We start from the raw sequence: 44,503 nt of genomic DNA on the forward strand, positions 1-44,503 counted from the left end.
GGCGTAGATGCCGAGCTGACGGAACAGCCCCTCCATGCCGAAGGTGCGTGCCTCGTCCGGCACAATGGGGACGATGTGCTTGGCGAGCTGCTTGTCGCGTAATAGCGTCGATAGCACCCGCACAAACGCCATGGTGGTGGACATCTCGCGCTCGCCGCTGCTCTCAAATAAAGGCGCGAAGGCCGACAGATCGGGCGTTTCCAAGGCCGGTGCCGTATTGCGGCGAGCGGGTAGATAGCCGCCTAGGGCACGGCGACGCTCGTGCAGGTACTGGATCTCGGGGCTATCGTCGGCCGGTTTGTAGTAAGGTAGCTGTTCCAGCTCCTCGTCGGAGACGGGGATGTCGAAGCGGTCGCGGAAAGCCTTGATGGCTTTAAGCCCCATCTTCTTTTGCTGATGGGTGATGTTCTGCCCTTCGCCGGCTTCGCCCATGCCGTAGCCCTTGACGGTTTTGGCGAGGATGACGGTGGGCTGCCCGCTGTGGTTGACCGCTTCGTGGTAGGCGGCGTAGATCTTGTGCGGATCGTGGCCGCCGCGGTTAAGCCGCCAAATGTCCTCGTCGGACATATTGGCCACCATGGCCTTCAGTTCGGGGTACTTGCCGAAGAAGTGTTCGCGGGTGTAGGCCCCGCCTTTGGCCTTGAAGTTCTGATACTCGCCGTCGACGCATTCCTCCATCCGTTGCCGTAACAGGCCGTCGCGATCTTTCGCCAGCAACGGATCCCAGTACGAGCCCCAGATGAGTTTAATGACGTTCCAGCCGGCGCCGCGGAACTCGCCTTCCAGCTCCTGGATAATCTTGCCGTTGCCGCGCACCGGCCCGTCCAGGCGTTGCAGGTTGCAGTTGACGACGAAGACCAGATTGTCGAGTTTCTCGCGCGCCGCAAGGCCGATGGCACCCAAGGACTCCGGCTCGTCCATCTCGCCGTCGCCGAGGAAGGCCCAGACCTTGCGCTTGCTGGTGTCGACGATGCCGCGGTGGTGCAGGTACTTCAGAAACCGTGCTTGGTAAATGGCCATCAGGGGGCCAAGCCCCATCGACACGGTGGGGAACTGCCAGAAATCGGGCATCAACCAGGGATGAGGGTAGGAAGTGATACCGTTGCCGTCGACATCGCGGCGGAAATTATCTAACTGCTCCTCGCTAAGCCGGCCTTCGAGAAACGCACGGGCATAAATGCCGGGGGCGGAGTGGCCTTGGATAAACACCAAATCGCCGCCGTGCGCGTCGCTCGGCGCGTGCCAGAAGTGATTGAAGCCGACGTCGTAGAGCGTGGCGCTGGAGGCGAAGCTGGCAATGTGGCCGCCGATCCCTTCGTCGCGTTTATTGGCGCGCAGGGTGGTAATCATCGCGTTCCAGCGGATGAGCGAGCGCAGCCGCCATTCCAAGGCGTGGTCGCCGGGGGAGCGTGCTTCCAGTTCCGGCGGGATGGTGTTGAGATAGGCGGTGGTCGCCTTAAAGGGGATGCGAACGCCGCGTCGGTAGGCGAGTTCGCCTAGCGCTTCGAGTAAACGATGCGCTTGTTCCGGGCCTTCGCGTTCGATAACCGCTTCCAGCGCTTCGGTCCATTCGATGACTTCGGAGACATCGATATCTTCCATTACAGCAGCCATGTTTTTACCTCTTGGGCAGACCGCGGGTCGCCCGTCCGGCACGCCGTCGCGGGTTGGTGACAGCGCTTGTCCCGACTTTTTGGGTCGGGACGCCAAACGGTTGATTAACCGCGGGAAAGTGATGGTTCTTCATCAACGTTTACGGGGTGATTTCGCGTTCCTGACACTCTCCTCCTGTTGTTTTACGACGCCGTGTTGCCGAGACGCTTAACAGCGCCTCGGCAACCGGTTCAGCACGCTTTTCGGTTAGTTGGCTGGATTCACTTCGCTATGCGAGACGAAGACGGCCGTGGTTCGCGGCGGTACGGCAAACGTGGCATTGGCGGCGTTAAACTGCGCATTACCAAGCTCCGGGTCGTCGCTCGCGACCTGAACGGGGTGTAGAGCGACAGTCTCGTCGCCCTCGTAGGCAGCCAGCGTTATCTCGCGATGCTCCGGCGAGAAGTTAAACAGCACGATAGCGCTGCCCCAATTCGCATCCACTTGAGGCAAGCCCGGCACGTTGTCCGAGAGCGTGAAGGCGATGAGCCCCGGTTGTTGTTCCGGCCCGGTGTTATGGAAGCTAAGCCGGCTTTTAACGTCCTCGGCCGTGCGCAGCCGGAATAGCTCGGAGCTTTGACGGACTTGGAGCATCTCCTGCAAGTGGGCATGGCTACGTTCGATGTGCCGCGTCTCCGGTGCCGTCACCGCCCGTAACAGCGGCTCCATAACCTCCCAGTTCTCCGCGTTCTTTTCTGCCGGTGGCAGTCCGACCGCCCAATTGTTGGCGTTGGTAAAGGCCTCGGAGCCGCTCTGTCCGTAGGTGAAGTCGAGCCGGTTAAACCAGTCGCCCGAGTTGTAGCTGTCGCGATCGAGCGATTTCGAGCGCAACATGTCGACCCCGCCGTGGAAGAAGGGGATGCCTTGGCTCAAGGCGGTGACGCTGATGCCGAGGTTTTGCACCCGCACGCGCTCCTCCATCGGAGTGTCGATGGGCAGCTTGTAGACGTTGTTGTCGAACAGCGTCTGGTTGTCGTGCTTGGATACGTAGGTGATGACATCGTCCGGCCGGGCGGCATAGCCGACCCCGTCGTGCGAGCCGGGTAGAACCTCGCCGGAGTACCGCAGGAAACTGTAAGCGGCCAGATTGGCGGCGATACCGACCCGCACGCGATCGACTTCGCCGTTCAGGCTGTTATCGTGATAGAGATCGTTGATAACGCCTTTGTTGTCGATCAGCGCTTCGTCTTCGTCGAACGGTGTGCCGCCCCGGGCCGCGTCTCGCAGTCGATCGTTGAAGGTGCCGATACCGGTGCCGGCCATATTGAATTGCGTGGCATTGATGCCGCGTGCGTTGTTCTCCACTTCGCCAAAGTTCCAGCCTTCGCCGTAGATGTACAGGTCGGGATCGATGGCCTGCACTCGCTCTTGTGCGGCGAGCACATGGGATTTCATGTGATGACCCATGAGGTCGAAACGGAAAGCGCCGATGCGATACTGTTCGGCCCAGGTTTCCATCGAGTCGAGCATGAGTTTTTCCATCATGCGGTGCTCGGTGGCCGTATTCGGGCAGCAGGTTGAGGTGTGCACCGCGCCGTCGTCGGTGAGTCGGTAGTAGTAGCCGGGCACCACGCGGTCGAGCACCGACTGCTCATGCCAGCCGCTGGCAAAGGTGTGGTTGTAGACGATGTCCTTAGTGACTCGCAGACCTTGCTCCGCCAGTGCTTTAACCATTTGCCGGTATTCCCGAATGCGGGCGACGCCGTTGGGGTCGGTGGCGTAGCTGCCTTGAGGAACGGTGTAGTGCCAGGGATCGTAGCCCCAGTTGTAAGCATCGTCGTGGGCGATAGCGCTGATCTCGTCCTGCGGCACGAGCGATGCGGGGTCTTCGGCAACGGCAGCTTGCAGCTCCGAGTAGTCCGGGGCGGCCGGATCGATATCTGGAATCGAGCCGATATCGTAGGTCGGCAGTAGGTGTACGTGGGTCAGGCCCGCATCCCGTAGCCGTAGCAGATGCTGCATGGGGGCGGTATCGGTGTGGGTGAAGGCTAGGTATTTGCCCCGGTGTGTTGCGGGAGTGGAGGCGTCGAAGACGCTGAAGTCCCGGACATGCAGCTCGTAGATGGCAATATCGACGGGATGCTCGATGGCGGGGAGCGAGACGCTGTCCCAGCCGTCCGGCTTGGTGGCCGGGTCGTTTAGATCGACGATAAAGCTACGTTCGCTGTTGGCCGAGAGCCCTAGAGCGTAGGGATCGGTGACTTGTGTCGTTTTGATGCCGCCGCTGCTGCCACCGATATAAGCGGGTACGTAAAGCTCGATTTCGTACAGATAATAATGGTTGCCGTCGTGCCAGCTGGGGTCGCCGGCAACCTGCCAGATGCCGGAGGTGTCGTCGCGCGTCATCGTCTCGCGCGCGCTAGGCTCGTCGGCGTCGACGCGTCGAATACCAATAGCGCGACGTTTCGTGCCGTCGGTGCCCACAGGCGGAAGTCGAGGCCTTCGCTAAAGTCCAAACCGAGCCGGGCGTTCTGCGCGGCCTCGGCGTACAGATCGTCTAATACGCCGGGAATTTGCAGCGAGGTAGCATCGGCAAGCTCGCCGTCGCGATAGCGGGCGATGGCCACTTGACCGCGAAGCAGGTCGGGAACGCGGCCCAGATCGTCGCTGGCCAACGTGAGGACGGGGCGACCGTTAAGGTGGGGGAATAAGGACGTGCTTTCTGCATGCCAGCGAGTACTCTCTGCTTGCAAAGGAAAGCGATCCGTATGCCCCGCTAGCCCGTCCTGGTTCAGCGTTAGCCCGCCGGTTTCGCTGTAGTAGAGAAAATAGTCTGAGGCGGAAACTTCTGCATCCTCTATCTCCTGTCCCCATACAACGGTGTCATGCAAAACCCATTGGGCACGCGCGAGGTTGAGGTTGCCGGTTTGGGGGGCGGTAATATCCGGTCGCGAGGTGTAAATCGTGCCGTCGTTCTGTAACTGATAGATCTCGCGACCGTGTTCGGCAATGCGTAAGACCAGGTCTTCTTCCCAGTTCTTTGGCCCGCCGTTCAGGTGAAGAATAAAGGCAATTTCTTCTGCGTCGGGCTTTATGGGGATGTCCCAGGCGACCCATTCGGTGCCGTCGTGCTCATAGCTATAGTCCCACCCGCTCTGCGGCGCGTTCCATGCCGGATCGGACCCGTAAGCGTGATCCTTCCAGACATGCAGTCTCCAATCCGAATAGTTTTGATCGTCGCGGTGGTAGTGTATTCGCGCCGTATCGTCGGCCAGTTCGGGTAGATCCGTATCAGGGTCGGTCTGCGATCCATTATTGCTGCTGCCCGAGCAGCCGGTTATAAGGCCTGCGACGGCAATGGCCGCCATTGTGTAACGTAGCTCTGATGACCGTATAAGCTTCATCGCGCTTCCCTATATTGTTCGTTATTTCCGGTAGGTCTCCTCCTGGGCGCGCGGCTTGGGCGGTTCTCTCGCTTGCAAGCCGATTACCCCCTTTTAACTAAGCGCTGTTCTGCTTTGTAGTCAAGCTACGGAATGCGCTACATGATGTTTTTTGTAGCGGAACTACTTATATTTGTTGACTCTCTTTCGAACTGGTCTAGCCTTTAAATTGGCGTCCGCCATTGGAGTTGGCGGGTTTTCGCCTTTAACTAAAAAGGAGGAGAGCGCATCAATGCGTAGTAAAATTACATATGAAAAATCTTCATTGGCAGAGGGGAGTATGGGTCGGCGGGTAGCCAGTTTGGCGCTGGGGGCGGTTGCGTCCGCTGCGTTGTTGGCTGGCTGCAATGGCCGTGCGGAGGCAGCGGCCCCGTTGAGCTCCGATCCGCGAACCGCTTATGTTCATCTGTTTGAGTGGAGTTGGTCCGATATCGCCGAGGAGTGCGAAAATTTTCTCGGGCCAAAAGGGTTTTCAGGTGTTCAGATATCGCCTCCGAGCGAGCATATAGCGCTGGATAATTGGTGGGCACGTTATCAGCCTGTGAGTTACCAACTGGTATCTCGCAGCGGCGACCGCGCGGCCTTCGCCGATATGGTGCAGCGATGCAATGCGGCGGGTGTCGAGATCTATGCCGATCTAGTGATCAATCATACCGCCGCCTACGGCGACGGCGGTGTCGGTACGGCAGGAACGTCATGGAGTCGTAAGCATCATCCGATGTATGGCCCGCAGGACTATCACGATCCGTGCGTTATCCAAAATTACGGCGATGCGCATGAGGTGCGCTACTGTCAGTTGTTGACGCTGCCCGACTTGCGTACCGGGTCCGATTACGTTCAGCAAACCATCGCGGACTATATTAACGACATGGTCGGGCTGGGCGTTAGCGGGTTCCGTATCGATGCGGCCAAGCATATGCACCCGGACGATATTGCCGGCATCATGGGGCGCGTTGACGGCAATCCGTACTTCTTTTCGGAAGTGATCGATCTGGGTAACGAGCCGATTAAGGCAAGTCATTATCTGCATCTCGGCGCTGTCGAGGAGTTCAAGTATAGCCGCGACATCAGTAGTCGCTTCCGTTCGCGCGATTTAGCCGCTTTGCATAATTTCGGTAATCATGCCGACCTTATTCCGGGCGATCAAGCGGTTGTCTTTGTGGATAATCACGATAATCAGCGCGGCCATGGTGCGGGTGGCGAAACCATCACCTATCACGACGGCGCTCTGTACGATCTTGCCAACGTGTTTATGCTGGCTTGGCCTTACGGTTACCCGCGCCTGATGTCCAGTTTTGCCTTCGATAAGGAAAACGAAACCGAAATGGGCCCCCGGGTAGTGCGGTGCACGGCGGGGACGGGCTTAACTGCTTCGGCTCCGATTGGGTGTGCGAGCATCGCTGGCGGCCGATTGCGAATATGGTTGGCTTCCGGGGAGCGGCCGGTTCGGCGCCGGTGCAAAACTGGTGGGCCGGCGGTCGCGACCGAATCGCCTTCTCTCGCGGTGATCGCGGTTTCGTTGTCATTAACGCAAGCGGCGACGAGTTGAACGAGCGGTTGCAGACGGGGATGGCGTCCGGCGTTTACTGCGACGTTATCGATTCCGAACCGGAAAACGGTTGTTCCGGCCAGCGGATAACCGTCGATAGTAGCGGCTATGCCGACTTCTCGGTGCCGGCTGGCGGAGCTGCCGCTATTCATGTGAATGCCTTAGTGGATGGCGATGAGCCGGGGCCCGGCCCCGGTCCTGGCCCTGGCCCTGGTCCGGGCGATTATGCTTCGGTTAATGTTGTCTGCGAGAACGGTCACACCCAATGGGGGCAGTCCGTGTATGCGGTCGGTGCTTACGATGCCTTGGGGAGTTGGAGTCCGGCGCAGGCGGTGAAGCTCGATCCTCAGCAGTATCCGACTTGGAGCGGCCAAGTGGAGTTGCCTGTTGGGGAGTCCATCGAATGGAAGTGCCTGAAGCGTTCCGAGTCGGACCCGGAGCAAGGGGTTGAGTGGCAAAACGGTGCCAATAACCGTTTCTCGGTACCCGAGCAGGGCGGAGAGATGCGAGCTAGCTTCTAACCGTTATTGACGATGGAAGCCTGCACGACCGCTTGGGTCGTGCAGGCTTTTCTTATTCTATATCTTGCGAAAGCGTCATGCCGAGCGTGTGCGTGCCGTGGGGCGGGACGGTCCTGCTATCTTCGGCGGCATTGGCTGTTTCGACGCAAAGCATGTGCTGCGCCATCTCGGCACTCATGTCCTTAAGCGCATCGGCTTCGTCCCCAGGGTTCCAAACGACGGTGCTGCCGCTGCCTTCGCTTTCTAGCCGTAGGCGGCGGGAGCCGTCGTCGATGACAACTCGGGATGGCGGTTGCAGGTATATGCGGTCGATGGGGGCGGGAGGAATGCGCGGTCCGCGTTGTATATTCGGTTGCATGTTGTGCCGCTTATCCAGGTAGCGGCAACCGGCAAGCGCCGCTATGTCGACGCTATCCGATTGTGCCACCTTTAGATAAGTGTGGAAGGCTTGGCTGATGCGAATCGGTTGTTTGCTACGATTGGCGGTGGTTAAGTGTAGGTGCAACTTTTCATCGAGCGTAATCGAGAGGGTGGCGGCGCAGTCAGGTATGGCGTAAGGGCCGCCTGCTTGCTCGAGCTTTAGTTGCAGAAAGGTTCGGGTGCTGGATGTTTCGGTTGTTGCCACTTGCCAGAGAGCGGTTCGAGCATAGCCGTGGTTGGGTGCACCGGGTTGATCGGGGTGGGCGCCAAACCAGGGCCAGCACAGGGGAATGCCGCCGCGGATGGCGCGTCCGAGTTCATAATCGGCGTTCGGGCTGAGCCAGAGGAGTTCCTCTCCTTTGAGCTGGCAGGCGAGCACCTGGGCGCCTTGCAGGCAGACGGTAGCGGTGGCCTGCGGCGCGCTCATGCGGATGAGCGGAAGCCCTCCCGCTCCGCGGTCGAACTCTATCATTGCGACTCCTCTGCTTGATGTTCTCTGGGCCTATTTTCCATCTTCCGGTCTACTGAATCTAATGTGGGGTTTTACTTTTCAAGTTTTGTAGTTATGCTACACTTGCTTTCAGTGAGTGCTTGGGTTCGTCCCATAGCTATGGGGTAAACCGGTTGATTCTAGGCCGGTGGCACTTGCTACCAGATTAGGAAGTCTGGAATTTTACTACAAAAAAGGTCATTGGAAGCGAATTACAACAGGTGTAGGAGGAACGATGACCGTTATCCGTAAAGGGCTGCTTCCGGCAGCTGTGGCAGCGTCCGCTGCGCTCTTTTCTCAAAGTGCTTTTGCCGTCGACTTCTTCGGCTACTTCCGGGCCGGTGTCGGCGCGACTGCTGGTGGGGGAGATCAGGTTTGTTTTCAGGCGCCGGGTGCGGCGGCCAAGTATCGACTTGGTAACGAATGCGAAAACTATGGGGAGATTGGCTTCGGTACGAACATGTACGAAGGCGAAGGCGGGGAGTACTTCCGTCTAGCTACCCGCTTCGCCCTGTCAACCGAGCGCGCTCAGGACTGGGAATCGCTGGGCGACGATTGGGCAAACCGCGAACTGTACGCCGAGGCCGGTAATCTCTTCGGCGGCGTATTGTCCGACGCACGTTTCTGGGTCGGTAAGCGTTTCTACCAACGTCATGACCTGCATATTAACGACTTCTATTACTGGGACAACAGCGGTCCCGGGGGCGGTGTCGAGAATATCGATGTAGGCTTTGGCCGTTTATCGTACGCCTATCGGCAGAACCGCTTCGATGACGACTTGGTGTTCGCAGCCCACGATCTTCGCTTGGCCGGTATTAGTGTGAACCCCGGCGGCGAACTGGAAGTGGGGCTGAACTATGGTACGGCGCTCGAAGACCGGGACGGCTTTGGCGGCGACGACGGTTGGGCGGTAACCCTGCAACATTTCCAGGGCGGGGTGCTTGGCGGGTTCAATAAGCTCGCCGTTCAGTACGGCGTCGGCCCGTATGGCGGCGGCAGTCTCGCTTATCCTGACCCGGATGCTACGGACGATGTCGAGTTTTCCGCATCGTCGAGCAATTGCAGTTCCAGTTGAGCGATAACTGGTCGGGTATGGTTGCGGCCATTTACGAAGACCAACGCGATGTACAGCGCTGGTATTCGGTCGGCGCACGTCCGGTTTACCATCTGAACGAGTACGTCGATCTGATGGTTGAAGTGGGTTACGACCGTGTCGATCCGGATGATGGCAGTGCCGGCGACCTGACCAAAGTTACGTTTGCCGCGGCGCTGAGCCCGGGTATGAACTTCTGGGCACGGCCTTCGCTGCGCGCCTTCGTAACCTATGCCAGCTGGAGCGACGAGTTCCGCGGTCGGATTGGGGTAGACACTCCGGTCGAAAACGATCGCGATGCCGTGACGTTCGGCTTGCAAACCGAAGTTTGGTGGTAATGCCTACTTCTTGCCGCCCTCCGGGGCGGCCAACGAACCTGCGGTGTTTCCTTAAGGGAAAACCGAACAGCAGCCTTGCCTGGGAGTCCGCTATTCCGGCGCTCCAACCCATGGCATACGGCGCTTGGGCGCTGCGCACGGCGCGACTGGGTGAGGATGCTGTTCAGTTTTTCTGAAGACAAAGAACAAAAGCCCGTTGAGGCGATGAGGCGGTTTTCTTAGGAGGTGTGCGAATGGCTCGGGACGACATGGATTGGTGGCGAGGCGCGGTAGTTTATCAGGTTTACCCGCGTAGCTTTCTCGATACGACCGGTAACGGTACCGGAGATCTTAAGGGTATTACCCAGAAGCTCGATTACATCGCTTCGCTAGGCGTCGACGTTGTTTGGCTGTCTCCGTTCTTTAAATCTCCCATGAAGGATTTCGGTTACGACGTGTCCGATTACCGGGACGTCGATCCGCTCTTCGGGAGCCTTGCGGATTTCGATGAGTTAGTAGCCAAAGCTCATGGTTTGGGCATGAGGGTTCTCATCGATAAAGTCATCAGCCACACCTCGGATCAACATCCCTGGTTTCAGGAAAGCCGCGAGGATAGAACCAATCCGAAGGCGGATTGGTATGTCTGGGCCGATCCGAAGCCCGACGGCACGCCTCCCAATAACTGGTTGTCGATTTTTGGCGGCCCCGCCTGGGAGTGGGACACTCGCCGGCGCCAGTATTATTTGCATAACTTCCTCGCCAGCCAGCCGGATCTGAATTTCCATAACCCCGAGGTGCAGGACCACATTCTGGGCGAACTGGAGTTTTGGCTGGCGCGGGGCGTCGATGCTTTCCGGCTTGATGCGTGCAACTACTACTTCCACGACCGCGAGCTGCGCGATAATCCGCCTGCCCCTGCGGATTCCTTTAACACCGCGGCCCCGCCCGATAACCCGTACGTTTTTCAGTCCCATCGGTACTGCAAGTCGCAGCCCGAGAACCTTGAATTTCTACGCCGGCTGCGGGCGCTGATGGAGCGTTACCCCGGCACGTTCACGATGGGCGAAGTCGGCGACGACAACTCCTTGGACGTTATGGCCGCCTATACCTCTGGCGGCGACAAGCTGCAGATGGCATATTCTTTTGACTTGCTGACGGAGCAAGGCTCGGCGTCCTACATTCGCAGCACCGTGGAGCGGCTTGAGTCCCGTATCGGCGACGGCTGGCCGTGTTGGTCGATGGGAAATCATGACGTGGCTCGCGTGGTGACGCGGTGGGGAGGGGAGAACCCTCACCCGCGGATGGCTAGCGTCTTTGCGGCGATGTTGCTGTCGCTGCGCGGTAGCGCTTGCCTGTACCAAGGCGACGAGCTGGGTTTGACCGAAGCGGAGATCCCCTTCGAGCAATTGCAGGATCCTTACGGCATTCGCTTCTGGCCGCGCTGGAAAGGGCGCGACGGGTGTCGCACGCCGATGCCGTGGCAGCATGACTTGCCGCAGGCGGGCTTTACTACCGGAACGCCTTGGTTGCCGATTCCCGAGGAGCATCGGGCAATGGCGGTCGATGTACAGGAAAAAGACCCCGATTCCGTTTTAGCCAGCTACCGGCAGTTTCTCCAGTGGCGGCGGCAGCAGCCCGCCTTATGCGTCGGCGATATTGTGTTTTTCGACGCTCCGGAAAACGTCTTGTTGTTTAAGCGTAGTGCGCCGGAGCAGCAGATTTTGGTGGCTATCAACCTCAGCGGACAAACGGTAGACATGCCGCTGAACGTGGAAGAAGTGGACGTGTTGAGCGGGCACGGTTTTGGCGGGCACTTAGAGCAGGGGCGGTTAGTGCTGCCTGCCTGGGATGCTTGGTACGGCGATGTATCTCGCGCGGAATCGGTCCTCCTCGATACCGAAGGTGCGACAGGCCCGACAGCGGTAGAGTGATGACGTTGCTAAGGTTCGTTGGAGTCCTTTTCAGCCTGCCGTCAGGCAAGCGGTTCGCGGCGAATGGTTGATATAAATAGCGAAGGATCCGCTGGCACAAAGCGGAGAACGGGAGCCGGTCATGGGTGAGGTAATCCTCAAAGATATTCGCAAGTCGTATGGCGATACCGAGATTATTCACGGGGTCGATATAGACATCGAAGACGGCGAGTTCGTCGTCTTCGTCGGTCCTTCCGGGTGCGGTAAGTCGACGCTGTTACGTTTAATCGCCGGGCTTGAGGAGATTACATCGGGCGATTTGCAAATCGGCGGACGGCGGGTCAACGACGCGCCGCCGGCGAAGCGTGGCATCGCCATGGTGTTCCAGTCTTACGCTTTATACCCCCACATGACGGTGCGGGAAAACATGGCATTCGGCCTCAAACTCAAGGGCCGAAAGAAAGACGAAATTGGGCAAAAGGTCGAGTCGGCCGCCCGGATTCTGCAATTGGAGCGTTGCTCGAGAGCAAGCCTAAAGATTTGTCCGGCGGGCAGCGCCAACGGGTCGCCATCGGTCGGGCGATTGTGCGCGAACCGGAGGTATTTCTTTTCGATGAGCCGTTATCGAACCTGGATGCCTCTTTGCGCGTTCAAATGCGGATTGAGATTGCCAAGCTGCACCGCCGCCTAAAAACGACCATGATTTATGTTACCCACGATCAGGTCGAGGCCATGACCATGGCCGACAAGATCGTGGTGCTCAACGGCGGGCGGACGGAACAAATCGGTGCGCCGTTAGAGCTTTATCACCATCCGCGTAACCTTTTCGTCGCGACCTTCATCGGTTCCCCACAGATGAATTTGCTTGCGGGCACGCTTTTGTCCGCAGAGGCGCAGCACGCGCACGTTCGCCTTGCCGGCGGCGAGGAGGTGTTCGTTGCCGTGGATGCAAGTGGCGCTTCGCCTGGCGAAGCCGTAACGCTCGGGGTGCGACCGGAGCACCTCGTCGAAGCGACGGCGAATGGCGGCGACGGCGGGGTGACCGGCAAGGTGCTCGTCGTAGAGAGGCTTGGAGAGTGCACGTTGGCTTATCTCCAGGTCGACGGGGTCGAGGATAATGTGGTCGCCAAGCTGCCCGGCGATGCAACGGTGGAGGCCGGCGGATCTCTGCGTATCGGGGTAAACCGGAGCGCTTGTCATTTGTTCGATAGCAAAGGCGAGGCCTTTCGTCGGGTTCCGGCGTCGAAGACGAGTGGACCGCGAGCGGCTTTAGGGTGAGAGGAGGTGCGCGAGCCAAAGGAAGCGGATAGGGGATATGCAGTCACAGCTGCAAATGCGCAACGCGTTGAAATGGCTGAGTAAAGCTTGCGAGCAACGCACGTTAGCAGCTGCGACATAAGGAACAATACGGCATCTGGCCGGGAGATGCGCGGCGACGGCGGTCAATAACGACGTTGAAGCCGTTTCGTAGCGGACCGCTAGACGCTTATTAGAGACGACAGAGCCCTGCGAGGGAGGAGGAAGAGAATGAAAAAACGCTCACTCAGATTAAACGTGCCGCCGCGGCGACCGCCATTAGTGCGGCGATTGCAATGTCCGGTAGCGCATTCGCACAGGACGATCAGCTGCGTGTATGGATCGGTGGCGACAAAGGGTATAGCGGCCTGCAAAAGGTCGGCGATTGGTTTACGGAAGAGACGGGTATTCGCGTCATCGTCGAATATCCGGAAGACGCAACCTCTCGCTTCGAACAGGCGGCCGCCGCGGGCGGCGGTCCGGATATCTGGATCTGGGCGCACGATCGTGCCGGCGACTGGGCACAGGCAGGGCTTTTGCGGCCGGTTAACCCAAGCGCCAGCGTGCGCGAGGGCATTAACGACACCGGTTGGGAGGCCTTCACGATCGGCGGGCGTACCTGGGGCTACCCCATCGCCTTCGAAGCCATCGGCTTGATTTACAACCGCGATCTTGTCCCCGAGGCGCCGGCGACGTTCGAAGAAATTTTCGAAATCGACCAAGCGCTGCAAGAGGACGGCAAAAACGCCATCCTGTGGGACTATAACAATACCTACTTCACTTGGCCGCTGCTGGCCGCCGCCGGCGGTTACGCTTTTGCGCAGGACGAAAACGGCGATTACATCGCGAACGACACCGGCGTTAACAATGACGGCGCCTTGGCCGGAGCAAATATGCTCGTGCGGCTGATCGAAGAAGGCGTCATGCCACGCGGCGCGACCTACTCCGATATGGAGCGGCGGGTCAACAACGGCGAAGTCGCGATGATGATCAACGGCCCCTGGGCTTGGGACAATCTCCGCCGGAGCGGGATCGATTTCGGCGTCGCGCCGATTCCTTCCATTAACGGCGAGCCGGGTAGCCCCTTCGTCGGCGTGCTGGGCGCTATGATTAATCGCAACAGCGCCAATAGCGATTTGGCCGTTGAGTTCATCGAGAACTACATCCTCGACGTCCGCGGTTTGAAGATGATCGACGACGACGTGCCGCTTGGGGTTCCGGCTAACCAAGCGTTCTACGAGGAAATCGCCGCAGATCCTCGTATTCGGGCTACCATGGCTAACGTTGAGGCCGGTCACCCGATGCCGAGCAATGCGGAAATGGGGCGTTTCTGGTCGGCTATGGAGTCGGCGCTACAGAACATGACCTCCGGTCGTCAGAGTGTGGAAGAAGCGCTTAACGACGCGGCCGCCCGCATTAAATCTCGCTAGGTCATAGGGCGACGGGCCGCTGTTGATGGCGGCGGGAAGGAGCAAAAGCCTTCCTGCCGTCCGGCCCAGCCTTCGGCCGCCTTTCCGGACACGCCCCGGCTATGGATGGATGGGTGGATGTGGTCAGGCTTGGATGGCACCGAGGCGGCTTGTTACGGCGAGCGGCTTTCGGTGAATAGAGCTGAAGTAACATTATGAACAAAGAAGCTCTGAAGCCCTATATCAAATGGGGCGTTCTCTCGCTCTTCTCGCTATGCGCGCTCTATGTCGTCATGGTCATCCATATGACCGGGCGCCCTGTGCTGGCAGTGCTCGTGATGACGGGCTTTTTCCTCACTGCGTATATCTACACGTCTGCGAAGGCGTATACCTTTCGGTACTTGTTCCCCGGCTTGGTCGGGATGGGGCTCTTCGTGGTGTTGCCGCTGGCGTACACCATTAATATGAGTTTCACCAATTATAGTTCGACGAATTTGCTCACATTCCAGCGAGCGACTAATTACCTGCTGGACGAGACCTACCGTCCGGCGGGCGGCGACTCTTATCGTTTTACCCTGCATCCGGCCGGCGACGATTACCGGATTCAGTTGGTCAGCGATGGCTCCGGCGCGCACTATTTAACCGAGCCTTTCGCCTTACCCGTCGACCAAACGGTCTATCTGGACGCTGCTGCCGTACAGGTGGGGGAAGCGGCGTTGGAATCGCTCGATTCGGCGCTACCGGTTCGCGAGGTCATTCAACACCGTAACTCGCTACAGGAGGTGGTTGTACAGTTGCCCAGCGGCGCCGAGGTCGGTATGGCGGGGCTGCGCGAATTTGCCACCGTGCTGCCTCTATTTAAAGCGGAAGACGACGGCGCGTTGGTTAATCAGGTGACCGGCGAGGTGCTCAGGCCCAACTTTGAGAGCGGTTTCTATGAAACGGAAGCGGGCGAGCGCGTACCGCCAGGGTTTCGAGTTCAGGTTGGCTTGAACAATTACGAACGAATTGTGAACGATCCGGCTTTTCAGGGGCCCTTCGTACGAATTTTTGGCTGGACGGTGGCCTTTGCCGGCTTGACGGTGCTTTTCACGCTTATTGTTGGGCTGGGCCTTGCCGTTCTCTTAAGCTGGGAGAAGTTGAACTATCGCGGCGTTTACCGTCTGCTGCTATTTTTGCCGTATGCGGTGCCCGGATTTATCTCGATTCTGGTTTTCCGAGGTTTGTTTAACGAGAACTTCGGCGAGATCAATCTTATTCTGGATTCTTTGTTCGGGCTGCGGGTTTCGTGGTTCTCCGACCCTGCTCTGGCGAAGACGATGATTTTAATCGTCAATACCTGGCTTGGGTATCCGTATATCATGATTCTCTGCATGGGGTTGCTAAAAGCCATCCCTAACGATCTTTACGAAGCGTCTTCGCTTGCCGGCGTCGGTCCGCTTGGCAACCTGTTCAAAATCACCGCGCCATTGGTGATGAAGCCGCTGCTGCCGCTGCTAATCGCCTCGTTCGCGTTTAACTTCAACAACTTTGTGCTGATTGCGTTGTTAACCGGCGGCAGGCCTGATTTCATAGGCACGACCGTGCCATCGGGCACAACGGACATTCTTGTGACGTATACGTACCGTATCGCATTTGAAGACGCCGGGCGGGATTTCGGCTTAGCCGCGGCAATCTCCGCCGTCATTTTCATTATGGTCGCTATTATGTCGTTCATTAATCTGCGCGTGATGAAGGTCGATCGTGTGGAGGCTCGATGAGGGGCTTAGGAGACAAAGACGGTAGCGGCGTGCGCGTTGGCGGGCCGCTACCGCAAACAGGGGGCTGAACAATGGCTATGGTCACTGGAACCTCGGGGCGGGTCAGAGTGATAGCGGCGCATATTTTTATGGTCGCCTTTCTCGCGCTGATTTTGTTCCCGTTTCTCATGATTATCTCGATTTCCCTGAGGCCGGGTAATTTCGCGTCCGGAAGCTTGATTCCTACCGAGATCAGTTTCGAGCATTGGGCGCTGGCGCTCGGTATTCCTTATGAGTTGCCGGACGGGCGCGTGTTGCAGCCGCCGTTCCCGGTGCTGCTCTGGCTTTGGAATTCGGTGAAGGTCGCGTTTTGGACTGCGTTTTTGATTCTCGTCTTGTCGACTACCAGTGCGTATGCCTTTGCACGCATGCACTTTTTCGGTAAGCGGACGATTCTGAACTCCATTTTAATTCTGCAGATGTTCCCTGCTGTATTAGCGTTGGTTGCTATCTACGCCATTTTCGAGACGATCGGTCATTACATACCCTGGCTTGGGATTAACAGCCACGGCGGACTGATTCTAGCTTACCTCGGCGGGATCGCTTTGCACGTGTGGACGATCAAGGGCTACTTCGACAGCATCCCGAAGGAGATCGAGGATGCCGCGAGAGTCGATGGGGCAACGCCGTTTCAAACCTTCCGGTATGTCACTTTGCCGATGGCGGTGCCTATCCTAGCGGTCGTGTTCGTCCTCGCCTTCGTGATGGCGATCATAGAGTATCCGGTTGCTTCCGTGTTGATGCAGACGACGGATCAGCTAACGCTGGCAGTCGGGTCGCGTTTCTATCTCCAAGAACAGCGTTATCTTTGGGGGAACTTTGCGGCGGCGGCTATTCTCAGCGGACTGCCCATCACGATCGTGTTCCTCATTGCACAGCGTTGGATCGTCTCCGGTTTGACCGCCGGCGGCGTAAAAGGATAACGGCTATGAAAAGAAGCATCGTAAAGTCAGGGATGTTTGCCGCGCTTGCTGCGTTAGGCTTAGCGGCCGCCAGTGTCGCGGCAGCAGAGGAGGGACCCGTGTATCCGGGGAGTTTCGCCGAGAACCCGATTGTCTACTTTGTGATTACCGACCGCTTTTATAACGGTAATCCCGATAACGACCGTTCCTACGGCCGCGAGCCGGATGGGGAAGAGGAAGTCGGAACCTTCCACGGTGGCGATTTGGCCGGGCTTAGTCACAAGCTCCGCGAAGGCTACTTTCGCGACCTTGGCATTAATGCGCTGTGGATTACGGCGCCCTACGAGCAGATTCACGGCTGGGTGGTCGGTGGCGAAAACGCGTTTCGCCATTACGCCTACCACGGCTACTACGCGCTCGATTACACTCAGCTCGATCAGAATATGGGCACGTCCGAGGAATTGCGGGAGTTCATACGGTTGGCTCATGCCGACGGTATCCGGGTCGTGTTCGATATCGTGATGAATCATCCGGGCTACGGCGATCTGTGGACGCTCGACAAATACGGTGTCGATGTCGTGTGGGACGGTTTCGAAGCCGCGACACCGCGGGATTACCATAGCCACATCAACTATAACTCGCGTAACTGGACCGATTGGTGGGGAGATGCGTGGGTGCGCTCCGATTTGCCGGGCTACCGTTCCGGCAACCACCGCGACCCCCTGACCATGCAGTTGGCGTATTTACCCGATTTTCGTACCGAGGCGACGGAAGCCGTCGAATTGCCTGTTTTCCTTCGCAATAAATGGGAGCAGGAAGGGCGATTGGAGTCGGAGCAGGCGGCGTTGGCCGAGTGGTTCGAGCAAACCGGAAGAACGCCTACCGTTCGTAACCATTTGATTAAATGGCTGACGGATTGGGTGCGCGAGTACGGTGTCGACGGTTTCCGGGCCGATACGGTAAAGCATGTCGAAAAAGAAGCCTGGGCTGAGTTAAAAGCCGAGGCAGTAAGCGCGCTGGAGGCGTGGAAGCAGGCCAATCCCGAGCAGGCGATCGACGATGCGCCGTTTTGGATGACCGGCGAATACTGGGGGCACGGTGTCGAGCGTAGCGATTTCTTCGACTACGGCTTCGACAACATGATTAACTTCGGCTTGCAGGAAAGGGCCAACCTCAGCAGTCGCCTGGATGCCATTTACGCACGTTATGCCGAAGCGGCGACGCCCGAGGCGAATTTCCTCAGTTACATTTCGTCGCACGACACGCATCTATACCCTCGCGAGCGCTTAATCGAAGGCGGCACCGTGCTGCTGTTAGCCCCGGGCGGCGTGAAAATCTTCTACGGCGACGAAACTGCTCGCCCGGCAGGCCCTGCGCCGGCAAGCGATCCCGATCAGGCGACGCGTTCGCCGATGAATTGGGACGCTATCGACGAAGACGTGCTTGCCCATTGGCAGACGTTGACGCAGTTCCGGGCGCGGCATGTTGCCCTTGCTCAAGGAGAGCATCGACGGTTGAGCAATAGACCTTATACCTTTAGCCGTACTTACGGCGAGGATCGGGTGGTTGTCGCCGTCGAGGTGAACGAGCCGCAAAACGTGGCGGTTGGGGATGCGTTTTCCGATGGCGAGACTGTCCGCGACTTCTATACCCGAGAGCGGATGACGGTTATGGATGGGCAGGTCTTTGTCGAGCCACATGCTAACGGCGTGGTCTTATTAGAGCGTGCCGGCCCGTCCTCCGGGAGTCCTGCTTCGGCCCCTTGATCGCGTACGGCTCTGGGCAGGGGCGATAATGCCATTGCTCAGAGCCGCCACTTTGCTAGGAAGTCCGAAGATGGGCCCCGAACCGGGAAATTGAAAGCTAATTGGGTTTGGTTAACGATTGCGAAGGGCGAGGTTTCCGGGGGCTCACCCTTCTTGTCTCTTGGTAGAGATCAATGTGCCGTCTCGTAGGCGTTTTTCCTGTAAGTTGCGTTTGCTCTTCTCAAGCTGGGCGGCGAGTTCCGGCCCTCGTTTCAGCGCTACGCCGACTGCAAGAACGTCGGTGATCGCTAAGTGCGCCATTCGAGAGGTCATTGGCGTATAGACGTCGGTGTCTTCGGTGACATCGGCATACAGCGCAATGGTGCTGATATTGGCTAACGGAGAGCCGCAGGCAGTAATGGAAATGACTTTGGCGCCGGCTTCCAAGGCAAGCTCGGCGCTGCGGAGCAGATCCCGCGTCCGGCCTGTGTGAGAGATAGCGACGACGACACTGCCCGGTTGTAAAATCGTGGCCGCCATACCGTGCGTGTGCGGGTCGTTGTAGGCAACGGTGGGAATACCCATACGGAAGAACTTGTGTTGGGCGTCCATGGCCACGATGCCCGATGCGCCATGGCCGTAGAACTCCACCCGTGAAGCCGCCGCCAACGTATCGACAGCTTTTTCCACGGCATCGATATTGAGGTGATTGCGGACCTGCATCAACGTGCTGATGGAACGGTCGAAGACTTTTGCTGCAAGGTCGGCAGGTTTGTCGGTAGCGCTTACGCCGCTGTAGATGTATGGGGCGCCGCTCGCCAGGGAGCCTGCCAGATGGAGCTTGAAATCCTGGAAGCCGGAGCAGCCGACCGCTCGACAAAACCTGATAACGGTCGGCTCGCTGACGCCAGCCTCCTCGGCAATAGTCGCCAGGGGCGCGTTTATTACCGCATTCGGGCGCTCCAGAACGAGGTCGGCGACCTTTTGTTCTGAGCGGCGTAACTCCGGTCGTAACGACTCAATTCGGGCAAGCATGGGCTTTTTTTCTCCGGGCTCTCGGCGTTTCCTTCGTACCTTTATATTATCAGGTCGCCCGCTGCGCGTGGAATGCGATTTCGCATCGCCCCGGTCTCATGGGCCATCCCTCTTGAGAGGCCGAGCAAAGCCGGGTGTTTAGCCAATACTAAATGCCCCGGTACTTCCCGTAGATAATCTTTGAAGCGACCATGATCTTCTAAGCGCTGCCGAAACCGTTCGATGTCGAACAGCGAACCAAGCTTAGGGGGGATGCCGCCACAAATGAAGAAACCGCCCCGAGCGCCCAGCGTCAGGATGAGATTGCCAGTCACGTTGCCGAGTATATCGACGAACATAGCGACCGCTTCCCGGCAGGTCGAGCAGCTGCCGTCTTGGGCACGGCGAACGATCTCCGGCGGGCTGAGTTGTTCGTCGTGCTGGTCGTCGACGCGTGCAATGCCATGGTACAGGTTGGTCAATCCGCTGCCGGACAGAATTCTCTCTACCGATACATGCGGATACCGTTTGCGAAGGACTTGAAATACCGCTATTTCGCGGTCGGTAACGGGGCTGAAGCTTGCATGTCCGCCTTCCGTTTGTAGCGGAATCCAATCGCCGGTGCCGGTTGGAATCAGGCCCGAAACGCCCAAGCCGGTTCCCGGGCCCAGTACGGCGATCGGTGCATCCTCGGCTTTCTCGCCGCCGCCGAGCGGGCGCAGTTCGCTCTCGTTCAGATGGCGAACGGCCATCGCTTGGGCGGTGAAATCGTTGACCATCTTCAAACATTCGAGTTCGAGCGCCTGACGGGTTTGCTCGATGGAGAATGCCCAGTGGTGATTAGTCATCTTCACCCAGTCGCGAAACACCGGGGTAGCTATGGCCATAGCGGCACAGCGCGGCCATTCCCCTTCCACGCCTGCCAAATAGGTTCGAATAGCATCGACTAAGGTCGGATAATCGGCACAGGCCAAGACCTTTTCCTGGCTTGGGTCGGCACCGGGCGCTTCTGCAATCGCAAAGCGAGCATTGGTGCCACCGATGTCGGCAAGTAGCCAGCGACTGTTAGGGTGCCCAATAGACATTGACGGATACCTGGTCTTGAGTGAAGAGCGCGCGCACCGGCATTGTGCGCGTGTCGGCTTCGTGCAGAGCCTGTTGCAAGGTGGCGAGTTTGGACTCGCCGGCAATATGCAGAATCAGGTTGCGGGTGTTCAGTAGGGCTCTCAGTGTCAAGGTCATACGCGGGTGCGGTGCCGTGGTCGGACGGCATGGTAGGCAGCAGGCGACTGTCGTTAGGCTCAAGCCTTCGTCCAGGGTCGGCGTTAAGGGAAACAGCGAAGCCGTATGTCCGTCGTCGCCCATGCCGAGTATGACGGCGTCAAAAGGGCGCTCGATCATTTCCTGCGCCGTTTCGCAGGTTTTTGTGCCTTCCTCCGGGGTTGCCTCAGGCGTGCGCAGCGGAACGAAACGTGCCGCTGACGCCTGCTCTTGTAACAGCTCCGTTCGAATGAGGCGCTCGTTGCTGTCTGGGTGCTCTGGCGCGACCCAGCGCTCGTCGGCGAGCGTTACATCGACCCGCGCCCATTCCAAATCCAGTTTTCGCAGGGCTCGGAATAGCGGCACCGGGGTGCTGCCGCCAGAGACGACTAAGGATGCCCGTGGGCGTGCCGCTAATGCCGACCGCAACGTCGTCGCCAAAGTGTTCGCAAGTGCGACCGCTAACTCGTCGCGGTCGCTATAGCGCATTGGCTCTGGGGTTTGTTTGATGTTTTCGGCCATTAGCTTTCCTCACGCCAACTGAATCCGCTTCTACCCATTAATGCACTGGAAGCGGCCGGGCCCCAGGTGCCGGCGGTGTATGGCTTGGGGGCTTCTCCAGATTGTTCCCAAACATCGAGGATCGGCTCCACCCAGCGCCAGGCAGCATCGACTTCGTCGCGCCGCATGAAAAGGGTCAACTTGCCGCGCAGGCAGTCCATTAACAGGCGCTCGTAGGCATCCGCTTTGCGGCTACCGAAGGTTTTACTAAAGTTCAGGTCCAGCGATACGGGACGGAGATCCATCGTGTCGCCGGGCTCCTTGGCCATCAGCATTAACTGAACACCGTCGTCGGGCTGTAGGCGAATCACCAGCCGGTTGGGGGCCGGCGCTGCATCGCCGCTAAAGATCGAATGCGGAACCTGCCGGAACGTTACCACGATCTCGGCAAGCCGTTCTTGCAGCCGCTTGCCGGTGCGCAGGAAAAACGGTACGCCGGCCCAGCGCCAGGAGTCGATCTCCGCTTTTAAGGCGACGAAGCTTTCGGTATGGCTGTCCGAAGCGATGCCGTCTTCGTCCAGATAACCGCGCACCGGGGTGCCTCCGATAGCGCCGGCGCGGTATTGACCGCGGACAGTGTTGGCGACGACATCTCGGCCGACCAGCGGACGCAGTGCTCTGAGTACTTTCAGCTTCTCGTCTCGGACCGCATCGGGGTCGATGCTGGCCGGCGGCTCCATGGCAATAATGCACAGCAGTTGCAGTAAATGGTTTTGCACCATGTCCCGCAGCGCCCCGGTGTTATCGTAAAAGGGGCCGCGTCCTTCGACGCCGACCTGCTCGGCCAGGGTGATTTGCACATCGCGAATGCTGCCTCTTTGCCACAGCGGTTCGAACAAGGCGTTGCCGAAGCGTAAGGCAATGAGGTTTTGAACAGCCTCTTTCCCGAGGTAGTGGTCGATACGGTAGATCTGGTGCTCTTTGAAGACTTTCGCGACTTCCCGGTTGATTTTCCCCGCCGATTCGAGATCGCGGCCCAGCGGTTTTTCAAGCACTACCCGGGACTCCGGCGTTGCCAGGCCCGCTTCGCCGAGGTGGGTGCAAATCGTGGTGAAAAGGTCAGGCGCCGTCGCTAGGTAATAGACTTTTTCCCGGTGACTCGATTCGGACAGGAACCGGGCCAGCAGCTGGAAATCGTCCGGCGCTGTCGCATCGACCTTGAGGTAATCGAGGTGTTGCGCAAAGCTTTCCCAAACCTCCTCGCTAAAGTCCCCCGCCGCGAGATACCGCTTGCAGCACTCGCGCGTGAGCGCGAGGTATTCGTCCCGGCTCATATCGCGCCGGGCGGCGCCCGTAATACGACAGTCGTCGGGCAAGGCGTCGTCCCGAAATCGATAATAGAGAGCGGGAATGATCTTGCGAGTGACAAGATCGCCATTGCCACCGAAGAGCACCATTTCAAATGGGTTTACTGAATGCACGTACTAACCCTCATTAACTATTGTCGCGGGCAAGCGCTACCTGCTTGCCTTTTTTGTTTCTTAAGCCGCAAGCGTTGCAACGCCGGTGTTCGAAGGCATCCGCTGTCTTGAATGACGCTACAGGCAATATGGGTGATTAGTAGCATAACTACAAAAAAAGTGAAGTGAGAACTACCTGCCGGGGGTGCCGGTTGTGAGCGATTTCTTTGCGCGGCTTCAAGTTTCTCATTAAATATTTGGCTTGTCATAAGCGGGCAAAGAAAAGGCTTGAAGATAGCGTTCTGTGGTTCTATATTGTAGTAAAGCTACAAGGCGGCGATAGGGTCGAGATCGTAAGCCCCTAACTGCCTTCTCTAAGGTCTTTTGATTTATGGCACAGCTTAATCAGGTTTTACAAAACGTTACGGAGCGTATCGTTCAGCGTAGCACGCATACTCGGACCCGCTATTTGCGGGATATCGAGGAGGCAGCAGCCCGGGAGCCCGTGCGTAAAGCGTTGGCGTGTGCCAATCTGGCTCACGGTTTCGCCGCAGCGCCGCAGCCGGATAAGGATGAGCTGAAATCTCTGCGTTGGCCGAATATCGCGATTGTTTCAGCGTACAACGATATGTTGTCGGCGCACCAGCCGTTAGGGGATTACCCTGCCATTATTAAAGCCGCGGCGCGCGAGGCAGGTGCTACCGCACAGTTTGCCGGCGGCGTGCCGGCCATGTGCGACGGCGTGACGCAGGGGCGCGCCGGAATGGAACTGTCGCTGTTTAGTCGCGACGTCATCGCCATGTCCACGGCCATCGCGCTTTCCCACGATATGTTCGACGCCGCCTTGTGTTTGGGCGTTTGCGACAAAATCGTGCCGGGCCTACTAATTGGGGCGCTGCGATTCGGCCACCTGCCGGTCGTTTTCGTTCCGGCCGGCCCCATGCCGTCAGGCCTGCCGAACCGGATGAAAGCACGGGTGCGGCAATTGTTTGCCGAAGGAAAAGCCGGGCGGGACGAGCTGCTTCAGGCGGAGTCGGAGTCCTATCACGGGCCTGGCACCTGCACGTTCTACGGCACCGCGAACAGTAACCAGTTGCTCATGGAGCTGATGGGCTTGCACCTGCCCGGCAGCGCCTTCGTCAATCCGGGCACCCCGCTGCGCGATGCTTTGACCGCCGAGGCGCGCGCCGTGTAGCGGGCCTTACCAGCCTCGGCGGCTCTTACACGCCCATCGGGCACGTGATTGACGAGCGAGCCATCGTCAATGGCATTGTCGGTTTGCTGGCGAGCGGCGGTTCGACCAACCATACGATTCATTTGGTGGCGGTGGCGCGTGCTGCCGGCATTCTGATCAATTGGGACGACTTCGAAGATTTGGCCGGTGTCGTGCCGTTGCTGATGCGGGTATACCCGAACGGGTCGGCCGATGTGAATCATTTCCACGCTGCCGGCGGTATGGCATTCCTCACCCGGGAATTACTCGATGCCGGCTTACTGCACGAGGACGTTGTTACCGTCGCCGGGCAGGGGCTGCGGGCGTATACCCAAGAGCCTTGGTTGGACGAGGGTCGGCTGCGGTGGCGCCAGGCTCCCGACCGGACTGGGGATGCGGAAGTACTGCGGCCGCTCGCCGATCCTTTCGATCGGGAGTCGGGCTTGCGAGTGATGGTCGGCAACCTCGGTCGAGCGGTTATCAAAACGTCGGCGGTTAAGCCCGAGCATCGCGTTGTCGAGGCGCCCGCTAAGGTGTTCTACAGCCAGCAAGCTTTGTTGGAAGCCTTCCAGGCCGGAGAGTTGGAGCAGGATTTCGTTGCTGTGTTGCCGTGTCAGGGGCCGCGCGCGTGCGGTATGCCGGAGCTGCATAAGCTCACCCCGGCTCTAGGCGTATTGCAGGATCGCGGGTTCAAGGTGGCATTAGTAACGGATGGCCGGATGTCGGGAGCATCGGGCAAGGTGCCCGCGGCCATACATGTAACCCCGGAGGCGGTAGTAGGCGGTGAGTTAGCCAGAGTGCGCGACGGCGACCTTATCCGTTTAGATAGTATCGAAGGCCGGTTGGAAGCGCTGGTCGAGGCCCGCGAATGGACCCAGCGCAGGCACGTCTTGCCGCAGGACCCGGACGGCGGCGCTATGCGGGGCACGGGGCGGGAGTTGTTCGATACATTCCGCAATAACACGAGCGGCGCTGAAGAAGGCGCCATGAGCATTCTGACAGGCTTAGACAATCGCGCAGAACCTGACGCCGATTTAGCGATCGAGCGGGAAGCGACGCGCGAGAAGGATACTCAACTATGAACATGAGAGAAATCATGGGGCTGGCGCCGGTTATCCCGGTGTTAAGCATCGAAGATCCACGCGATGCGGTGCCGTTGGCAGAAGCATTGGTGGAGGGTGGGCTGCCCGTTCTTGAGATTACTTTACGGACGCCGGCGGCACTCGATGCGGCCGTCGAGATTATGCGGGAAGTGCCGGGTGCCGTCGTCGGTATCGGCACCGTGCTTTCCTCGCGGGATTTCCGCCGGGTTAAGGAAATGGGGTTTGGGTTCGCGGTCAGCCCCGGTTTGACCCCGTCTTTGGTCGAAGCCAGCAAACGCTATGACTTGCCGTTTCTACCCGGTGTGATGACGCCTTCCGAAGTGATGCAGGCGCGCGCGTTCGGATTTCGCGAGCTGAAGCTTTTCCCTGCCGTACAGGCCGGCGGCGTCGATATGTTGAAAGCGCTGGCAGGGCCATTTCCGGATGTGACGTTTTGCCCCACAGGCGGCGTGACGGCGGAAACCTGCGGCGAATATCTGGCATTGCCTAACGTTGCTTGCGTCGGCGGCTCTTGGTTGGCGCCCTCGGATTGCGTGGAAGCCGGCGATTGGGCGCGTATTCAATCTTTCGCCGCGGCCGCAGGTAACCGTCAGATCCTGCCCGTCGCGTAAAACAATTAATAAGGATGAGGAGGCACCATGACTTATCGTGTCGCTATCAATGGCTACGGCCGGATTGGCCGCAACGTTTTACGTGCGCTTTATGAGAACGACCGGCGCGGAGAGCTGCAGATCGTGGCCATTAACGATCTCGGCGATGCGCATACGAATGCCTATTTGACCCGGCATGACTCCGTCCACGGCCCGTTCTCCGGCGAAGTGGCCGTCGATGGCGAAGAGATGCTGGTCAACGGCGATCGTATCAGCGTTCTGGCCGAACGCGATCCGGCGCGACTGCCCTGGCGAGATCTCGGCGTAGATGCCGTGCTGGAATGTACGGGGCTTTTTACGAGTAAAGAGAAAGCGCAGGCGCACCTTGCCGCCGGCGCGCGCAAAGTGGTGATTTCCGCACCTGGCGGCGCGGATGTCGACGGCACGATCGTCTACGGCGTTAACCACAACACCTTAACCGCCGGGCATCAGGTTATATCGAATGCCTCCTGCACAACGAACTGTTTGGCGCCGTTAGTAAAACCCTTGCATGAAGCGATTGGCGTCGAGCGCGGGTTGATGACCACCATTCACTCCTACACCAACGATCAAGTGCTGACCGACGTGTATCACAAAGACGTTCGGCGCGCTCGTTCCGCAACGCAGTCGATGATCCCGACCAAAACGGGAGCGGCGGCCGCGGTGGGTTTAGTTTTGCCAGAGTTGAACGGGAAGTTGGACGGGTTTGCCGTTCGGGTGCCGACGGTTAACGTCTCCTTGGTGGATTTGTCGTTTGTCGCAGCACGCGCAACCAGCGTCGAGGAAGTGGACGCGGTCTTGCGCGCGGCGGCGGAGGAGGGGCCTCTCGCGGGCATCCTACGGATTAGCGACGAGCCGTTGGTGAGTATCGATTTTAACCACTGCTCCGCCTCTTCCGTCTACGATCCGTCGCTGACCCGCGTTAGCGAAGGGCAGCTGGTGAAAGTGTGCGCTTGGTACGATAACGAATGGGGCTTCTCCAACCGAATGCTCGATACCACGCGGGCGCTGCTGGATGTTGCCGAGTAGGACGCCGTTCAATCGTATAAGCGGTAGATAACGCAAGGAGATAACATGCCCCGTAGAACCAAAATAGTGGCGACCCTGGGGCCTGCTACCGACAAGCCGGCGGCCCTGGAAGGCATTCTTGCCGCCGGTGTCGATGTCGTTCGCTTGAACTTTTCGCATGGCGCGAAGGAGGATCACCTGCGGCGGGCAGCGGAGGTTCGCGAGATAGCCCGCAAGCTGGGGCGCGACATTGCGGTGTTGGTCGATCTGCAGGGGCCGAAGATTCGCATCGAGCGTTTCCGCGACGGTTCGGTGATGCTGGAGGCGGGTGCCGCTTTCTCGCTCGATCCGGCGTTGCCCGCCGAGGCGGGAACGGTAGATGCGGTCGGCATTACTTATCCGGAGCTTGCCGCCGACGTGGCGCCTGGCGATGTGCTGCTGCTGAACGATGGGGCCATCGTTCTGCGGGTCGAGAATGTTAGCGAGGGGCGCGTCCGCTGCCGTGTCGTGGTTGGCGGCGAGTTGTCCAACAATAAAGGCATCAATCGGCAGGGCGGCGGCTTATCGGCGCAGGCACTGACGGCGAAGGATAAAGAGGATATTAAAACCGCTGCGGCCATGGACGCTGATTATGTGGCCGTGTCGTTCCCCCGTACGGCGGACGATATCCGGCAGGCCCGTACGCTATTAGCCGATGCCGGCAGTAAAGCGGGCATCGTGGCCAAGATCGAGCGGGCCGAGGCGGTGGCGGATCTTGAACGGATTACCACGGCGTCCGATGCGGTCATGGTCGCTCGCGGGGATCTCGGTGTGGAGATTGGCGATGCCGAGTTGCCCGGTGTGCAAAGCGGATTATCGCCACGGCCCGCTCGCTCGATCGTATCGTCATTACCGCGACGCAAATGATGGAGTCCATGATTAAGCAGCCGACGCCGACGCGGGCCGAGGTGTTAGATGTCGCGAACGCGGTGATGGACGGCACGGATGCCGTCATGCTGTCTGCGGAGACGGCGGCGGGCAACTATCCGGTGCGAACGGTCGAGGCAATGGTGCGGGTTTGCGAGGGTGCCGAGCGGCAGCGCGCGTTGCAGTACAATACAAACCGTTTGAACAACCAATTTACGCGCATTGACGAGGCCGTTGCGATGTCCGCCATGTATGCGGCGCATCATCTTGAGGCGAAGGCGATTGTCGCGCTGACCGAGTCCGGGGCGACGGTTCTGTGGATGTCGCGGATAAGCTCGGAGCTTCCCATTTTGCCTTCACGCAACATGAATCGGTCAGGCGTCGATTAGCGCTTTACCGGGGCGTGTACCCGCTACGGGCTGAGTTCGACCATCGCTCCTCGGACGTGGTGGTGGAGGAAGCCATTCACACGCTACGGGCGCACGGGGCCGTTGGCCCTAACGATTATGTGGTCATCAGTAAAGGCGACCGCTCCGGGGTAACGGGTAGCACCAACGCGATGAAGATTGTCAAGGTGGACGAACTTGCCTCGTCCTCGCAGCCAGGGCAGGCCGACCTTGTGGCGGAGGCGGACTAAGGCTGTTTCGAGTCCCGGTCTATAGCCAAATGTGCGTTATCGATGCTCGGCGGGAGTTCGGGCGGCCGTACCGGCCGGGGTCTGGCCGATAGCGCATGCATAAACGCTTTGAGAGCGGCAATGTCGTACTCGTCGAGGTCGAGCGGCTGAAGCAAAGGCGAGGTTACCGGAAATAAGGGATCGTCGGCTTGGTCGGCAGTCGGATTCCGCCGGGCCATGCCGTGGTTGTACATTCGCAGCAGGCTCGTCATGTCGGTGATACGACCGTTGTGCATCCACGGCCCGGTGAACATCGCATCGCGTAAGCCGGGCGTTCGGAAGCGGCCGACGTCGGCTGGGCGGCCGGTGACGTGGTAACGGCCGAGATCTTCTAGGCGACGACCGTAGAAGTGCAGGCCGAGGTTATGAAACTGACCATCGGATAGCAAAGGCCCGCTGTGGCAGTTCATGCACCGTGCGCGGGTACGGAATAGATGCAGCCCCAGTAATTCTTCCTCGCTAAGCAGTGCGTGTTCGCCGTCGAGAAAACGATCGAAACGGCTTTTTCGGCTGACGATCGTACGCTGAAAGGCCGCTAAGGCCTGGGCGATTTGTGTGCGCTCTATATGCTCCACCCCGAATGCGGCGCGAAACAGCTCGACGTAACCGGGGATGGCGTTAAGCGTGGCTTCCGCGCCGGCAAGCGTGTTGTGCATTTCAATGGGGTTGACGATGGGTTCCAGTGCCTGCTCCTCCAGGCTACCCGCGCGGCCATCCCAGAAGAGTGTGGTCATATAGCCGCTATTGATAATGCTCTGGCTGTTGCGGGCGCCGAGCTGTCGATCATGGCCGAAAGCGGTGCTGCGACCGTCGCCCCAGCCTAACTGCGGGTCGTGACAGGTGGCGCAGGCGAGCTGTTGCGAGCCCGATAGGCGGGGGTCGAAAAACAGCTTCTTACCGAGTTCGACCTTCTCTGCCGTCGTCGGGTTGGTTTTCGGCTCCGGCATCGGGGGCAAAAGTCCAAGCTCCCGGTGTTCTACGCCTTCGTCCAGATGAGGCTGGGGCCACTGTTCCGGCGCTTGGCTGTAGAGGGCGCGTAGATCGTCTTCGGCGCCAACTGCGTGCATTAGCGCGAGCAAGACCATAAGCGCCAACCACAGCGTACGTAGTATTAGGTAAAGTTTTGTAGTCATACGGTTAGAAGTTTGCCGATGCGCCTAGCCAGTAATTGCGCCCAACCTCGACCCCGCCTTGCTGTTCGTTAACGGAGTAGCTGCGCTGGTTAAAGAGGTTGTTGATGCTTGCGTCTACGCCGAACGCGCCGACAGACCATTGGATATTCAGGTTCGAGTGCCAAGTCGGTTTTCGCTCTCGGTCTTCAAACACAGTCAACCGCTCGTTTACCCGACTACCGTCGGGAAGTGTGATCTGCTCGCCGTCGGTGGTGGCCGATGTTTCGGCAATATTGGTATAACGTCCGCGATAACGGTTGACGAAGGAGACCGACAGTTGCTCGGAGAATTGATGCGCAATACGAAAAGAGGCGGTTAGCGGGCGGTTGAAGTCGGTGCTCAGAATCGTCAGCTCCCCCCGCTGGACGCGACGGCCGTTGTACCAGACCCACTCGTCGGGGTCGCTATCGTCAGCCCTGCTGTCATAGTCTTGATTGGAGCTGCGCGATTCCGACCAAGTGGCGGATACCCCGACGGTGGTCGAACCCACCCGGCGGTTCCAGCCGCCGGCCAGGCTGCGGTACTCGCTGCGGCCTTCGTTGTTCATCATGTACCAACGATAACCGTCCTCTTGTATGGGCATGACGGTGCGGGCAAACCCGTCGCGGTTGTCGCGCTCGATGTATTTTAGCTCGAAGATGCCGCCGAAGAGTCGCTGTCTTATCCCGGTACTGATTTCGTCGCTGTAGGGTGTGCGAAGGCCGTCGAAGACATAACGAACATTGCCGCGGCCGGAGTCGAGTTCCCAATCGTTAACGACGTTGTGGGTGGCGCTGCGATACTCCCTGTAGTGGGGTTTGCTGGCTTCCCGTAGTTTATAAGTCAGTAAACCAGTTCCGTAGTAGCGATTATGCCCGACGAAGACTCGGGTGCCGCCATGACCGAATACGTCCAGTTGCGCGCGGCTGCGGTGCGCGATGTCGTGGTTGCGGAGAAAGTCGTCGTAATCGTAGCGAAGGCCGAGCGTGGCCGAGAGGCGGCGATATTCCCAGCTGCCTTCGGCAAAGAGGCCGCTCTGCCAGAGCGAAACCGTCACGTCTTCCGCTTCGTGAACGTTACGGATAGCGAAGTATTGTTCGTTCTGAACGCAATCCCGGCTAATACCGCGACATTGAATGTCTGTGTTGACGACCGCGGTGCGATGGTTGTACGTCGTTTGCAGCCGGTGTTGTTGTAGTCGATTAAAGCGCGCTTCGCCGCCGTAATCGAGCGTGAAGCGATGGGAGCCGAGATACAGGGGGCGGCGTTGTAGCTGTAGGTTTAGGCTGGCGTTATGTTGGCGTTTGTCGAGGTCGCCGAAGCCGCCTGCGCGGCTGCTCGCAAGATCGGCTTGGCGGCCCCAGTTGCGGCTGGGGGTGTTTTCCCACTCGTAGAAGTGTCGGGGCGCGCGGCGGCTGTTTTCGCTCATGCCCAGCCCGAGCCGCAGCCGACCTTCATGATGGCCGGTTTCCCACTCAAGGGCCGAGCTGACGGTGAAGCCGCCGCCGCGCAGCGTGAAATCGCTGTCTTTAGCGTTGCTAATGAAGTTAGTGCTGCGAAAAGGCGCGACGGCTAGGCTGGTGTCCCAATACGCCGGCCCGACGGGTAGGGAGTACTTGACGAGGGCGTTGTAGCTCTCCTGCGTCCGGTGTGCCGATTGGCCGAGCAGAATATCCGGCGTTTTCGAGTACGAACGATTGAAGCTGGTAACCAAGCTGGAAGCCTCGCCGAGGGGGCGGCTATGGCTAAGCCCTAGGCGCTCTCGTTTGAACTCCGGCGGAGCTGGCGGCTCGGGATCGGGCTCGTAAGCGCTGGGGCGGGCGGTGATGACGTGATAATTCACCCAGTCTCCCCGCGTGGTGCTGTAGCGAAGGCGTGTTTGCGGGCTCAATCCTGCGCGTCGCGTCCGTGCGTCCACCACACCGCCGGTAAAGCCGCTATAGGCGGCCGGAACGTTACTGTCGAAGACCTTGATTTCTTCCACCAGATCGAGATCGACGAATAAGGCCTGGTCGTGGCCGGGGACATCGTTAACGGCGGTGGGGTGCGCGTTGCCGGCCGGGTCTAAGCGACTGTCGATACTCACTCCGTCAAGAATAAAGGTGTTGTCGTAGGGGCGTCCGCCGGATATGGAAATCGATGCCGGCCGCAGGTCGTATAGGCGTTCGGCTTCTTGTGCGCTCTCTCCGAATTGCACGTTGGGTAAAATGCCGAGCACATCGGTGAGGTGTCCGGTTGGGCCGCCGAAGTGCTCTAATGCCCGGCGGTCGAGGCTGTACTGCCCGGTGGCGTCGAGCGCTACATCGACGCCGTGGCCGCTGTCCCCCGGCCCGGTAATCAGCAAGGTAGGGAGAACGCTGGGTTCGGCGCAAACCGAACCCAGCGGCGCGAGACAGACGGCGAATAGGCTCGCCAGCCTTAGACAATGCGCCCCCCGCATTAGCGCTAACCGTCGCATGCGGCGCACAGCGGCGTACGATCTAGCGTGTCCGGAATGCCGTCGCCGTCCATGTCGGGGTCGAGCTGCAAGTTAGAAGCCGCAAGCTCCGACGGTGTTGCCAGCGGACTGAGAAAGTCCGGTCGGCCGTCGCCATCCGAATCGCGGTTAGCCAGCGTCGTTCCCGGAAAATCGTCTTCGGCGAGGATCGCTCGGGCGATGACGCTTAACATCCGGTGCCGGTCGGGTGTTGCGTGGCGCGTATCGCGGGCGATGCGCTCAGCTGCCGTATAAGCGCGAGCCTCCGCTAAGCTCTGGACCGCACTACGGTATTGGAAGGCGCGGTCGGACGGTGAGGCAAGAGCCTCGATTAGCGTTACGACATCGTGCGAGGAGGTATGGCCGGCCTCCTGTAGGATTGCTGTCGCGCGTTGGCGCGCTTGCGTAACGCGCTCGCGTTCCGTTGCCGAGAGGTATCCCGTCTCGGCCGCTTGGCGGCGCAGCTCGCTGGCGCCGGTGAGGTAGGTGGAGGCAAGCCCAAGGCCGTGGGAAAGCGCGTCCCTTATCTCGGCGTCGGTGAGAGCGGTGCCGGCCAGCTGTTCGAAGTCGGCGGTCGCCTCCGTCAATATGCCCCAGCCCAGGTCGAAATGGCGGTTAACGAAGGCTTGGTGCGCGAGTTGCCGTCGTTGCTGACCGCGCGCCTCGACTGTGTCCAATGTGTCGACGAGGGCGCGGGCGTCGATCAATAGATCTAATAATTCGTCGCTCAAATTAACGGCATGAAAGCCCGATGCCAGACGGTACCGTGCTTGCAAGCGGGTGGGGACGGTTGCCGCTGCATAGTGTGCCAGGGCGTGGTCGCGGCAGGTCCGCATCTGGGCTTGCCCGCTTTCCTGCGAGACGAAGTCATATCGTAGGTGCGCGACTTTGGCGCAACCCCGCTCAATTAAGGCAAGCGGCGTCCCGTCCGACCAAAACTCCTCGCTGAGAGCAACTTCCCAGGCGGCGTCGAGCACTTCGCTGCCGGCGGCCAAGTCGCCTTCCTGTAGGAGCCGCAATGCCAGGTATTGATAACCGCGGTCGTAGGTCAGGCTTCGGAGATGCTCGTGGGGCGCATCGGCGTAGTTGTCCGCCAACAGCACGAGGGCTTCGGTAACCTGGCCGGCGAGAGCAAGCTCCATGGCTTGATATACAAGCAGTTCTCGATAGGCGCTCTCTCGGTTGCGTTCGTTGTCAACGGTCGCATCGACCATCCGTTGGTAATCGTCGAGGCGGTCGAGCGAGGCATAGACCGAAGCCATGGCCGGAGCGTAGGCGTTATTTTGGGTGCGTTCTCGCGTGCACTCGTGTTGGCGGAGCGCCTCAAAGTCATCGATACCCTGGGCTGTTTCGCTCTCCAGGCCGAGTTGAGCGTATAGATTGCTAAAGCGGACCGTGGACATAGTCTTGATGGTGTAGTGATTGCCGCAGCGGGCAGTCGTCTCTTGAATACCCGCGCCGCGGGCAAAAGCGGCCAGCAGGTCGACGTCTTGAATGGCTTCGGTTAACGACAGTTCGCCGGCTTGCGCGGCAGCGACAGAGTTTTCCGCAATTTGCCACCAGCCGGTCAGGACGCGGGCGTAGGCGGTTGTGTACGGTTGGCCGAGGTTGGCGTTGACGAATGCTTCAATCGACGTCAGTACGGCGGCGGCCTGGTCGTTGTCTCCCGCTTCGCGGTAGGCAGTGCTGAGGGTGGAATAGAATTTGGCATCGTCCGCGCTCAGTTCCGTTGGCCCGCCCCGGGCGTCCAAGTCGGCATCGTAAATGGCGCGGGCGGTGGCGAGGAAGTCGGTGCTGTGCTCCCGGTCGCCGGCGCGGTTCAAGCGTCTAGCCGCCTCGCGATACGCGGTGGCGCGCTCCCGCGGGTTAAATATCTGAGTGCGGGCGACTAAGCCGGTGCGTTCTCCCAAGCCGACGCCGGCCAATACCTCGACGGCGCGCCTAAAAACCGGGTCCGTGAGGGCGTCGTCGTGAACCCCGGTTAAGATCTGTTGAGCGCGATATATCGGCGCTAGGTCGGAATCGTAGAAATAAGCAATCCGGCGTGCATTGTCGTTGCCAAGCTCCTCGCCCGGAGCCAGTGCGACGGTATGGTCGACGACCTGAACTTGAGCCAGCGGCGGGATGTTCGGATCGGTCGCGAGGCTGGCGGGAACGGTGAAATCGCCTGCTTCCAGGCTTGCTAACTCAAGCGCATGTTGCTGAATCGCGTAGCGGGCCAGGTTCGCAATCTGCGGGCCGTCGCTTGGGATGCCGCGCCGTGCATTAGCCTCCCATAAGGCGTCGGCTAACGCATCGATATTAAATCGCACCTGCTCGTTGCCGACGGCGAGCGCATGATGATCTTCCAGATAGCGCGTCAGAGCATGTCGAAAGGCAATGCGGTTGGCTGCTCGAATAAGCGCCGGAACCGCCTGTTCGACATCGATTGCGGCTAAGTCTTCCAGCTCCGCGGCTAAGTGAAAGAGTCGCTTGCGGGTGGTTTGCGACAGCGACGTATCCATGCTGAGCTGATTAACCGCAAGGATGAAGTCGCCGTTGTGAAGGCGTAAGGCGGCGGCCGTGTGTCGGAAACCGTCGCCTTGGTAACGAAGCGCCGCGGCGAAACGGGTGAGCTTGAGGCTGGCGAGCTGATGCGGCGCCGATTGCGCGGGGTCTTGCAATAACTGAGCCGCCTCTAGATTAAGCCGGTGGCCGACCGCTTCGCGTGCCTGCTCAAGTCCCAGCCCCGCGTCCAGCATCTCGTAGACTACCAGCGTCGATAATGGACTCAGAACCAGCTCGGCGCCGGTTACCGGGGCTTTTAGCGTTAAGCCTTGGAAATCGTAACCTGTTTGCGTATCCCGGCCGCCGCTGGCGCGAGCATGGACGGCGGCGCTTAGCGGTTGTTCTGTATGGTTGACTCGGAAGCGGCCTTTGGCATCGGTTACCGCCACTTTCGATATGGCTTGGCCTTGCGCATCGACTAGCCCGACGAGGGCGCCGACGATGGGCGGGTCGGTCACAAGCCCGGTGCGCTCGGCGCCGGAATCGGGGGCATCGTCGCGGCTGCCGCTAGAGCCCGAACAGGCTGCTAGGGCGAGGCTGACGAGCAGTAAGGAAAAGGATGCAAAGCGTTGAACCTGGTTTTTCATCGCGGTTGCCTTAATAGCTATGAGTCCCCGCCACGCGAGATCGGTGCGATAGCGGCTGAGCGGGCGATTAATCGGCGGAGTGTTTCGGCGGCAGGTAGGCAGCAGCGGCCTGTCGAGGGGTGTGACGAATTAGCCGATAGCTCTGCAGCACGAATACGACCTCCCGAGTTGGTAAGCGGTCATTGGCTGGCTGAGCCTTTTGGCTTGGCTGGCTATGGACGATTATTATCATTACATGATAATGATTCCTGTTTGCAATGGCAATCGGTTGCAAACAATAATGATTACCATTTGGCTCTGGATGTGGGGAAACGATGAAAGAAGGACAACAAGTGAGTGTGCCGCCACGCTCCGGTGCGTGCGAGCAGGTGATTCGTAGTCAGGATCTATTGCAGGGGCGACGCGAGGTGTACATTCGCCACGGGGAGACGCTCTATCGCTTACAGGCAACCAGTAACGGTAAGCTTATTCTGATTAAGTAGCGGGTAGAGCGGGCTTGGTCAAATCCCGCTTTCGGGCTGATCGTCGGCGTCGGTTATACTCTGGGCTAACGGGATATCGGGCGTTTCCATCGCGATCAGCAATCTGTCTACATTGGCTCTGAAGGCTTCCATTTCTTCGCTTGGGATACGGCGTGCTTTGGGAATGTCGGCTTGTAACGGATCTACGGGGCGGTTGTTGACGTGAAGCTCGAAATGCAGGTGAGGGCCTGTACTGCGGCCCGTGTTGCCGGATAGGGCGATTCTATCGCCGCGTTGAACTGCTTGGCCCCGGGTTACCTGTATTTCGTGTAAATGGAGGTAGCGCGTTTTAAACTGCCCGTGATGTTTGATTTCAATGTATTTTCCCGCAAAGGGGTGATTGCCGGTGCGGGAGACGACCCCATCGCCCGTCGATAGTACGGGCGTTCCGATGGGGGTGGCGAAATCGACTCCGTAATGGGGCGCTATTCGTCCGGTGACCGGGTGCTTACGCCGAAGGTTAAATGGAGAGCTGACCCGGTAACGGCTTGCTGTCGGGTAGCGCAGGAAAGCGCGGGTGAGGCTTTCTCCCTCGGAGTCGTAGTAGTTGCCGTCGTGGTGCAAAACGCGCTTTTGGTGCGGCCGTTGAGTCGAAAGCGAATGCCTTCTATACGTGTCTGGCCCGTGGCGCCGGCATCCGCCATTTCGGAGCCGATGACGAGTTCGAAGCGATCCCCGGCGCGGATGTCGCGTCGAAAATCGATTCGCTCGTCAAAGACCCGCTGAACGTTGAGGATGTCGGCGTCGCCGATTCCCAAACGGGCGGCAGACCGATAGAAACTGCCTTCGATCTGGCCGGCGACGACCTGCCGATACCAGCGGGTTTCGCTAACGAACTCTTCGAACTCAAAGCTGTCGTCGTCCGCTCGGTAGTAGCGAATATGGCGGCCGGGGTGGAGATGCAGCGTCATACTCTCCAAAGAGTGGCCGTCGTCGGCTAGCGTGAACAGTAGTTCGTTGCCGGGGCGCAGGACATCCAGCGCTAAAAGTTCCTGATCCGCAGCAAGTACACGGTGCAACGCCGTACGGCCGAAACCATAGTCGCTAAAAATGCCGCTTAAGGTATCGCCGGCGCGCACTTCATGTACGAAAGTCATTATCTCGGCAACACGTGCCATTTCCGCTTCTTCCGATACGGCTGTGTCATCGCTAACAAGGGGCGGGGGGCGGCAGTCGTTGCAGCCGTGCCGCTAAGCTTGGGCAGCGCCCAGGCGACGACCGCTAGCAGCGTCATGCCACCGGCTAATGCCACGTATCGGCGGCGAATGGCTTGTTCTAAACGCTTTCGGAGCGACACCCGGCGCAGATCCCTTTTATCGTTAAGCTCGCGTGTAGAAGTTGATGCCCGTGCCAATGCGGATCGTCGGCCAGCTCCTGTAACAGCCGCTGCATGCCGGCTAAGGGTTCGCTTTGGTGGAAGTGCTGTTGGCAGGCTTGGCACTCGAAGTGACTGTCGGCTTGTTCCGGCTGCCCGCCCTTACATAGGCAAAGCGCGAGATCCGGTCCTCGCCGACATGGCAAATCAACAAGCCGCTTTGACTCAGTCGAGTCAGCAGCCGGTAGAGGGTCACTCGGTTGAGATTTATGCGCTTTTTGCGCAGGGCGCGGTCGATGTCGGTATGGGACAGGTAGCGCCCGGGCTCGGCGACAAATAGCTCCAGCAGGTGCTGAGCCGCTTGAGTACGCCGCAGGCCAGCCTCGGCAAGTAGCTTGCGGGCGATGATGGAATCGGTCGTCATGGGACCCTCGACGGCGGACGGTGAATGATGCCGCAGTTTAAGAAGTTCTTGTTGTTAACGCAACAGTGTTGCGTTATGGCTGGAATCCCTTTCGGACAAAGCTGCGGTCTACAGCCGCGTTGGTTAAAGCTCCTTCTTATGTTGCCGATAAATAGTAATGATGAGACATCTGAATGGATCGTTGCCGCCTCCGGTAGCCTGCGAGCAAAGGGTGTGATTGCCGTCGGCTAAGCCAGACCGCTGAGGATGGGACGATAAGCTGTCATTCAGGGTTTCCGGAGACAATGTCGGCAGTGCCGACATTGTCTCCGTATTGTGCAGGCTCCGTGCCTGATCTTGCGCCTTGTTCACTTGGATAGATGCGTGTTTGCCTTCGGTTAAGCGGTTGTCGGAGGGTCCACGAGCATGCGCAGGTCGGCATTATCGAATCGTTCGATCGGACATCTGGACGACGATCCGCGATTTCGATCGCACATGGATGCGAGCGTGTTTATCGGGAATATCGCGTTTTAGGCCCGTGCCTTAACACTTACCTCGCTCAGGGGACCCCCATGACCCTACGTATAAAACTTCTCCTAGCCTTTTTATCCTCGTGCTGATGTTGGCGATCACGGCAACATCCTCGTTGTTTTTTATGCAAGTGATGAGAATGCAGACCAATTATTTCGGCGAGCAGATTATTCCTGGCTCTAATCAGGTCAGAGACTTGCACCGAGGTATCTATCAACATCACCTCACTTTAGGGCGCTTGCTGCAGGAAGGTATTTCGGCCGCGCAGCGAGATCGCCTACAAGAGGATGCAAGCGCTCAGACGGTGGCTTTCAACCAAGGCCTGACTCGTCTGCGCGGTATTGTCACGTCGCCGGAAGCGGTCCGGCTTACCGAGAACTTAGGCGAGCATTGGGAAGCGTATTCCGCGCTTAGCGACCATATTCAAAAGCTGGTAAACGAAGGGCGCATTGAGGAAGCCGAGCAACTACTCGCAGGGGATGCCGCAGGCATTCTGTTTAAGGTGGACGAAGTGATGCGTGGTGCGGACCGTTTCGTCGACAACATGGTTGCCGCGGGTATTGCTCATGTCTCGGCGAGTCAACGGCGTAGCTTGACGATTTCGGTCGCGCTGCTGTTGATTTCCTTCCTGATTGCGGGTGTTGTTTGCACCTGGTTCTACCGCTCTTTGAGTGCCCGCCTAGAGTTGCTGCGGCGAACGTTTAGCCAAGTAAAGGACGGCGACTTGACGGTGACGATGCCGGCCGACGGCAAGGACGAAATCGCCGTTGTCGCCCGGAGCTTTAACGAACTGGTTGGCGATTTGAACAGCGCGTTTAATGCTATCAACCAATCAATGTCGCGTCTCCATCAGTCCGCCGCCAGCCTGAACGAGAGCTTTACCGGTACCGCCGATCGAGCGCGTGCCCAGCAGTCGGAAATGGACGCGGTTGCTACGGCCATGAACGAGATGGCGGAAACGATCAAAGAGGTGGCTCGTAACGCGGACATGGCGGCCGATTCGGCACGGGAAGCGGATAAGCGTGCGGAAGAAGGCGGGCGTGTCGTCGGTCTTACCAGTACCACCATCCGACAGCTTAATGAACGGGTCGGTGAAGTCAGCGAACACATCGGTGCAGTGCAAGATAGCAGCGAAGCCATCGGGGTTGTGCTGGGCGTTATTCGAGGTGTCGCCGAGCAGACGAACTTGCTGGCCTTGAATGCCGCTATCGAAGCGGCTCGGGCGGGAGAGCAAGGGCGAGGGTTTGCGGTAGTTGCCGACGAGGTAAGAGTGCTTGCCAGCCGTACCACCGAATCTGCGCAAGAGATCGTGCAAGTGATTGAAGGTTTGCAACAGCGATCCGAAGCGGCCGTAAAGGTTGCTGCGGATGCCGCCATAGAAGCGCAAGAGGGCGTTGAGCGAGCGGATCAGGCGTCGGAGGCCTTGGCTGCCATCGTTAGGGCCGTTTCGGAAATTGCGACGATGAATACGGCTATTGCGACTTCGTCGGAAGAACAATCCGCCGTCGCGCAAGAGATGGACGGAAACATTGTTCGGATTCACGACGCTTCGCAAAGAACGCTACAAGAAGCTGACGTTGCGCGTAGCGAAAGCAATACTTTGAACGAACTGGCGAATGGTGTCGTGCGGCAGTTGTCGCGGTATAAACTGCGCAGTTGATCCGCTTAGGGGGCGGTATCGTGCTTGACGAACTGCCCCTTCCCGTCTATACCCCATGATGCCGCAGATGAGGTTGCGGTTTTGCGAATAAAAACAGAAGGATGTTTTAATTTTCGAGCTGGAGGACGGCGCAAGTAGTGAGGCAGTGACGGTTGTTTCTGTCTGCCCATAACGAGGCGACGGAACGGCCTGATGTATCGCTAGGGTCTGTTGATTGGCAACGGAACCTAGGACTCATTGGAGGAGAGTCATGAGTAAAAAGAAATACTACAGAGCTGCGTTCTGCTTAAGTTGCGTATTGTTTTTCCTCGGCCTACCGATCTTAGCTTATGCGAATGGCCCGGTGATTTTCGTTCACGGGTATGGCGGCAAGAAATCCCAGTGGGATTCGATGATGCAGGACTTTCAGAGCAACGGCTATTCCGCCGAGTCGCTGTACCAGTTCAGTTATAACTCGCTGCTGCAATCTAACCGCGACAGTGCCAAGGAGTTGCGGGATTATGTCGACTGGGTTCGTAGCCGCCATGATTGGCAGCAGGTCAGTATCGTTGCCCACTCGAATGGCGGTTTGGTTACCCGTTGGTACCAGGCTCGCCTTGGAGGGGATCAGGCTGTGCGGCGCTTTGTCAGCATTGGCACCCCGCACAACGGCACTTCCTGGGCTTACGGCTGCGTTAGCCCGGCGTGTTTTGAGATGAGACGCAACTCAAGTTTTCTCCAGGAGCTGAACGGGCAAGGGTGCGACCGCGCATTATGGTCGGGTTGCGATGCCATCATTATTCCGACGAATAGCGCGCAATGCGGTGTCAGCGTGCAGACTTCATGTTTAGGGCATAATCAAATGCTGTGGACTTCCAGCGTTCATAACCGAGCGCGGGAGCTATTACAGTAGGCTTCGTTACCGGCCCCCTCCGGCTTGCTTGTTGTAATTGGCGACCGCGTATGCGGTCGCTTTTCATCGGCCGAAAGCTTACCTGGCTTGCTTTGGCAAGCGCGGCGGCCATTACCGGTGGCCGCCGCGCCTCTTGCCCCCGATCGCTCTGAGGAACGATGGGCTTTCTATGCTTCTTTAAGCAGCCTTTTGTTCGCCGGCTGGAGAGGTTTGGCACGCTTTCTCGGTGTTCCCGGTGTGTAGGGTTTTTATGCCCTTCAAGTTGGCGACGATCACCGGCGACTTTCGATGTTCGGCTTCTCCAAGTTCCCGTAGAACGCTCATTAATTGATCGCGGTCGTCGTAGGTCAAGCCTTTTACGGAAATTGGCTGCAAGAATCGAATGAGAACGGTTCCCGGGCGGATTTTCCAGTCGCCATACGGCATACAGGCAGCTGAGCCATGCACGTAAATGGGGTGTACTTGCGATTGCGATTGGATGGCGAGTACCGCCGGCCCCTTTTTGTAAGGGTTAAGCCGTCCGTCCTTGCTCCTTTTACCTTCCGCCGACAGGTAAACCAGACCGCCGTTTTGGGCGTAGCGGGCGGCTCTTTTAAGCTGCGCTTGCGATTGCTTAGGCCACTGGCGGACGATAATCCAACCAAGCACCCAGGCGACCCAGCCGAGAACGGGCAGCAGCGCATACTCGATATTGAATATACTGGTCCACTTTCTGTTAAGGGCGGCGAAGCCAAGCGTAGGCTCCAGCAAACTTTCTTGGTTAAGCCCGACAATAATACCGCCCTTGCTTAACGCCTTAGGATCGGCATCGTATTCGAACTTAACGGTAACTCCGAATATTCTAAGAAAAATGTAGTTAGCCTTCCGAAATACGATCCAGGCTAATTGGCGGCTGAATATCCCAACGACCAACCCCACTATAAGCATCGGGATCATGATGGAGAAGGCTGTTATGTACTTTATTAGTTGCATCCCTGCGTTCATCTGATAGCTCCTGCTGTTTTGGAAAGTCATACCTGACCCCTCCGTTAATGAAGCGCGGACTTATCTGGTAAAGCGAGGCCGCTGAAGGAGGGGCGGAGTTGTCGGCTATTCTCGTTAATAGAATTAGCCGGCGTTTGCTTAACGTCATATTAATTTTAACCAGATCTGATCGATGGTCAAAGACTTGTTGCAATTTTTGACTAAAGATGATTAGGCGGTCTTTCCTGTTAGGTTTTTGTGATTTTTCTATTAAGTTTTTGTTATGTGTTAAAGAGTGGCGAAATTCTTATTGATGTGTTGTGCCGACCGTTCTCGGATATGAGCATATCGCTATGCCTTGGCACGCTGGTTGTGAACGGCGGCGGGCGGCTACAGGTTGCGCAGCCTGCCTGAGTCGGTTGCCGGGATGACGCGAGGCTTGAGCAAATGCTCGTTAATCTGTTAACTAATGCAGTGAAACACGGCGGTAGATAGATGATGGCCGTGGTGGGCGCATGCGCGTTAAGCGGGTATCGAACAATGCCTTGGCAGAGCGATAACAGCTAATGATTGGATGGCGAAACATGAGCGTATCCGGTGTCGATGATACTTGGTTGTCATTGCATGCAGAAGTGGTGGAGTTAGCTAAAGACGAGCCGACGCTTGCGAGTTATTTACACGCGACGGTGATTAATCACGATACGTTGGAAGACTCGCTGTCCTATTTGCTGGCCAGTAAGCTGGCCTCGCCCGACTTGCCGGCGATGAGCCTGCGCGATGTCATCGGCCAAGTCTTCGTCTATTCAGTGGATGTACGCGCCGCGATTCGAGCCGATTTGGCCGCCGCCGTAGAGCGCGACCCGGCCGCGCACGGGGTCGCTAACCCGTTCCTGAACCATAAGGGGTTTCATGCGTTACAAGGGTATCGTGTATCGCATTGGTTCTGGCAGAAAGGGCGCCGGGCGTTGGCTCTATATCTCCAGAGTCGATTGTCGGAGATTTTCTCGGTTGATATCCACCCGGCGGCGGCGATAGGCAGCGGTATATTTATCGATCACGCCACCGGTGTGGTAGTGGGGGAAACCGCCGTGGTCGAGGATGGCGTATCGATGTTGCAGGAGGTGACCTTAGGCGGAACCGGTAAGGAATCGGGCGACCGGCATCCGAAAATCGGGCGCGGCGTGCTGCTCTCTGCCGGCGCCAAGATTCTTGGCAATATCCGCATCGGCGCTTATTCGAAAGTCGGTGCCGGCAGCGTCGTGTTGGAAGATATGCCTGCTCATTCGACCATTGTGGGGGTTCCGGCCCGCGTGGTCGGGCGCTGTAGCAGCGAAGAGCCGGCAAGCTGCATGGATCAAAAGCTTGAGGCGTCGGGCGATACTTAGCATCCTGTCGGGGTGCCTTCTCTTACGCGCTGGCCGCTTGCCATATAAGGCGTAGCGCTAAGAGGGTTAACACAAGGTTGAAAACCTGCCCGAAGCGCCGGTCGTTAAGCCGCCCTAATAGGCGAACGCCGGCCCAGGTACCTAGCGCGCCGCTGGCAATCATAAGCAAAATCAGCCCTAACCATTCGCGAAAGGCAAAGCCGGCAGCGCCGTAAACAACCGCTTTTGGCGCATGTTGTAGCGTCATGGCGGCGGCAAACGTGGCGACCGTGCCGAAACGTTCCCCGCCTTGTTGTTGTTTTACAAAAGCGGCGACCAAGGGGCCGGTTGCGCCGACGAACATACTCGCGAAAGTGGTAAGCGTAGAAGCCGCCAACGTGCCGGTACGGCCTAGGCCGCGCTTGGGCAATTGCGGCCCCCAACAGAGCAAAAGAATAAAGCCGGCAATAATCAGTTGCAGTAAACTTAAGGAAATTTGTATCAGTACCAGGCTTGCCAACCAGGCGCCAAGCAAAACGCCAGGTGCAAAGAAGAGCAATACTTGTAGGTTGATGTGACGCCACAGCAAAACTGCCCGGCCGATGTTCGAGCCAAGCTGCACCATGCCATGCACGGGAATAATGGCGGCCGGGGGCAGCGCGGATGCAAGCACTGCCAGCAACAGCACCCCGCCGCCGACGCCTAACGTGGCGGTAATCATTGAGGTAATACCGGCCGTTACGATGAGCCCTAATACCAGCAACGGCGGCAGTTCTTGGGGAAGTACGACGAGTAACGAGTCCGGCATCTTGACCTATGCGTTCAGTGCTCTGAACCGGCAAATCTAAGCCTGAAGACGTACTGGAGCAAATACTAAAAAACTTTTATCCTATTCCATGGACCCCGGCGCACAAGCCCAAGGGTGCCGTATTTCCCGAACCGATGAGATTTTAAATAACAAACGAATAATCAGTCGCAAGGAGCCGCGACAATGAATAATAACAATCTTGGCCCGCTCCCTCGCATCGGCAATCTGCCTAACGATCGAGCGCACCGCATCCGTAGCCTCAATGCCGTCCGGCCGTACGTCGGCCGGGGTGTCGAGCCGGTAAGGCCGCTCGTTACCGACCAAGGAGCGACGGCATGGGAATATTAAGCCGGAAGAAAACCGCCGCCGCGCCGCCGCCCGAACCCAAACGCCCCGAACCGCTGGCGCTCATCGCCGCTGGCGTTTGCACGCTGGCGGGCAGCGGCGACTACGCCGCCCAAGGCGCGGTACAGCTAAAGCGCAATGGCGCCAAGCCGGATAAGTTTGTTGTCGTCCGCGCCGGACGGTAGCGGCGACAAACCGCTGCAAACCGCAGCCATTGACGAGAGCATCTTACCGCTTGAGCTGAGCCCGACCGAACGGGCGGGCCGGATGTTGGGCTACGCGTTGACCTCCTTGCAAAAGACCTTACCGCCCGAGTACCTCGCGGAAGACTGCCGGCTGCATATTCTCCTGCCGGCGCTATCGACCGTGCGGGGAGAAGCGTTCGAGCCGGCGCAGGTCAAAGCACAGGCCTTAGAAGTGGCCCCCGCCTTCTCGGCGTGCGATTGGCAGTTCGCCAACAGCGACCCAAGCGGCATCCAGGCACTAACCCGGTTGGCCGACGATCCCGATGCCAAGGCATTGATCTTTGCCGCGGTCGACTCGTTAATCGACGTTGCCACCTGCTTCGAACTCGCCCAGGCTCGTCGAATCATGACCGCGGGCGCCGGCCAGGGCATTGTGCCGGGCGAGGCGGCCGGGGCCGTGGCACTGACCCGCACGCCCGGCGCGCAGCCGGTACGGGC

At 58.6% G+C, this 44,503-nt stretch carries 36 protein-coding genes and 4 pseudogenes; 23 read left to right on the top strand and 17 right to left on the bottom strand.

Translation table 11 applies throughout. The features are described 5' to 3' along the window. The 3 genes from aceE to CAI21_RS19570 all read right to left on the bottom strand — a co-directional run. Positions 1-1,614, bottom strand: a 1,614-nt coding sequence (aceE, locus tag CAI21_RS19560) for a pyruvate dehydrogenase (acetyl-transferring), homodimeric type (RefSeq protein WP_116303840.1), incomplete at its 3' end; no start/stop codon positions are given. A gap of 246 nt (positions 1,615-1,860) precedes the next feature. Beyond that, positions 1,861-4,077, bottom strand: coding sequence for a pullulanase-type alpha-1,6-glucosidase (pulA, locus tag CAI21_RS19565; RefSeq protein ID WP_181919547.1), 2,217 nt, complete (start codon positions 4,075-4,077; stop codon positions 1,861-1,863). Continuing rightward, positions 3,996-4,997, bottom strand: a complete 1,002-nt coding sequence (locus CAI21_RS19570) for a pullulanase-associated domain-containing protein (RefSeq protein ID WP_116303842.1) — start codon at positions 4,995-4,997, stop codon at positions 3,996-3,998. Before CAI21_RS19570 ends, pulA begins: the two co-directional genes overlap by 82 nt. A gap of 271 nt (positions 4,998-5,268) precedes the next feature. On the opposite strand from CAI21_RS19570, the gene CAI21_RS19575 reads away from it, so the two are divergent. Next, positions 5,269-6,585, top strand: coding sequence for an alpha-amylase family glycosyl hydrolase (locus CAI21_RS19575; RefSeq protein ID WP_220348900.1), 1,317 nt, complete (start codon positions 5,269-5,271; stop codon positions 6,583-6,585). Beyond that, the gene (locus CAI21_RS24265) at positions 6,492-7,106 is read left to right on the top strand and encodes a carbohydrate-binding module family 20 domain-containing protein (RefSeq protein WP_220348903.1); all 615 of its coding nucleotides are present in this window, start codon (positions 6,492-6,494) and stop codon (positions 7,104-7,106) included. The genes CAI21_RS19575 and CAI21_RS24265 overlap by 94 nt, the downstream gene beginning before the upstream one ends. A gap of 52 nt (positions 7,107-7,158) precedes the next feature. On the opposite strand, the gene CAI21_RS19580 is transcribed toward CAI21_RS24265, so the two are convergent. Then, positions 7,159-7,998, bottom strand: a complete 840-nt coding sequence (locus CAI21_RS19580) for a D-hexose-6-phosphate mutarotase (RefSeq protein ID WP_116303843.1) — start codon at positions 7,996-7,998, stop codon at positions 7,159-7,161. A 253-nt stretch (positions 7,999-8,251) separates the two neighbouring features. Here CAI21_RS19580 and CAI21_RS19585 point away from each other — a divergent pair, with 253 nt between their 5' ends. The 9 genes and pseudogenes from CAI21_RS19585 to CAI21_RS19615 all read left to right on the top strand — a co-directional run bounded on the left by CAI21_RS19585 (position 8,252) and on the right by CAI21_RS19615 (position 18,508). Beyond that, the gene (locus CAI21_RS19585) at positions 8,252-9,091 is read left to right on the top strand and encodes a carbohydrate porin (protein ID WP_220348905.1); all 840 of its coding nucleotides are present in this window, start codon (positions 8,252-8,254) and stop codon (positions 9,089-9,091) included. Further along, positions 9,088-9,447, top strand: coding sequence for a carbohydrate porin (locus CAI21_RS24270; protein ID WP_220348907.1), 360 nt, complete (start codon positions 9,088-9,090; stop codon positions 9,445-9,447). The genes CAI21_RS19585 and CAI21_RS24270 overlap by 4 nt, the downstream gene beginning before the upstream one ends. A 233-nt stretch (positions 9,448-9,680) precedes the next feature. Further along, complete coding sequence (locus CAI21_RS19590; RefSeq protein WP_116303844.1) at positions 9,681-11,357, top strand: alpha-glucosidase family protein; 1,677 nt, start codon at positions 9,681-9,683, stop codon at positions 11,355-11,357. A gap of 121 nt (positions 11,358-11,478) precedes the next feature. Then, positions 11,479-11,900, top strand: a pseudogene (locus CAI21_RS25730) (ABC transporter ATP-binding protein); the annotation flags it as partial. 90 nt (positions 11,901-11,990) lie between these two features. Further along, complete coding sequence (locus tag CAI21_RS25735) at positions 11,991-12,614, top strand: TOBE domain-containing protein (RefSeq protein ID WP_309544974.1); 624 nt, start codon at positions 11,991-11,993, stop codon at positions 12,612-12,614. Positions 12,615-12,883: 269 nt separating this feature from the next. Further along, on the top strand, positions 12,884-14,062 hold the full coding sequence (gene malE, locus CAI21_RS19600; protein WP_116303845.1) for a maltose/maltodextrin ABC transporter substrate-binding protein MalE: 1,179 nt from the start codon (positions 12,884-12,886) through the stop codon (positions 14,060-14,062). A gap of 194 nt (positions 14,063-14,256) precedes the next feature. After that, on the top strand, positions 14,257-15,801 hold the full coding sequence (gene malF, locus CAI21_RS19605; protein ID WP_116303846.1) for a maltose ABC transporter permease MalF: 1,545 nt from the start codon (positions 14,257-14,259) through the stop codon (positions 15,799-15,801). A 71-nt stretch (positions 15,802-15,872) separates the two neighbouring features. Beyond that, on the top strand, positions 15,873-16,763 hold the full coding sequence (malG, locus tag CAI21_RS19610; protein ID WP_116303847.1) for a maltose ABC transporter permease MalG: 891 nt from the start codon (positions 15,873-15,875) through the stop codon (positions 16,761-16,763). 5 nt (positions 16,764-16,768) lie between these two features. After that, positions 16,769-18,508: an alpha-amylase family glycosyl hydrolase gene (locus CAI21_RS19615; RefSeq protein ID WP_181919548.1), complete on the top strand. Its 1,740-nt coding sequence runs from the start codon at positions 16,769-16,771 to the stop codon at positions 18,506-18,508. A 144-nt stretch (positions 18,509-18,652) separates the two neighbouring features. Here CAI21_RS19615 and hexR read toward each other — a convergent pair whose 3' ends face one another. From hexR to zwf, 4 genes are read right to left on the bottom strand one after another with little or no spacing between them, the layout of a single operon-like run. After that, entirely contained in the window at positions 18,653-19,522 is an 870-nt protein-coding gene (gene hexR, locus CAI21_RS19620) for a transcriptional regulator HexR (RefSeq protein WP_116303849.1), read from the bottom strand. Between the two features lie 41 nt (positions 19,523-19,563). Further along, positions 19,564-20,586 (bottom strand): glucokinase, encoded by a 1,023-nt coding sequence (glk, locus tag CAI21_RS19625; protein WP_116303850.1) that lies wholly within the window; start codon positions 20,584-20,586, stop codon positions 19,564-19,566. Continuing rightward, positions 20,567-21,283 carry a 6-phosphogluconolactonase gene (pgl, locus tag CAI21_RS19630; RefSeq protein WP_220348909.1) on the bottom strand — a complete coding sequence of 239 codons (717 nt, stop codon included), beginning with the start codon at positions 21,281-21,283 and terminating at the stop codon, positions 20,567-20,569. Before pgl ends, glk begins: the two co-directional genes overlap by 20 nt. Then, positions 21,283-22,743 carry a glucose-6-phosphate dehydrogenase gene (gene zwf, locus CAI21_RS19635; RefSeq protein ID WP_116303851.1) on the bottom strand — a complete coding sequence of 487 codons (1,461 nt, stop codon included), beginning with the start codon at positions 22,741-22,743 and terminating at the stop codon, positions 21,283-21,285. Before zwf ends, pgl begins: the two co-directional genes overlap by 1 nt. Positions 22,744-23,350: 607 nt before the next feature. Between zwf and CAI21_RS26305 the strand changes: the two are divergent. From CAI21_RS26305 to pyk, 5 genes and pseudogenes are all read left to right on the top strand, one after another. After that, positions 23,351-24,198, top strand: a pseudogene (locus tag CAI21_RS26305) (dihydroxy-acid dehydratase domain-containing protein); the annotation flags it as partial. A gap of 189 nt (positions 24,199-24,387) precedes the next feature. Continuing rightward, complete coding sequence (locus tag CAI21_RS26310) at positions 24,388-25,017, top strand: hypothetical protein (RefSeq protein ID WP_472974029.1); 630 nt, start codon at positions 24,388-24,390, stop codon at positions 25,015-25,017. Beyond that, entirely contained in the window at positions 25,014-25,649 is a 636-nt protein-coding gene (gene eda, locus CAI21_RS19645; RefSeq protein WP_116303852.1) for a bifunctional 4-hydroxy-2-oxoglutarate aldolase/2-dehydro-3-deoxy-phosphogluconate aldolase, read from the top strand. The genes CAI21_RS26310 and eda overlap by 4 nt, the downstream gene beginning before the upstream one ends. A 27-nt stretch (positions 25,650-25,676) precedes the next feature. Further along, entirely contained in the window at positions 25,677-26,696 is a 1,020-nt protein-coding gene (gene gap / locus CAI21_RS19650; RefSeq protein WP_116303853.1) for a type I glyceraldehyde-3-phosphate dehydrogenase, read from the top strand. A gap of 45 nt (positions 26,697-26,741) precedes the next feature. Beyond that, a pseudogene (gene pyk, locus CAI21_RS19655) lies at positions 26,742-28,218 on the top strand (pyruvate kinase). Here pyk and CAI21_RS19660 read toward each other — a convergent pair. From CAI21_RS19660 to CAI21_RS19670, 3 genes are read right to left on the bottom strand one after another with little or no spacing between them, the layout of a single operon-like run. Then, positions 28,215-29,390: a cytochrome-c peroxidase gene (locus CAI21_RS19660; protein WP_116303854.1), complete on the bottom strand. Its 1,176-nt coding sequence runs from the start codon at positions 29,388-29,390 to the stop codon at positions 28,215-28,217. The pseudogene pyk and the gene CAI21_RS19660 overlap by 4 nt on opposite strands. Positions 29,391-29,394: 4 nt before the next feature. Next, positions 29,395-31,866, bottom strand: coding sequence for a TonB-dependent receptor (locus CAI21_RS19665; RefSeq protein WP_147305182.1), 2,472 nt, complete (start codon positions 31,864-31,866; stop codon positions 29,395-29,397). Then, positions 31,854-35,018, bottom strand: a complete 3,165-nt coding sequence (locus tag CAI21_RS19670; protein ID WP_116303856.1) for a carboxypeptidase-like regulatory domain-containing protein — start codon at positions 35,016-35,018, stop codon at positions 31,854-31,856. Before CAI21_RS19670 ends, CAI21_RS19665 begins: the two co-directional genes overlap by 13 nt. 314 nt (positions 35,019-35,332) lie before the next feature. Here CAI21_RS19670 and hemP point away from each other — a divergent pair, with 314 nt between their 5' ends. Then, on the top strand, positions 35,333-35,500 hold the full coding sequence (gene hemP, locus CAI21_RS19675; protein ID WP_116303857.1) for a hemin uptake protein HemP: 168 nt from the start codon (positions 35,333-35,335) through the stop codon (positions 35,498-35,500). A gap of 18 nt (positions 35,501-35,518) precedes the next feature. Here the strand turns inward: hemP and CAI21_RS25315 are convergent, their stop codons facing one another. The 4 genes and pseudogenes from CAI21_RS25315 to CAI21_RS19685 form a co-directional block, all read right to left on the bottom strand. Further along, a complete protein-coding gene (locus CAI21_RS25315) occupies positions 35,519-36,046 on the bottom strand; it encodes a peptidoglycan DD-metalloendopeptidase family protein (RefSeq protein ID WP_404840901.1) in 528 nt (175 codons plus the stop codon). 12 nt (positions 36,047-36,058) lie between these two features. Then, positions 36,059-36,657: pseudogene (locus CAI21_RS25740) on the bottom strand (peptidoglycan DD-metalloendopeptidase family protein); the annotation flags it as partial. Continuing rightward, the gene (locus tag CAI21_RS23395) at positions 36,636-36,836 is read right to left on the bottom strand and encodes a hypothetical protein (RefSeq protein WP_147305565.1); all 201 of its coding nucleotides are present in this window, start codon (positions 36,834-36,836) and stop codon (positions 36,636-36,638) included. The gene CAI21_RS23395 and the pseudogene CAI21_RS25740, both read right to left, overlap by 22 nt. Positions 36,837-36,936: 100 nt before the next feature. Further along, complete coding sequence (locus CAI21_RS19685; protein WP_116303859.1) at positions 36,937-37,278, bottom strand: transcriptional repressor; 342 nt, start codon at positions 37,276-37,278, stop codon at positions 36,937-36,939. Between the two features lie 649 nt (positions 37,279-37,927). Between CAI21_RS19685 and CAI21_RS19695 the strand changes: the two genes are divergently transcribed. Together CAI21_RS19695 and CAI21_RS19700 are read left to right on the top strand one after the other, a co-directional pair. Then, on the top strand, positions 37,928-39,448 hold the full coding sequence (locus CAI21_RS19695; RefSeq protein ID WP_404840900.1) for a methyl-accepting chemotaxis protein: 1,521 nt from the start codon (positions 37,928-37,930) through the stop codon (positions 39,446-39,448). 250 nt (positions 39,449-39,698) lie between these two features. Beyond that, positions 39,699-40,340 (top strand): esterase/lipase family protein, encoded by a 642-nt coding sequence (locus tag CAI21_RS19700; RefSeq protein WP_116303862.1) that lies wholly within the window; start codon positions 39,699-39,701, stop codon positions 40,338-40,340. Positions 40,341-40,517: 177 nt separating this feature from the next. On the opposite strand, the gene CAI21_RS19705 is transcribed toward CAI21_RS19700, so the two are convergent. Continuing rightward, entirely contained in the window at positions 40,518-41,324 is an 807-nt protein-coding gene (locus CAI21_RS19705; protein ID WP_116303863.1) for a lysophospholipid acyltransferase family protein, read from the bottom strand. Between the two features lie 563 nt (positions 41,325-41,887). On the opposite strand from CAI21_RS19705, the gene cysE reads away from it, so the two are divergent. Beyond that, entirely contained in the window at positions 41,888-42,688 is an 801-nt protein-coding gene (cysE, locus tag CAI21_RS19710) for a serine O-acetyltransferase (RefSeq protein WP_116303864.1), read from the top strand. 22 nt (positions 42,689-42,710) lie between these two features. On the opposite strand, the gene CAI21_RS19715 is transcribed toward cysE, so the two are convergent. Next, a complete protein-coding gene (locus tag CAI21_RS19715; protein ID WP_116303865.1) occupies positions 42,711-43,475 on the bottom strand; it encodes a sulfite exporter TauE/SafE family protein in 765 nt (254 codons plus the stop codon). Positions 43,476-43,658: 183 nt separating this feature from the next. Between CAI21_RS19715 and CAI21_RS23400 the strand changes: the two genes are divergently transcribed. From CAI21_RS23400 to CAI21_RS19730, 3 genes are all read left to right on the top strand, one after another. After that, positions 43,659-43,823: a hypothetical protein gene (locus tag CAI21_RS23400; RefSeq protein ID WP_181919549.1), complete on the top strand. Its 165-nt coding sequence runs from the start codon at positions 43,659-43,661 to the stop codon at positions 43,821-43,823. Next, entirely contained in the window at positions 43,811-44,005 is a 195-nt protein-coding gene (locus CAI21_RS19725) for a hypothetical protein (protein WP_116303867.1), read from the top strand. The genes CAI21_RS23400 and CAI21_RS19725 overlap by 13 nt, the downstream gene beginning before the upstream one ends. Continuing rightward, positions 43,983-44,503: hypothetical protein (locus tag CAI21_RS19730; RefSeq protein WP_220348913.1), on the top strand; the 521-nt coding region annotated here is incomplete at its 3' end. The genes CAI21_RS19725 and CAI21_RS19730, both read left to right, overlap by 23 nt.

Source organism: Alkalilimnicola ehrlichii, assembly GCF_003399765.1.
Lineage (GTDB): Bacteria > Pseudomonadota > Gammaproteobacteria > Nitrococcales > AK92 > AK92.

Bases quoted from the DNA above. Each gene is read 5' to 3' on its own strand.
- malG (WP_116303847.1), top strand. From the start codon at position 15,873: ATGGCTATGGTCACTGGAACCTCGGGGCGGGTCAGAGTGATAGCGGCG.
- CAI21_RS19580 (WP_116303843.1), bottom strand. From the start codon at position 7,998: ATGATAGAGTTCGACCGCGGAGCGGGAGGGCTTCCGCTCATCCGCATG.
- CAI21_RS19575 (WP_220348900.1), top strand. From the start codon at position 5,269: ATGCGTAGTAAAATTACATATGAAAAATCTTCATTGGCAGAGGGGAGT.
- CAI21_RS23400 (WP_181919549.1), top strand. From the start codon at position 43,659: ATGAATAATAACAATCTTGGCCCGCTCCCTCGCATCGGCAATCTGCCT.
- hexR (WP_116303849.1), bottom strand. From the start codon at position 19,522: ATGCTTGCCCGAATTGAGTCGTTACGACCGGAGTTACGCCGCTCAGAA.
- cysE (WP_116303864.1), top strand. From the start codon at position 41,888: ATGAGCGTATCCGGTGTCGATGATACTTGGTTGTCATTGCATGCAGAA.
- CAI21_RS19705 (WP_116303863.1), bottom strand. From the start codon at position 41,324: ATGAACGCAGGGATGCAACTAATAAAGTACATAACAGCCTTCTCCATC.
- CAI21_RS19670 (WP_116303856.1), bottom strand. From the start codon at position 35,018: ATGAAAAACCAGGTTCAACGCTTTGCATCCTTTTCCTTACTGCTCGTC.
- CAI21_RS19700 (WP_116303862.1), top strand. From the start codon at position 39,699: ATGAGTAAAAAGAAATACTACAGAGCTGCGTTCTGCTTAAGTTGCGTA.
- gap (WP_116303853.1), top strand. From the start codon at position 25,677: ATGACTTATCGTGTCGCTATCAATGGCTACGGCCGGATTGGCCGCAAC.
- malF (WP_116303846.1), top strand. From the start codon at position 14,257: ATGAACAAAGAAGCTCTGAAGCCCTATATCAAATGGGGCGTTCTCTCG.
- CAI21_RS19685 (WP_116303859.1), bottom strand. From the start codon at position 37,278: ATGACGACCGATTCCATCATCGCCCGCAAGCTACTTGCCGAGGCTGGC.
- CAI21_RS19665 (WP_147305182.1), bottom strand. From the start codon at position 31,866: ATGCGACGGTTAGCGCTAATGCGGGGGGCGCATTGTCTAAGGCTGGCG.
- CAI21_RS19660 (WP_116303854.1), bottom strand. From the start codon at position 29,390: ATGACTACAAAACTTTACCTAATACTACGTACGCTGTGGTTGGCGCTT.
- CAI21_RS25735 (WP_309544974.1), top strand. From the start codon at position 11,991: ATGCGGATTGAGATTGCCAAGCTGCACCGCCGCCTAAAAACGACCATG.
- eda (WP_116303852.1), top strand. From the start codon at position 25,014: ATGAACATGAGAGAAATCATGGGGCTGGCGCCGGTTATCCCGGTGTTA.
- CAI21_RS19695 (WP_404840900.1), top strand. From the start codon at position 37,928: ATGCAGACCAATTATTTCGGCGAGCAGATTATTCCTGGCTCTAATCAG.
- CAI21_RS19570 (WP_116303842.1), bottom strand. From the start codon at position 4,997: ATGAAGCTTATACGGTCATCAGAGCTACGTTACACAATGGCGGCCATT.
- hemP (WP_116303857.1), top strand. From the start codon at position 35,333: ATGAAAGAAGGACAACAAGTGAGTGTGCCGCCACGCTCCGGTGCGTGC.
- pgl (WP_220348909.1), bottom strand. From the start codon at position 21,283: ATGGCCGAAAACATCAAACAAACCCCAGAGCCAATGCGCTATAGCGAC.
- CAI21_RS19590 (WP_116303844.1), top strand. From the start codon at position 9,681: ATGGCTCGGGACGACATGGATTGGTGGCGAGGCGCGGTAGTTTATCAG.
- CAI21_RS19715 (WP_116303865.1), bottom strand. From the start codon at position 43,475: ATGCCGGACTCGTTACTCGTCGTACTTCCCCAAGAACTGCCGCCGTTG.
- glk (WP_116303850.1), bottom strand. From the start codon at position 20,586: ATGTCTATTGGGCACCCTAACAGTCGCTGGCTACTTGCCGACATCGGT.
- CAI21_RS26310 (WP_472974029.1), top strand. From the start codon at position 24,388: ATGGTCGGCAACCTCGGTCGAGCGGTTATCAAAACGTCGGCGGTTAAG.
- CAI21_RS19615 (WP_181919548.1), top strand. From the start codon at position 16,769: ATGAAAAGAAGCATCGTAAAGTCAGGGATGTTTGCCGCGCTTGCTGCG.
- CAI21_RS19585 (WP_220348905.1), top strand. From the start codon at position 8,252: ATGACCGTTATCCGTAAAGGGCTGCTTCCGGCAGCTGTGGCAGCGTCC.
- CAI21_RS19725 (WP_116303867.1), top strand. From the start codon at position 43,811: ATGGGAATATTAAGCCGGAAGAAAACCGCCGCCGCGCCGCCGCCCGAA.